40 protein-coding genes (1 of these 40 running past the window's edge) are annotated in these 46,423 nt (G+C 67.6%); 27 read left to right on the top strand and 13 right to left on the bottom strand.

Translation table 11 applies throughout. The features are described from left to right. Nucleotides 1-179 precede the first annotated feature (179 nt). Entirely contained in the window at nt 180-1,790 is a 1,611-nt protein-coding gene (locus tag D7T59_RS09950; RefSeq protein ID WP_180853431.1) for a SulP family inorganic anion transporter, read from the top strand. A gap of 419 nt (nt 1,791-2,209) precedes the next feature. Here the strand turns inward: D7T59_RS09950 and D7T59_RS09945 are convergent, their stop codons facing one another. Next, complete coding sequence (locus D7T59_RS09945; protein ID WP_180853430.1) at nt 2,210-2,920, bottom strand: glutathione S-transferase; 711 nt, start codon at nt 2,918-2,920, stop codon at nt 2,210-2,212. Nucleotides 2,921-3,092: 172 nt separating this feature from the next. Between D7T59_RS09945 and D7T59_RS09940 the strand changes: the two genes are divergently transcribed. Continuing rightward, nucleotides 3,093-3,917, top strand: coding sequence for a DUF3014 domain-containing protein (locus D7T59_RS09940; RefSeq protein WP_180853429.1), 825 nt, complete (start codon nt 3,093-3,095; stop codon nt 3,915-3,917). 81 nt (nt 3,918-3,998) lie between these two features. Next, the gene (locus D7T59_RS09935) at nt 3,999-5,351 is read left to right on the top strand and encodes a pepsin/retropepsin-like aspartic protease family protein (protein ID WP_258015391.1); all 1,353 of its coding nucleotides are present in this window, start codon (nt 3,999-4,001) and stop codon (nt 5,349-5,351) included. A gap of 7 nt (nt 5,352-5,358) precedes the next feature. Here D7T59_RS09935 and D7T59_RS09930 read toward each other — a convergent pair whose 3' ends face one another. The 4 genes from D7T59_RS09930 to D7T59_RS09915 are packed head-to-tail and all read right to left on the bottom strand — an operon-like array spanning nt 5,359 to nt 10,787. Beyond that, entirely contained in the window at nt 5,359-6,456 is a 1,098-nt protein-coding gene (locus D7T59_RS09930) for a cytochrome c peroxidase (protein ID WP_180882682.1), read from the bottom strand. A gap of 35 nt (nt 6,457-6,491) precedes the next feature. Further along, nucleotides 6,492-9,281, bottom strand: a complete 2,790-nt coding sequence (locus D7T59_RS09925; RefSeq protein WP_180853427.1) for a secretin and TonB N-terminal domain-containing protein — start codon at nt 9,279-9,281, stop codon at nt 6,492-6,494. 53 nt (nt 9,282-9,334) lie between these two features. After that, nucleotides 9,335-10,303, bottom strand: coding sequence for a FecR domain-containing protein (locus D7T59_RS09920; protein ID WP_180853426.1), 969 nt, complete (start codon nt 10,301-10,303; stop codon nt 9,335-9,337). Next, nucleotides 10,293-10,787 (bottom strand): sigma-70 family RNA polymerase sigma factor, encoded by a 495-nt coding sequence (locus D7T59_RS09915; protein ID WP_180853425.1) that lies wholly within the window; start codon nt 10,785-10,787, stop codon nt 10,293-10,295. Before D7T59_RS09915 ends, D7T59_RS09920 begins: the two co-directional genes overlap by 11 nt. 252 nt (nt 10,788-11,039) lie before the next feature. Between D7T59_RS09915 and clpB the strand changes: the two genes are divergently transcribed. After that, nucleotides 11,040-13,625, top strand: coding sequence for an ATP-dependent chaperone ClpB (gene clpB, locus D7T59_RS09910; protein WP_180853424.1), 2,586 nt, complete (start codon nt 11,040-11,042; stop codon nt 13,623-13,625). Nucleotides 13,626-13,696: 71 nt separating this feature from the next. Here the strand turns inward: clpB and D7T59_RS09905 are convergent, their stop codons facing one another. The 3 genes from D7T59_RS09905 to D7T59_RS09895 all read right to left on the bottom strand — a co-directional run bounded on the left by D7T59_RS09905 (nt 13,697) and on the right by D7T59_RS09895 (nt 16,667). Beyond that, nucleotides 13,697-14,497, bottom strand: a complete 801-nt coding sequence (locus D7T59_RS09905; protein WP_180853423.1) for a MipA/OmpV family protein — start codon at nt 14,495-14,497, stop codon at nt 13,697-13,699. A 140-nt stretch (nt 14,498-14,637) separates the two neighbouring features. Next, the gene (locus D7T59_RS09900) at nt 14,638-15,933 is read right to left on the bottom strand and encodes an ATP-binding protein (RefSeq protein WP_180853422.1); all 1,296 of its coding nucleotides are present in this window, start codon (nt 15,931-15,933) and stop codon (nt 14,638-14,640) included. Then, nucleotides 15,930-16,667: a winged helix-turn-helix domain-containing protein gene (locus D7T59_RS09895; protein ID WP_106549590.1), complete on the bottom strand. Its 738-nt coding sequence runs from the start codon at nt 16,665-16,667 to the stop codon at nt 15,930-15,932. Before D7T59_RS09895 ends, D7T59_RS09900 begins: the two co-directional genes overlap by 4 nt. A gap of 182 nt (nt 16,668-16,849) precedes the next feature. Here D7T59_RS09895 and D7T59_RS09890 point away from each other — a divergent pair, with 182 nt between their 5' ends. Then, nucleotides 16,850-18,136 carry an O-acetylhomoserine aminocarboxypropyltransferase/cysteine synthase family protein gene (locus D7T59_RS09890; protein WP_180853421.1) on the top strand — a complete coding sequence of 429 codons (1,287 nt, stop codon included), beginning with the start codon at nt 16,850-16,852 and terminating at the stop codon, nt 18,134-18,136. Nucleotides 18,137-18,562: 426 nt separating this feature from the next. Here the strand turns inward: D7T59_RS09890 and ybaL are convergent, their stop codons facing one another. Both ybaL and D7T59_RS09880 read right to left on the bottom strand, forming a co-directional pair. After that, nucleotides 18,563-20,260: a YbaL family putative K(+) efflux transporter gene (ybaL, locus tag D7T59_RS09885; RefSeq protein ID WP_180852438.1), complete on the bottom strand. Its 1,698-nt coding sequence runs from the start codon at nt 20,258-20,260 to the stop codon at nt 18,563-18,565. Nucleotides 20,261-20,496: 236 nt separating this feature from the next. Further along, on the bottom strand, nt 20,497-22,884 hold the full coding sequence (locus D7T59_RS09880) for a TonB-dependent receptor plug domain-containing protein (RefSeq protein ID WP_180852437.1): 2,388 nt from the start codon (nt 22,882-22,884) through the stop codon (nt 20,497-20,499). Between the two features lie 336 nt (nt 22,885-23,220). Between D7T59_RS09880 and D7T59_RS09875 the strand changes: the two genes are divergently transcribed. Next, the gene (locus tag D7T59_RS09875; RefSeq protein WP_164138039.1) at nt 23,221-25,086 is read left to right on the top strand and encodes an ABC-F family ATP-binding cassette domain-containing protein; all 1,866 of its coding nucleotides are present in this window, start codon (nt 23,221-23,223) and stop codon (nt 25,084-25,086) included. Between the two features lie 76 nt (nt 25,087-25,162). Here the strand turns inward: D7T59_RS09875 and ampR are convergent, their stop codons facing one another. Next, nucleotides 25,163-26,026, bottom strand: a complete 864-nt coding sequence (gene ampR, locus D7T59_RS09870; RefSeq protein WP_180852436.1) for a LysR family transcriptional regulator AmpR — start codon at nt 26,024-26,026, stop codon at nt 25,163-25,165. A 174-nt stretch (nt 26,027-26,200) separates the two neighbouring features. Between ampR and blaL2 the strand changes: the two genes are divergently transcribed. The 3 genes from blaL2 (at nt 26,201) to D7T59_RS09855 (ending at nt 29,107) form a co-directional block, all read left to right on the top strand. Then, nucleotides 26,201-27,112: a L2 family extended-spectrum class A beta-lactamase gene (blaL2, locus tag D7T59_RS09865; protein ID WP_180852435.1), complete on the top strand. Its 912-nt coding sequence runs from the start codon at nt 26,201-26,203 to the stop codon at nt 27,110-27,112. 86 nt (nt 27,113-27,198) lie between these two features. Next, the gene (locus D7T59_RS09860; protein ID WP_180852434.1) at nt 27,199-28,413 is read left to right on the top strand and encodes a cation:proton antiporter; all 1,215 of its coding nucleotides are present in this window, start codon (nt 27,199-27,201) and stop codon (nt 28,411-28,413) included. A gap of 52 nt (nt 28,414-28,465) precedes the next feature. After that, nucleotides 28,466-29,107, top strand: coding sequence for a hypothetical protein (locus D7T59_RS09855; protein WP_164138031.1), 642 nt, complete (start codon nt 28,466-28,468; stop codon nt 29,105-29,107). A 132-nt stretch (nt 29,108-29,239) separates the two neighbouring features. Here the strand turns inward: D7T59_RS09855 and D7T59_RS09850 are convergent, their stop codons facing one another. After that, entirely contained in the window at nt 29,240-29,983 is a 744-nt protein-coding gene (locus D7T59_RS09850) for a DUF3011 domain-containing protein (protein ID WP_180852433.1), read from the bottom strand. 158 nt (nt 29,984-30,141) lie between these two features. Between D7T59_RS09850 and aspS the strand changes: the two genes are divergently transcribed. From aspS to queC, 18 genes are all read left to right on the top strand, one after another. Beyond that, nucleotides 30,142-31,893, top strand: coding sequence for an aspartate--tRNA ligase (gene aspS / locus D7T59_RS09845; protein WP_180852432.1), 1,752 nt, complete (start codon nt 30,142-30,144; stop codon nt 31,891-31,893). A gap of 16 nt (nt 31,894-31,909) precedes the next feature. Next, nucleotides 31,910-32,233, top strand: a complete 324-nt coding sequence (locus D7T59_RS09840; RefSeq protein ID WP_180852431.1) for a DNA primase — start codon at nt 31,910-31,912, stop codon at nt 32,231-32,233. Between the two features lie 31 nt (nt 32,234-32,264). After that, entirely contained in the window at nt 32,265-32,786 is a 522-nt protein-coding gene (locus D7T59_RS09835) for a GNAT family N-acetyltransferase (RefSeq protein WP_180852430.1), read from the top strand. Nucleotides 32,787-32,861: 75 nt separating this feature from the next. Then, nucleotides 32,862-33,494, top strand: a complete 633-nt coding sequence (locus tag D7T59_RS09830) for an esterase/lipase family protein (protein ID WP_164138022.1) — start codon at nt 32,862-32,864, stop codon at nt 33,492-33,494. 176 nt (nt 33,495-33,670) lie between these two features. Continuing rightward, the gene (locus tag D7T59_RS09825; protein ID WP_099552808.1) at nt 33,671-34,402 is read left to right on the top strand and encodes a YebC/PmpR family DNA-binding transcriptional regulator; all 732 of its coding nucleotides are present in this window, start codon (nt 33,671-33,673) and stop codon (nt 34,400-34,402) included. 105 nt (nt 34,403-34,507) lie between these two features. Further along, on the top strand, nt 34,508-35,029 hold the full coding sequence (ruvC, locus tag D7T59_RS09820) for a crossover junction endodeoxyribonuclease RuvC (protein WP_008268142.1): 522 nt from the start codon (nt 34,508-34,510) through the stop codon (nt 35,027-35,029). Between the two features lie 13 nt (nt 35,030-35,042). Continuing rightward, complete coding sequence (gene ruvA / locus D7T59_RS09815) at nt 35,043-35,636, top strand: Holliday junction branch migration protein RuvA (protein WP_005410756.1); 594 nt, start codon at nt 35,043-35,045, stop codon at nt 35,634-35,636. Nucleotides 35,637-35,754: 118 nt separating this feature from the next. Then, entirely contained in the window at nt 35,755-37,605 is a 1,851-nt protein-coding gene (locus D7T59_RS09810) for a potassium transporter Kup (protein ID WP_180848865.1), read from the top strand. Nucleotides 37,606-37,846: 241 nt separating this feature from the next. Continuing rightward, nucleotides 37,847-38,887 carry a Holliday junction branch migration DNA helicase RuvB gene (gene ruvB, locus D7T59_RS09805; RefSeq protein WP_164138017.1) on the top strand — a complete coding sequence of 347 codons (1,041 nt, stop codon included), beginning with the start codon at nt 37,847-37,849 and terminating at the stop codon, nt 38,885-38,887. Further along, nucleotides 38,877-39,308 carry a tol-pal system-associated acyl-CoA thioesterase gene (gene ybgC / locus D7T59_RS09800; RefSeq protein ID WP_106551053.1) on the top strand — a complete coding sequence of 144 codons (432 nt, stop codon included), beginning with the start codon at nt 38,877-38,879 and terminating at the stop codon, nt 39,306-39,308. The genes ruvB and ybgC overlap by 11 nt, the downstream gene beginning before the upstream one ends. Before the next feature lie 10 nt (nt 39,309-39,318). Continuing rightward, the gene (gene tolQ / locus D7T59_RS09795; RefSeq protein WP_006438802.1) at nt 39,319-40,098 is read left to right on the top strand and encodes a protein TolQ; all 780 of its coding nucleotides are present in this window, start codon (nt 39,319-39,321) and stop codon (nt 40,096-40,098) included. 24 nt (nt 40,099-40,122) lie between these two features. Next, nucleotides 40,123-40,551 carry a protein TolR gene (tolR, locus tag D7T59_RS09790; RefSeq protein ID WP_005410751.1) on the top strand — a complete coding sequence of 143 codons (429 nt, stop codon included), beginning with the start codon at nt 40,123-40,125 and terminating at the stop codon, nt 40,549-40,551. After that, nucleotides 40,541-41,596 carry a cell envelope integrity protein TolA gene (tolA, locus tag D7T59_RS09785; RefSeq protein WP_180852429.1) on the top strand — a complete coding sequence of 352 codons (1,056 nt, stop codon included), beginning with the start codon at nt 40,541-40,543 and terminating at the stop codon, nt 41,594-41,596. The genes tolR and tolA overlap by 11 nt, the downstream gene beginning before the upstream one ends. A 284-nt stretch (nt 41,597-41,880) precedes the next feature. Continuing rightward, nucleotides 41,881-43,200 (top strand): Tol-Pal system beta propeller repeat protein TolB, encoded by a 1,320-nt coding sequence (gene tolB, locus D7T59_RS09780; protein WP_032128528.1) that lies wholly within the window; start codon nt 41,881-41,883, stop codon nt 43,198-43,200. Nucleotides 43,201-43,264: 64 nt separating this feature from the next. Then, nucleotides 43,265-43,783, top strand: a complete 519-nt coding sequence (pal, locus tag D7T59_RS09775; protein WP_005410748.1) for a peptidoglycan-associated lipoprotein Pal — start codon at nt 43,265-43,267, stop codon at nt 43,781-43,783. A gap of 3 nt (nt 43,784-43,786) precedes the next feature. After that, on the top strand, nt 43,787-44,605 hold the full coding sequence (gene ybgF, locus D7T59_RS09770; protein WP_033832980.1) for a tol-pal system protein YbgF: 819 nt from the start codon (nt 43,787-43,789) through the stop codon (nt 44,603-44,605). A 302-nt stretch (nt 44,606-44,907) separates the two neighbouring features. Continuing rightward, entirely contained in the window at nt 44,908-45,609 is a 702-nt protein-coding gene (gene queE / locus D7T59_RS09765; protein WP_180852428.1) for a 7-carboxy-7-deazaguanine synthase QueE, read from the top strand. 78 nt (nt 45,610-45,687) lie between these two features. Next, nucleotides 45,688-46,353, top strand: coding sequence for a 7-cyano-7-deazaguanine synthase QueC (gene queC / locus D7T59_RS09760; protein WP_005410745.1), 666 nt, complete (start codon nt 45,688-45,690; stop codon nt 46,351-46,353). A 65-nt stretch (nt 46,354-46,418) separates the two neighbouring features. Here queC and D7T59_RS09755 read toward each other — a convergent pair whose 3' ends face one another. Next, a protein-coding gene (locus D7T59_RS09755) for a DUF2268 domain-containing putative Zn-dependent protease (RefSeq protein WP_180852427.1) crosses the window boundary here: on the bottom strand, nt 46,419-46,423 show its 3' portion. It continues 994 nt past the right edge of the window; only the last 5 of its 999 coding nucleotides appear in the window; the start codon falls outside the window, past its right edge; its stop codon occupies nt 46,419-46,421.

The raw sequence follows: 46,423 nt of genomic DNA, 5'->3' as shown, positions 1-46,423 counted from the left end.
GGATGGGTTCACGGCGTCCCCCGCGACGCCCACCCGCCCGGGCCAGCCCAGGAATTTGCGATTTGCGCCCAGCCACGAGGGGCCCCGCCGTTGGCTGGAACCCATCATTCCACCGCGGAATTGGCGCCCGGGCCCCGCTGGGCCTACCATCGGCGGTCCCCACCCCCACCACCCCTTCCATGTCCGCTCCCGCTTCCGCCGCACCGCGTCGCTGGTTCGTCGCCGGCGACTTCAACGGCTTCTTCGGCCTGGTCGTCGACAACCTCTCCATCCTCGGCTTCATCGCCATGGCCCTGGTCGGGATCTTCCAGTTCCCCGCCGACGTGGTGTTCGGCCGCATGTTCCCCGGCACTGCCTTTGGCGTGCTGGTCGGCAACCTGCTGTACACCCTGATGGCACGCCGGCTGGCCGCGCGTACCGGCCGCGACGATGTCACCGCCATGCCGCTGGGCCTGGATGCACCGACCAGCATCGGCATGGCGCTGCTGGTACTCGGCCCGGCCTTCATCGCCTTCAAGCAGCAGGGCTTGGACCCGCATGCTGCGGGCATCGCCACCTGGCAGCTGGGCATGGCCGCGCTGGTCATCATGGGCGTGCTCAAGTTCGTGCTGTCGTTCTTCGGCGAAGCGGTCACCCGCGCGCTGCCGCGTGCGGCGCTGCTGGGCTCCATTGCCGGCATCGCGCTGGTGCTGATGGGCCTGTTGCCGTTGCTGGAAACGCTGCGTTCGCCGCTGGTCGGCTTCACCACGCTGGGCCTGCTGCTGTATGTGCTGATTGCCAAGGGCAAGCTGCCGGTGCGTGGCCCCGGCGTGCTGCTGGCCTTCGTGTTCGGCACCGTGCTGTATTACGGGCTGGGCCTGGCCGGGCTGGGTGCGCCGGGCTTCCACGTGCCGGAGTGGGTGCCGCCGCAGGTGGTGCTGCCGCTGCCGACGCTGGGCTTCCTGCAGGGCCTGCCCACGGCGATGACCTACCTGCCGCTGCTGCTGCCGTTCGGCCTGCTGATGGTGGTCGGTGGCATCAACGTGTCCGAAAGCGCACGCGCGGCCGGCGATGATTACCGCACCCGCGACATCCTGCTGGTGGAAGCGGTGGCCACGCTGGTGGCCGGTGTCTGCGGCGGTGTTGCGCAGACCACGCCGTACATCGGCCAGCCCGCCTACAAGCACATGGGCGCGCGCAGCGGCTACACGCTGCTGACCGGCCTGTTCGTCGGCATCGGCGGCATGCTCGGCATCATCTCCGGGCTGGTGCAGTGGCTGCCGTTGGCGGTGCTGGCGCCGATCATCGTGTACGTGGCCATCGACATCACCACCCAGGCTTTCCAGGCCACGCCGCGTCACCATGCCGGTGCGATGGTGTTCGGTTTCCTGCCATCGGTGGCCTACCTGCTGGCAATCAAGGCGCCGGGCTGGATCGCACCGGACCAGCTGCCGCAGCTGCTGACCAAGCTCGACGGGCACGGCCTGCCGGAGCTGGCGGTGATCTTCACCCTCGGCAATGGCTTCATCATCACCTCGATGCTGTGGATCTCGGCGGTGGCGGCGATGGTGGATGGCCGCCTGCGCCGCGCCTGTGGCTTCCTGCTGGTGGCGGCGCTGCTGACCCTGTTCGGGCTGATCCACTCGGTGGACCCGCGCGGCGGCATCTACCTGCCGTGGGATCTGGAAGGCCTGGCGCGCATAATCAGCTGGCAGTTCGCCGGCGCCTACGTGGCATTGGCGCTTCTGCTGGGCCTGCTGTCACTGCAGAAGCAGGCGGTGAAGCCGCTGGGTGATCGCACCGATCATTGACCGGGGACGCCGGGCATGGCCCGGCACTACCGCTCCTTCCGCTGCGGGGGCTTTGTAGRGCCGAGCCTGCGCTCGGCTGCTCCGAGCCGCGCCCGCAACGCGCCCTGCCGGCCAGCGGCCGGCACTACCGCTCCTTCCGCYGCGGGGGCTTTGTAGRGCCGAGCCTGCGCTCGGCTGCTCCGAGCCGCGCCCGCAACGCGCCCTGCCGGCCAGCGGCCGGCACTACCGCTCCTTCCGCYGCGGGGGCTTTGTAGRGCCGAGCCTGCGCTCGGCTGCTCCGAGCCGCGCCCGCAACGCGCCCTGCCGGCCAGCGGCCGGCACTACCGCTCCTTCCGCTGCGGGGGGCTTTGTAGAGCCGAGCCTGCGCTCGGCTGCTCCGAGCCGCGCCCGCAACGCGCCCAGCCGGCCAGCGGCCGGCACTACCGTTCGGCGTCCAGCTCGGGGTAGTGGCGGAAGATGCCGTGGGTGTTGAACGGCAACCGCCGCTCCGAGGCCAGGTAGGCAGCAATGTTCGGCCGCTTCGCCACCCGCTCCTGCAGTGCACGCAGCTGGGGCAGGGTGGGGCCGAGGGCCTGCATGCGGCGCGGGAACATGTAGTCCAGCCCGCTCAGCAGCTGGAACAGCGACAGATCCACATACGAGTGCTCGCGCAGTGCATGGCGGCCGCCATTGGCCGCCAGCACCTGCTCGAAGTAGCCGAGGTACTTCGGCAACCGTTCGCTGCGCAGTGAGACGGCACGCGCCCTGGCCTCGGTCTTCTGCGCTTCGTAGTACTTCGATGCGGCGATCGGATGATGGGTGTCGTGCACCTCGGCCACCAGGTCAGCGATGGTCAGCTGCAGTTGCAGCGCCTGCATCCGCCGCGACGCCGCCTGCGGTACCAGGTCCAGCGTCGGGCCGAGGAAATCGAGGATGGCCGCGACCTGCGCGATCACCTGTCGTCCCGCCTTCAGGAACGGTGGCGCGAACGGTTGTGCGCCTTCGCTGCCACCGTCCAGAAACGGCTGCATCACCGCGTCGCCGTGCACCCGTGCCATGTCGATGTAGTCGGCACCTGCATCTTCCAGTGCCAGCCGCACGAACTCGCCACGGCCCTGGATGCCGGTCCAGTAGTACAGCGCGTACTGCATGGCAGCGTCTCCGCACGACAAGACCCACAGCCTCGCGCAGGGTGTGCAAAGCAGGCGTGAGCGTGGCGCATGCGCAGGCCCCAACCCCAACGGCAGCGGAACAGACGGGGAACCCACCGCAATCAATCCGGTCACACCTTGTCCATGCAGGTGAACAACGAGGGACTGCATCATGCAGAGTGGAAAGGCGGTATGGCCCTGGGTGCTGGGCGTGGTGGTGATCGGTGGCGCGGGGGGCTGGTTGTTCCGCGATCAGCTGAAGGGCCTGGCAGACGGTGTGTCGGTGCCGGTGCAGTCACCTCCCGCCAGCAGCGGTGCACCGCCACAACCGAAGGCAACCACAGCGCCCGCGCCAGCACCCCCGCCGATCAAGCATCCGCTCGATACCGGGGCCGCCGCCGACCCGGCGCTGCCGAAGCTGGCTGACAGCGATGCCGCCGCCTGGGGCGCGCTGAGCCAGCTGTTCCAGGGCGAGGGGCCGTTGACCCTGCTGCTGCGCGATCATCTGATCCAGCGCCTGGTGACCCAGGTCGACAACCTGGACAAGCCCAGCGTGCCGCCCACCGCACTGGCCGCGCGCCCACTGCCGGGCAACCTGCAGGTCGAGCCCGGTGAGGGCGGTGAACGCATCGCCGCCAGCAGCGCGGCGCGCTATGCGCCCTACGTGCAGGCGTTCACTGCGCTGGACCCCGCGGCGACGGCGGCTGCGTACAAGCGCTTCTATCCGCTGATCCAGCAGGCCTATGTCGACCTGGGCCGGCCCGAAGGCTATTTCAACGATCGCCTGGTCGCGGTGATCGACCATCTGCTGGACACGCCGGAACTGGTGCAGTCGCCGCAGGTGGAACGCGATGAACGCGGCCGCTACCGCTTTGTCGATCCCACGTTGCAGTCGAGGTCGATCGGCCAGAAGGCGCTGCTGCGCATGGACGCGGCGCAGGCGCGGGCGGTCAAGCAGCAGCTGCAGGCGATCCGCAGCGCGATCGCTCGCGGCTGAAGGCTGAAGGCTGAAGACTGCAGGGGCAGGTGTCATCGCCAGCGTGATAGGGTCTGGATCAGGTAGACAGGAGTGACCTTGATGCATCGAATGTGGTTGGGCGTGAGTGCGTTGTTCGCCACGACAGTGGCCTCGGCTGCGGCCGTCGAGACGCGCGATGGCGAACTGGGCGATCCCTACGGCTACACCCGCAGCGTGCGCCTTGCCGAACTGTCCCGGCTGCAGACGCTGGGCAAGTCACCCGGTGTGAAGGGCAAGCTGGGCCAGGCGGGTTTCTACCGCGTGCGCGGCGAGCTGGACCGCTCCAGCCAGGCGGCTCATGAGTGCCTGAAGACCGTGGCCAGCGAGGCGGCCGACAGTGTGAAGGGGGTCGAGTACCTGTGTTCGGCCACCCTGGCCGGCAATCTGCTCCTGCAGGGCGATATCGCGGGTTGGGCGGCGCAGATGCTCCAGGTTCGCACGCTGATGGAGCGCGATATCCGGCCGATGCTGAGCCCCAAGCTGCGCGACATCCATCTTGCTGGCCTCAGCGAGCCGCACTTCGAGCGGTTTACCGCATGGCCGCGTAATGCCATGGCAGCGCAGGCGCCAGCCAGCGACATCAGTGTCCCCTTGCAGTTGGACAACGAACTGCCGACGCTCAGCCTGAAGCTGCGCACCGCAGCCGGTGAACGCGAGCTGCGCGTGCATCTGGACAGCGGCGCCGCATACTCGCGCATCGGCCGAGCGCTGGCGACCGAGCTGGGCTTGACGCTGACCGAGGGCTTCATGGCGGTCGATGGCAGCCCTGGCAAGTTGTATGCGCTGGCGGCACCGGTCGAGTTGGACATCGGTGGTGTCGCCGTGCGCGATGTGTCCTTTGCGGTACTGGGCCAGGACGACCTGCCACGCATCGGCCTGGACGTACTGCGCGCGCTGGGCCGGGTGCGGGTCAACAAGGATGCGCTGGTGATCCAGGCCACGGCCAGCCCGGTGCCGTGCACGCGGCGGATGGCCACGCTGTCCTCGCTATGGGCGGATGCGTACGACGTCCGCTATCCGATCCGCGCTGGCAAGCAGAACGTGCTGGTCAAGGTGGATACCGGCTTCAACGGTGCCTTCCAGGCCCGCGGAACGTTGCCGACCACGCCACCCGCGTCGGCGATCCGGCGCAAGAACGTGATCACCACCGAAGGCAGCGAAGACATCCAGTTCGTGGAAGCGACCACGCCGGTCATGATCGGGGAGGAAGTGCTGAACCTGCCGATGGACCTGGGGCTGTCGCCCGGGCCCAACCCGCTGTTCAACCCGGACTGGCGCGTGGGCTTTGCCGCGACCCAGCGCTACAGCCTGTACATGGATGTTGAAGGCACCTATGGCTGCCCGGTGGCCGTTGCGGTGGCGCCACCGCWGTTGCCGCCGAAGCCGGCTCCCACGCCGCCTGCAGGCGGCTGATCCACGGCTACAGGCTCTGCAGGAACGCCTCGATGTCCTGCAGATCCTGGCGGCCCAGCCCGCGCGGCTGCAGCAGTGGATCCGGCTCTGGGAACGGCGCCGCATCAGCCGGCAGCGCGGCCGGGGCGCGCGGGCGCGCGCCGCCCACGTTGTAGAACGCCAGCACGCCCGACAATTTCGGGATCATGCCGTTGTGCATGTAGGGCGCTGTGGCGGCAACGCCTCGCAGCGACGGTGTACGGAAACGGCCGCTGTCGGCGGGATCACCGGTGACCTCATAACGCCCCAGATCCTGCCGCGCGCGGCCGTGGAAATGCAGGCCCAGGTTGTGGAAGCCGTTGTCGGTCAGCGCTGCCCCGCTGTGGCAGTTCATGCAACCGGCCTGCGTGCGGAACAGATGCAGGCCGCGCAGCTGGGCGTCGTCCAGTGCACGTATATCGCCACGCAGGAAGCGATCAAAGCGGCTGTTGCGCGGCGACAGGCTGCGCTCGAACGCGGCGATGGCCTGGCCGAGCTGGGCGGCATCGATGCGCGGCTGCGCGAACACCGCGGCGAAGTCAGCACGATAGGACGCATCGCGGCGCAGGCGACGCACGGCGCCGCCGGCACTGAACCCCATCTCGATGGGATCGGCGATGGGATGCAGCGCCTGCGCTTCCAGCGTGGTCGCGCGTCCATCCCAGAACAGCGGTGCCACGTGCGGACTGGTGGCCACGCTGGGCGCATTGCGGCGGCCGGGCTGGCGTCCGTGCCCGAAGGACACGCGACGACCGTCGGCCCAGCCCAGGTCCGGATCGTGGCAGCKGGCGCHGGCCMGCTGCCGCGACTTCGAAAGAACCGGATCGAAGAACAGCCGCCGCCCCAGTGCCACCTTGGCTGGCGTGGAAGGATTGTCCGGTGGATCGACGGGCGACGGCAGTGGGGCCAGTTCCTTCCACGCCACGCCGGGTTCGACCTCCGGCGCGGGCCAGCGCGTACTGGGGCTGCTGTAGAGCGCACGCAGGCAGGCGCCATCCCAGCGTTCCGCCTTGCCCGGAGCAGGCGCGCAGATCGGTTGGGAAGGACGTGGCTGTGCAGCGCTGGCCAGCACGGCGCTGACCAGCACTGCAATCCAGCCAAGCCTGCGGCGGCGCGCGGGCCTCAGAACCGGTAACCCACTTCGAGCCAGAACGAACGTCCCATCTCGTAGTACGGCGCGCGGCTGACGCTGCTGGATACGCCATTCACCGCGCGCCGATCCAGCACGTTGAACACATCCACGTTGGCGAACACCGTGCCCATCGTCGACAACGGCTGCTCCCAGCCGATGCGCATGTCCCAGATCAACGAAGGGGCAAACCGCCGTCTTTCCCAGACCGCGACGCTCTGGCCGTCATGGACATCCTTAAGTCCGGTGTCCCGGATCGCGCGATACCCGGCCCGGTAGCGCAGCGTATTGCCCCAGGTCAGCCGAGCTGCCGGGATATGCGTGGTGGTGGCCAGTCGCGCGGTCCATGGGCGGTTGAAGTTGTCTGCCGGGCGATCGCGGTAGCGGATGTAGCTGCCGTCGTAGCGGATGATCGGATTCTCGTAGTACGCGGTGCTGAAGTCGTCCTCGTAATCGGGCGCAGAAGAGCGGCTGTCGGTCCAGTCCAGCGCCAGCAGGCCCGTGGTGCTGGTTCCGCCGAACTGCAGGCGGTGCAGGGGGCGCACGGTAAGGCTGATGATCTGTGTCTCGCTGCGGCCGTCGTTGCTCCAGGTTTCGTAGTGGGTGGCCAGCGAAGGGTCATCCGCGCGTTCGTCCTGCACCCGGCTGCTGGAACGCACGACCTGGTCACGCCCCTTGCGGTTGACGACCTTGCCGAGGAACTCCCAGCCCTTCCATTGCTGCTTGACGCCCAGCATCAGCTCATCGTCGTAGGCGATTCTCAGGCGATCGAAATGCAGCCCGTTGGCGGTCTGCGTACCTGCGGTCCACTCGCTGTCGAGGGTGGGGCGGCGCTGGTTCCTGTATTGCAGCCGATCAAGGCCATCGCGCAGCCGCCACGTGGCCGCGTTGCGGCCGTAGTAGCGGTTGGCGCCCGCGATCAGCTGGGTTTCGCCGGCGGTGTCGAGATCCAGTGACATCGCCAGGCGCGGTGCGACCGTGGTGTGCTGCATGTAGCTGTCATGGTCGATGCGCAGGCCGGGACGCAACGACAGGCGCCCCGCGCGGATGCTGTCTTCGGCGTAGGCGCTCCAGCTGTCGATCTGGAAGTCCAGCCGGCCGCGCGTGTAATAGGTGCGGCTGGTGAAGAACTGTCCGGGCCAGTTGCTGGTGTTGGCGCGGCCGGTGCGGGTCAGGCCCATCCAGCAGGTCTGCGTGTCGGTGATGCCGGCCTTGTTGGTACAGCTGGTGGTGCGCGCCGGCGAGACATAGATGTAGGTGTCGTCCAGGCGCTCGTAGTCGACTTCCTGGTGCTGGTACTGGACGCCTGCCGCGAAACGATGCTCCATGCCCAGCCAGCGCTGCGGTGCCAGTATCAGATCGGCACGGTACTGGAGCGTCTTCTGTGCCTGGTCTATGTCGCCGAATTCACCTTCCAGCGAGCTGCCTGAAGTTCCCCAGTCCTTGCCCTCGGCCCAGTGCCAGCTCATGTAGTCCGCAGACTGCGGATGGCGGGACTGCTCGGTTGAACTCCAGCCCACCTGCTGGGTCAGAGTGCCCCATTGCGGCGACCACGTCGCCTTGAGCATCGCCTGGCGGCCACCGCCAATGATGTCGATGCCGGCACCGGGGACGTTGGAGCGGAAGTAGTGGGATTCCTCCGGCGCACGGGTAAAGCTCGCCTCGATGTCGAGCGTGTCGCTCGCTTCCCAGACCGCCTTGACGAACAGATTGTCGATGCTGCGCCGCTGGATCTGTTTCTCCGGATGCGCGTCGTCGACCAGGTGCGACTGCAGGTTGTAGGTGGGAATGGTCGAGCGCTTGCGGGTGAAACTGGCCAGGACGCCGATGCGGTCGGTCAGATAGCCTTCCAGATCGGCACGCGTGGTGGTCTTCTTGAATTCCGGCTGCCCGTCATTCGCGCCGGACGCCTTCTGGTAGCTGTCTGCGACGGCGGAGTCCAGGTGGTAGCGTGTCCACGAAGATCGCGAGGACTGGGTGGACAGGCGGCCGCTGAAGGTGCGTGATGGTCGCCGGGTGCTCGCTTCGACCACGCCGCCGTTGAATCCACCATAGGCGGCCGAAACGTTGCTGTCATGCACGGTGAAGTCTTCCAGCAGGCTGCTGTCCAGCGCCAGCGCCTGCGAGCCGCCTGGAACTGAGAACAGCCGGTATACCTCCGGGTCCGCACCCGGGTCGATGTCGTTGTTGAAGTTCATGCCATCGACGATGAACGCGTTCTGATAGAACTTCGCACCATTGATGCTGATTTCCGCAGGGCGGATTTCGCCGGGGCTGAAGCTGCCCTGGTCGGCATTGTCGAACTGCACGGCGGGATGGATGCGCAGCAGCCGGGTGATGTCACCGTTGCCGGCGGCCTGCGCCGCGACGTAGCTGCGGTCCAGTTGCAGGCTGCCTCCGAAGGTCGAACCAGTGTCCCGCCCCGGCACATGCAGGGTACTGGTGCGTCGTGCGCCTGCCGAGAGCTGCGCGCGCTGCAAGGTGTAGCTGCCATCGGCGCGGCGCACCGCGCGCAGCCCGCTGCCGTGCAGCAGTGCGTCGAATCCTGCGTCCACGTCCAGCCCCGTGGCAATCGAGGGAGCCTGGCGGCCACGGGTCAGCGCGGGGTCGAAGGACAGGGCCACGCCATGTTCGGCGGCGAACGCGCCCAGTGCACTGCCCAGCGAGACGGTGCTGCGCTGGACGTGCAGGGATTCATCGGGCGGTGATTGAGCCAGCGCGGGTGTGGCGGCGAGCGCGGTGGCGAGGAGGCTCAGTCGAAGCCGGGGCAGGTTCACGGTCATGGGGAGGAAAGTGAGGGGTTCATACCCTCTGCCACGCGACGCTCGGAAAAGTGTCAGCCGCGATGTCCCGCAGCCGACACGCGGATCCACAGCCCCTGCTCGATCCGAAGCGCATGGGTGGCGGCAAGCATCGACAGGCTGCGTTGCAGGTCGTCCAGCGGGAATGCGCCGGACACCGGCAGGCCGGCGATGCGCGGATCCACGCGCAGCCAGCGGTGCTGGTAGCGCCCCAGCTCCTGCAAGACCTGCTGCAGCGGCATTGCATCGGCGACCAGCATGCCCCGGACCCACGCGTCAGCGCCGGGTGGCGCAGGCATGGGCCGTGGCAGCCGGGTCAGGTTCCAGCGCACCTGCTGCCCGGCGTCGACCTGGCGCTGTTGACCCGGCGTGGAGATCCGCACCGCGCCGCGCTGAACCACCAGCAGGGCGTCGTTCCCGAACAGGCGCACGCTGAAACGGGTGCCAAGTGCCTGCAGCGTGCCGTAGGGAGTCGTGACCCGGAACGGCCTCGCCGGGCGTTGGGGATCAGCGGCAGTCTGCACCAGCATCTGCCCCTGCCGCAGCCGCAGAAGGCGCGCATGTGCATCGAATGCGATGTCGACCGCAGTGCTGGTATCCAGGTGCAGCACACTGCCATCGTCCAGCACCTGCTGGGCGCGCTCGCCCACGGCCGTGCGCGCACTGGCATCCCACGCTGCGTCGTCCCACAACCGCCAGGCCAGCCATCCACCGAGTGGCGCCACCAGCAGAGCGGCGACGCTGCGCAGTACGGCGCGGCGCCCAGCCGACGCGGGCGGCTGCAGGGTGCGCTGGGCCAGCGCTGTAGGCACCTGAGCGGTCAGCGCCAACAGACGTTCCGCGCGCTGCCAGGCGTGGGCGTGTGCCGGATCGGCATCGTGCCAGCGTGGCCATTGCGCGCGCTGCGCCGCGCTGTCGTCCTCGTGCAGGCGCATCAGCCAGTCGGCGGCCTGTTCCAATACGCGCGGCGGAAGGGCCGGTGCGGCGGCGGTCTCAGCCGGCATGCGCCAGGCAGCCCATTAGCGCCCGCTTCATGTGCCGCTTCACCGTCGACAGTGACAGCCCCAGCTGTTCGCTGATGGCCTCATAGCGCAGCCCATCGAACTGCGCCAGCATGAACACCCGGCGTGCCATCGCGGGCAGGCCGTCGAGCATCGCGTCGATCTGTTGCAGGGCCTCACGCACCAGCGCCTGTTCCTCCAGCGAGGGCAGCACCGGCTCTGGAAACTGCGCCAGGTACTCCAGGTAGGCGCGCTCCAGTGCCTGGCGCCGGAACCAGTTGGCGGCCAGCCCGCGCGCAATGGTGGTCAGGAAGGCACGCGGCTCGCGCAGCGCGGCCAGGTCGCGGCCCTGCAGCAGTCGCGCGAAGGTGTCCTGGGTGAGGTCATCGGCCACATCACGATTGCCTACGCGACTGCTCAGCCAACCCTGCAGCCAGGCCCGGTGATCGCGGTACAGCACGCCCAGTTGTTCGTGGTGGGGAGGCATGAAGGAGACGCGCGGCGCTGATCGAAATGAGAATGATTCGCAAGTATGGCATCCGTGATGCGCCGATTCCAGTGCTACGCGCGCGCTGGCTTGCGCAGGATCAACGCGGCGGCAACATGCGCTCCGGCATGCTGGCCGCAGGCTGACTAGCCTCGGGGTGCAGTCGCAGTCACCCTTGAAACGGGGTGGGGCAACCGCATCTTTCCAGCATCGCCGGCGCGGGCCGGCCCTGATGACCGATGAGGATTCGCAATGCGGATGGACAAGCTCACCTCGCGTTTCCAGCAGGCGCTGGCAGACGCACAGTCGCTGGCCGTGGGCCGCGACAACAGCATCATCGAACCGGTTCACCTGTTCAGCGCGCTGCTGGACCAGCAGGGCGGCAGCACGCGCCCGCTGCTGGCCCAGGCGGGGGTGAACGTACCGGTCCTGCGCGAGCGCCTGACCGAGGCGCTGGATGCGCTGCCCAAGGTGTCCGGCCAGGCCGGTAACGTCTCGATGGGCAACGACCTGGGGCGCCTGTTGAACCAGACCGACAAGCTGGCCCAGCAGCACGGCGATGCCTTCATTGCCAGCGAGTGGTTCGTGCTGGCCGCGCTGGACGATGGCGGCACGCTGGGCATGGCGCTGCGCGCCGCCGGTGCCGACAAGGCGCGCCTGCAGGCGGCCATCGACAAGCTGCGTGGCGGCGAGAACGTGCAGTCGGAAAACGCTGAAGAACAGCGGCAGGCGCTGGAGAAGTACACCATCGACCTGACCGCGCGCGCCGAGAGCGGCAAGCTCGACCCGGTGATCGGACGTGACGAGGAAATCCGCCGCACCATCCAGGTCCTGCAGCGCCGCACCAAGAACAATCCGGTGCTGATCGGCGAACCCGGCGTAGGCAAGACCGCGATCGTGGAAGGCCTGGCCCAGCGCATCATCAACGACGAAGTGCCCGAAGGCCTGCGCGGCAAGCGCGTGCTGTCGCTGGACATGGGTGCGCTGATCGCCGGTGCCAAGTTCCGCGGTGAGTTCGAGGAGCGCCTGAAGGGCGTGCTCAACGATCTGGCCAAGAACGAAGGCCAGATCATCCTGTTCATCGACGAACTGCACACCATGGTCGGCGCCGGCAAGGCCGATGGCGCGATGGATGCCGGCAACATGCTGAAGCCGGCGCTGGCGCGCGGCGAGCTGCACTGCATCGGTGCCACCACGCTGGACGAGTACCGCAAGTACATCGAGAAGGATGCCGCGCTGGAGCGCCGTTTCCAGAAGGTCTTCGTGGGTGAGCCGTCGGTGGAAGACACCATCGCGATCCTGCGCGGGCTGAAGGAAAAGTACGCGGTGCATCACGGCGTGGAAATCACCGATCCGGCCATCGTGGCGGCGGCCACGTTGTCCAACCGCTACATCACCGACCGCCAGCTGCCGGACAAGGCCATCGACCTGATGGACGAAGCCGCCTCGCGCCTGCGCATGGAGATCGACTCCAAGCCGGAGGAACTGGATCGCCTGGAACGCAGGGTGATCCAGCTGAAGATCCAGCGCGAGATGCTGAAGAAGGAAAAGGACGAAGCCTCGCGGCAACGCCTGGCCGACCTGGAGAACGACATCGAGGCGCTGGAGCGCGAGTTCTCCGATCTCAATGAAATCTGGAAGTCGGAGAAGGCCGCGCTGCAGGGTGCAACCAGGATCAAGGAGCAGGTCGAGCAGGCCAGGCTGGAACTGGAGGCCGCGCAGCGCCGGCAGGATTTCGCCAGGATGAGCGAGATCCAGTACGGCCTGTTGCCGCAGCTGGAAAAGCAGTTGGCCGCCGCGCAGGAAGCCGAGCACAAGGACTTCAAGCTGGTGCAGGACCGCGTGACCGACGAGGAGATTGCCGAAGTCGTTTCGCGCTGGACCGGCATTCCGGTCAACAAGATGCTCGAAGGCGAGCGCGACAAGCTGCTGCGCATGGAAGAGGTGCTGCACAACCGCGTGGTCGGCCAGGAGGAAGCGATCAAGGTCGTCTCCGATGCGGTCCGCCGCTCGCGTGCGGGCCTGTCCGATCCGAACCGTCCGGCCGGCTCGTTCCTGTTCCTCGGCCCGACCGGTGTCGGCAAGACCGAGCTGTGCAAGTCGCTGGCCGAGTTCCTGTTCGACAGTGCCGACGCGATGATCCGCATCGACATGAGCGAGTTCATGGAGAAGCACAGCGTTGCCCGTCTGATCGGTGCGCCCCCGGGCTACGTCGGCTACGAGGAAGGTGGCTACCTGACCGAGGCCGTGCGTCGCCGTCCGTACTCGTTGATCCTGCTGGACGAAGTGGAGAAGGCGCATCCGGATGTGTTCAACATCCTGCTGCAGGTGCTGGACGATGGCCGCCTGACCGATGGCCAGGGCCGCACCGTGGACTTCCGCAACACCGTCATCGTGATGACCTCGAACCTGGGCTCGCACCAGATCCAGGACATGAGCGGCGACGACAGCCCGGAGGCCTACACGCAGATGAAGGCGGCGGTGATGGGCGTGGTGCAGGCGCACTTCCGTCCGGAGTTCATCAACCGCCTGGACGATATCGTGGTGTTCCATCCGCTGGACAAGCAGCAGATCAAGCAGATCGCGCGCATCCAGATGCGTGGGCTGGAAAAGCGCTTGGCAGAGCGCGGATTGAAGCTGGTGGTGTCCGATGCAGCGTTCGACCTGCTCGGCAACGTCGGTTTCGATCCGGTGTATGGCGCGCGCCCGTTGAAGCGTGCGATCCAGGCACAGCTGGAAAACCCGCTGGCACAGAAGATCCTGTCCGGCGCCTTCGTCAACGGCGACACCATCGAAGTCGGCAACGACGGCGGCCATCTGGTGTTCGCCAAGGCGTGAATCATGCGGGGCGCTGCCTGATCGCAGCGCCTCGTTTTCTCCGGTMGCGCCGGGCCWTGCCSGGCGACGTCTCAGAAGCGGTGCGTGTACCCGCTCATCAACCCGAACTGGTTGGGCTTCTGCACGATCGGGCTGTCGGCGGCATCGCCAAGCAGGCGCGTGCCTTCGGCCGAGATGTACCAGTTGCCGTTGCGGCCCACGCGATGGCTCCACTTCAGGCCGACACCGGCGCTGACCAGGCCGCCCTTCGGCTTGTGTTCGGCAAAGCCGGTACGCGCCGCCTGTTCAGGGCTGACGCCGTACCAGGTCTGCATGTAACTGCGGTTGCCGTAGTCGGTGGAGACGCTGCCGCTGACCACGCCACCGGCCAGGTCGAACAGCGGCATGGTCAGGTTCAAGTGCACCTGCTGGGTGGCCAGGCCGTTCTCGGCCTTGTCCTCATCCTTGCGGGTGAACTGCCAGGAACCGCTCAGCACGGCTTCGCCCAGCGTATAACCCGCCGAGACGCCGACCAGGGGACGGGTATCGATATCTCCCATGCCGCGCAGGTAGTCCGAACCGCCAAGCAGCGAGTCTTTGTCCTTGCGGATGCCACTGGCGCCGACATAGGCACGCACGCGCGTGTGTTCGCCGATGGACGTGCCCCAGCCGATGCCGCTGGTGCCCAGAAACCAGCCGCCCGGCGAGGTGACATCGAAGGACAGCGACGGCGCTGCACGGTACTCTTCGCTGCCGCTGTAGCGCGGCGTCACGCCGCCGCCAGCGGCGACTTCGAAGGTCCAGTGGTCATCCTTGGCATGGGCGATCGGCGCCGCGAACAGCGGCAGCAGGGCCAGGCAGAGCAGGGTGGGGGAACGGCGAAGCTGGGACATGGAAACTCTCGGCAATGGGAGGAAAGCAGCACGCGCATCCGGCGTGCGCTGCAGGGTCGCCAGCGTGGCGATATGCCGGCGATCGATCCCTCCGCAGTTGTGCGGGAGTTGTAATCAACTGTAATCGCGCCCTCGGGCGTTCAGCTGGCAGCCAGCGGCCAGTGCATTTCCAGGCGTGCGCCGCCCAACGTGGCGCGACTGATGTGCAGCTCGCCGCCGTGGCGGGCCGCGATGCGGCCGACGATGGCCAGGCCCAGGCCGAAGCCGCCGGTATCGCGGCTGCGGCTGTCGTCAAGGCGGGTGAAGGGGCGCATCACCTTTTCATGGTCGGCCTCGGCGATGCCGGGACCGTCGTCATCCACGCGCAGGCAGGCGCGGCCGTCGACGCCGACCAGCGAGACCTCGACCTGTGAACGTGCATGGCGCAGCGCGTTGCCGACCAGGTTGCTCAACGCCAGCTGCAGCAGGCGCGGCTCGGCGTCCACGCGCGGCAGCGCGCTGGGCAGCACGCGCAGCACCAGGCTGGCGCGTTCGGCGTCACGACGCACATCGGCCAGGCAGGCCTGCAGCCAGTCGTTGGCTTCGATGCGCTGGAGCGGCTCGCCTTCGCTGGGGTGTTCCAGCCGCTCATAGGCCAGCAGTTCGCTGACCAGCCGGTTGAGTTCGGCCAGGTCGCCGTGGAGCCCCTGCGCAAGTCGCTCGCGACGTTCGCGATCATCGCTGCCCTGCATCAGGTCCAGGCCGAAGGCCACGCGCGCGATCGGGGTGCGCAGTTCGTGCGAGATCGCATGGGTCAGGTCGCGCTGGCGCTGCACCAGTTCGGCCACGCGCGCCGCCATGCGGTTGGAGTGTTCGAGGATGACCCGGATCTGCGAGCGCGGCGACACCTGCGCGCGCGCCTGCAGGTCGCCGGCGCCGATGCGGTCGGCATGCACGCGCAGGGCATCCAGGTCGCGCCAGAGCAGGCGCGACCACGCATACAGGCACAGCCCGAACAGCGCCAGCATCACCGAGTACGCGACCAGCGTCAGGTACAGCGAGGTGGGCGGTTCACCAGGCAGATGCAGCTGAAGCCAGCGACCGTCGGGGTGTGCAGGCTCCAACGGGGCCCAGACGATCTCGAATTTCTGCCGGGCAATCATCCCGTTGCGTTGCAGCTGTTGCCGTTCTTCCGCCGTGATAGGTGGCGGTGCGGGCAGCAACGCCAACGCGATACCGTAATGCGGTTGCCACTGCGCCAACTGCTGCTGTTGTGCGGCGTCATCCTTGCCCTGCAGCCCCTGGCGCAGCGCGTACAGCTGGCCACGCACCTGTTCGGCGAAGATCCGTTGCTGGGTGGGCAGGTAGATGCGGTCGAAGATCAGGTTGATCAGCAGCAGGGTGATCAGGAAGCTCGCGCCTACCAGCAGCCACAGGCGCAGGAACAGCCGCTTCACGCCGACCAGGCCGATGGATTGAACTGGTAGCCACGGCCCCACACGGTCTTGATCCGCCGCGGTTCACGCGCATCGTCGCCGAGTTTGCGGCGCAGCTTGCCGATGCTGACATCGACGCTGCGGTCCAGACCATCGAAACCGATGCCGCGCACCGCCTGCAGGATCTGGTCGCGGGAGAGGATCTGCCCGGGCTGGCTGGCCAGCAACCACAGGATCTCGAATTCGGTGGTGCCCAACTCGACCGGCTGGCCGTGCAGGTGTACGTCGCGCTGCATGCGGTCGATCAGCAGTTCACCATGCATCAGCCGGCAGGGCGTGCCGGTGTTGCTGCTGCCGTGGCGACGGCGCAGCAGCGCGCGCAGGCGGGCCAGCAGCAAGCGCGGCTCGATCGGTTTGTGCACATAGTCATCGGCGCCCGATTCCAGGCCCAGCACCTGTTCGATGTCGTCCTCGCAGGCGGTCAGCATCAGGATCGGTACGTCGGAGAAGCTGCGGATCTGCCGGCACACGTCGATGCCACCGAGGCCGGGCAGCATCAGGTCCAGCACCACCAGTTCCGGCGCATGCTGGCGGCAGGCCGCGCCTGCCTGGTCGCCACGGGCGACGTGCTGCACGGCAAAGCCATGCTCGTGCAGGTAGTCGCTGACCAGTTCGGCCAGGCGGCGATCGTCCTCCACCAGCAGGACCGGTGTCGGCGTACCGTTGGCGGTGGGTGTCCAAGGGGATGGCTGCATGCGCGTGGGGCCTCCGTGCCCGGGCAGGAGCGCCCGGCGGCGAAGCCTAGCAACGGCCCATGACGGCTGCCTGAATCGCGGCCAACCTGATAACCGCCGGTACGCACGTCATCGCCAGCGGCTTTCAGCGGGCTGCCCCGGCTGGCCTATGGTGGCGGTTTCCCCGGATGGAGCCTGGTGCAATGAGCGACCCGCAGTGGCAACTGGAAACCCTGGCCGTGCATGGCGGCTACCGACCCGACCCGACCACCCGCGCGGTGGCGGTGCCGATCTACCAGACGGTGGCGTATGCCTTCGATGACACCCAGCATGGCGCCGACCTGTTCGACCTGAAGGTGCCGGGCAACATCTACACCCGCATCATGAACCCCACCACCGACGTGCTGGAGCAGCGCCTGGCCGCGCTGGAAGGCGGCATCGGCGCGCTGGCGCTGGCCTCGGGGCAGGCCGCGATCACCTATGCCATCCAGACCATTGCCGAGGCCGGCGACAACATCGTCGCCTCCAGCGCGCTGTATGGCGGCAGCCTCAACCTGCTGGCGCATACGCTGCCGCAGTACGGCATCCAGGCGCGCTTCGCCGACCCGGCCGATCCGGCCGCGTTCGCCGCGTTGATCGACGAGCGCACCAAGGCGGTGTTCGTCGAATCGATCGGCAACCCACGCGGCAATGTCACCGACATCGCCGCCATCGCCGAAGTCGCTCACGCGGCCGGCGTGCCGCTGATCGTCGACAACACCGTGGCCACGCCCTTCCTGCTGCGCCCGTTCGAGCACGGCGCCGACATCGTGGTGCATTCGCTGACCAAGTACCTGGGCGGCCACGGCAACAGCCTGGGCGGTGCGATCATCGACTCGGGCCGTTTCGACTGGGCCGCGCAGCCGAAGCGCTTCGCCCGCCTCAACCAGCCTGACCCGAGCTACCACGGCGTGGTCTACACCGAGGCCCTGGGCGCTGCCGCCTACATCGGCCGCGCGCGGGTGGTACCGCTGCGCAATACCGGCGCGGCGCTGTCGCCGTTCAACGCTTTCCTGATCCTGCAGGGCATCGAGACCCTGGCCCTGCGCATGGAACGCATCAACGCCAACGCGCTGGCCGTCGCGCAGTTCCTGAAGTCGCACGCAAAGGTGGCCTGGGTGCGTTACGCCGGGTTGGCCGACGACCCCGAGCACGCCGCCGCGCAGCGCTATCTGGGTGGGCACGGTTCTGGCGTGCTGACCTTCGGCCTGCCGGGTGGCCGTGAAGCCGGCGCACGCTTCCTCGATGCGTTGAAACTGTTCACCCGGCTGGTGAACCTGGGTGACGCCAAGTCGCTGGCCACCCATCCGGCGTCCACCACCCATCGCCAGCTGGACGCGGCTGAACTGGCCAAAGCGGGTGTGAGCGAAGACACCGTGCGGCTGTCGATCGGCATCGAGCACATCGGCGACCTGCGCGCGGACCTGGAGCAGGCCCTGGCCGGCGCCTGATAGCCGCGCGCTTGGTCGTCATCGCCACAGGCGATCACCACCGGCGCCGCGATGCGCTACGGTGGAACTGCCTCTCCAAGGCGTGGCAACGTGGCGATCCAGATCCCCGGTCGATGCGGGTCGACCGGGGATTTTTTTGTTTTCGGGGTCAGATCTGTTTTCCTGCGGAAAACGGATCTGACCCCATGCACCGCCGTGTCGACCAAGGTCGACACCTACCAACAGCAGCGGGGAACTGTCGAAGGCGGGGTGGGTCCGGTTGCGGGGGCGTGAGCCGCATGGATGCGGCGACCGAGCTTACATGGACGTACTTGCAGCGCCCCCCGCAACCGGACCCACCCCGCCATTCCACGGAGAGTCAGCTTTTGCTTTTGCCGTTGAAGTTGATTCAGCAGGTGCAGGGCTGCAAGCCCTGCCGCACACCCCTCACACCACCGGAATACTGTGCTGTCCCAACCCGCGATACGGCGGCGTGGACATCACCATCTCCGCCAGCGAGTACGCCAGCTCACGCTCGGCCATCACCGTGCCATCGGCACCGTGTTCCAGCAGATGCTTCACCTCCGCATCGCTGTGCGCACGCGCCAGCAGGGTCAGTTCCGGGTTGATCGCACGCAGCTTGGCCAACGCCTCACCGGCTTCCAGCGGCTGCGGAATCGCCAGCACCGCAATCTTCGCGCGCTCCGGATGGGCCTCGGCCAGCACCCGGTCGGCGGCGGCACTGCCGCGGATCGCCGCCAGACCCTTGGCGTGCGCCTGCTCGACATGTTCCTTGTTGTCATCGATCACCAGCACCGGCACGCCGCGATCGCGCAGCACCTGCGCCAGTTCGCTGCCGACCCGGCCATAGCCGATCACGATGGCGTGGTCATGCAGGTCGCGCGAGGGGCCGATGGCCTCTTCGGGCTCGGCGGCCTGTGGCGACTGCTCCTGCTTGGCCTGCCAACGATCAAGCAGGCCAAACACCAGCGGGTTGAGCATGATCGACACCAACGCACCGGCCAGCACCAGTGACTGGCCTTCCTTCGGCAGGATCTGCAGCGACACGCCGAGGCCGGCGATGATGAAGGCGAACTCGCCGATCTGCGCCAGGCTGGCCGAGATGGTCAGCGCGGTGCTGGTGGGATGGCCGAATGCGCGCACGATGAAGAATGCGGCGGCCGACTTGCCGAACATGATGATCAGCACCGTGGCCAGCACCTGCCACGGGTGCTGGATGAGGATGTTGGGGTCGAACAGCATGCCGACCGAGACGAAGAACAGCACCGCGAACGCATCGCGCAGCGGCAGTGAATCATGCGCGGCCTTGTGGCTCAGCTCCGATTCGTTGAGCAGCATGCCGGCGAAGAACGCGCCCAGCGCGAACGAGACGCCGAACAGCATGGCCGAGCCGAACGCCACACCCAGCGCGATCGCCAGCACCGACAGGGTGAACAGTTCGCGCGAACCGGTGCCGGCGATGCGTTCCAGGATCCACGGAATGACCCGGCGCCCGACCACCAGCATCACCGCCACGAACAGGCCCAGCTGCACGAAGGTCCAGCCGATATCGGCCAGCACGCTGCCCAGCGAGTGCGATTCCTTGGCCGCGTCGGGGCCGAACACGCCGGCCATCACCGGCATCATCACCAGCGCCAGCACACAGGCCAGGTCTTCGACGATCAGCCAGCCGACCGCGATCTTGCCGCGCATCGTCTCCAGCAGGCGGCGTTCCTCCATCGCCCGCAGCAGCACCACGGTACTGGCCGTGGCCAGCGAGAACCCGAAGATGACCCCGTGCAAGGCGGGCCAGCCCATCAGCGAGGCCACGCCCCAGCCGAGCAGGGTGGCCACCGCGATCTGGCCGATGGCACCGGGGATGGCGATGGCTTTGACCGCCATCAGGTCCTTCAGTGAGAAGTGCAGGCCGACGCCGAACATCAGCAGCATCACGCCCAGCTCGGCCAGCTGGTTGGCCAGCGCCTGGTCGGCGACGAAGCCGGGGGTGAACGGGCCTACGCAGATGCCAGCAACCAGGTAACCGACCAGGGGAGACAAGCGGAGCTTGTTGGCCAGCGCGCCGAAGATGAAGGCGAGCCCCAGGCCAACGGCCACGATGTTGATCAGGTCGGTGTCATGGTGCATCGGCACTCGCAGAAATCGGGGGGATGCCCCGATTTTCACCGATGAGGCCAGATACGGCAAACCCGCCGGTCACGTGCCGTGGCCGGCGGGTTTGCCCACGCATTTTTCCTCTACCCCGCCTTCGGCGCGCCCCDTCAACAAGAAGGGGCGCGCCTCCAGATGCGGCGWGGGGATGCCGGCCAGCGGCCGGCACTACCAGAGCACCGCCGGGCATGGCCCGGCGCTACCGATACCGCTTACCAGGTGTACTTGATGCGGCCGTACACGTACGCGCCGTTGAAGCCGAACGGCGAGTAGTTGCTGTACGGCAGCATGCCGAAGGTGGAGTTCTGCAGGTCTTCGGTGCGGTCCGGGTACTTGTCCAGCAGGTTGTCGGCGCCCACGGTCAGGGTCCAGTTGCTGCTCGGCTTGTAGCTGGCCGAGGCATCCACCACCCAGGCGTCGCCGTAGGTCTGGTCGCGCAGGGCGGTGGCCGAGTTGCGCACGGTGAACTTGCCGTAGCGGGTGGCAGCCAGGCCCAGTTCCCAGTGGTCCGAACGCCACGTGCCGCTCAGGATCGCCTTGTCGCGCGGATAGCTGTCCTCGATGCGGCCGATCTCATCGCGGCCGATCAGCGACTGGGTCAGGCCCAGCGTGCCGAACACCGCCGGGGTGCCGCCCACGCGACGCACTTCGGTGTCATTGAGGCTGTAGGCCGCGGTCAGCTCCAGGCTGCTGGCGCTGAACGGCACCGTGTAGCTGGAGACGAAGTCAACGCCACGGGTGCGTGTATCCAGCCCGTTGGTGAAGTACGAGAACGCGGTCACCTGCGGCAGGCCGAGACTGGACAGCAGCGCACTGCTGGCGGCGTTGGTGGTGATGCTGGACGACAGCGCGATGCGGTTGTCGATGTCGATCTGGTAGGCATCGACGGTGATGTACAGGCGGTCCACCGGCTGCAGCACCAGGCCCAGGCTGTAGGAGGTGGACGTTTCGGCCTTCAGCGGCGAGGCACCCAGCGCCTGTGCGGCCGCGCTGGTGGTCGGGAAGGTGCCGCGTTCAACGAACACGCCGTTGGTGAACTGGCTGGTGACGGCCTGGTAGCCCTGCTGCGCCAGCGATGGTGCACGGAAGCCGCTGGAGGCGGTTGCCCGCAGCGCGACCTTGTCGGTGAACGCATAGCGCGCCGACAGCTTGCCGGAGAAGCGGTCGCCGAAGTCCGAGTAGTCTTCATAGCGGCCGGTGATGCCGGCCGAGAACTTCTCGGTCAGGTCCGCTTCCAGGCCCGCATAGACCGCGTAGTTGTGGCGGTCGGCATGCACTTCGTTGGTCGGGGTGAAGCCACCGAAGCCCTGCGCGCCGCTGCCGGTATACGAATTCAGTTCGCCCGGCTTCTGGTCCCACTTCTCCTTGCGGTACTCACCGCCGAAGGACAGCGTGACCGGGTAGGCCAGGCCCCAGTCCAGCGACTTGGTCAGGTCGGCGTTGAAGATGTCCTGCTGGTACTTCAGGGTGCCGTCGTAGAACGAGCGCGGGCTGGTTGCACCCAGGCTGTAGTTGATGCTGTTGCGGGTGTGGAAGTCCAGGGTGTTCTCGCCGTGGTTCAGGCTCAGGTCCCAGGTCCAGCCGTTGTCGGTGTTGCCCTTGACCCCGGCCACCAGCGAGCGGTCCTTGGAATACTGGTTGATCTCCGGCACGAAGCCATCCGGGTAGGTCTGCGCCAGCAGCGCGGTCTGGTTCAGATGGTTGCGCGAGCGATAGAACGCGAACGAGGTGATGTCGCGGTTGCTCAGCAGCGCGCTGGCGTAGCCGGTCACGTGGTCGCTGAAGTCGAAGCTGGCGTTGACCGAAGCGGCGGTAGCGTCCACGCGCGGGTCGCCGACGATGAAGGTGGTCTGGCCGACGCTCGGGTAGTTGCCGGTGTTCGGCGTGGTGCCACGGTAAGGACCGGCGCGGTTGCTCTCGTCCTGCTGGCTGATCTGGCCGGCCACGTGCACGCGGCCGCGGCCGTTGCCGAACTCCACGCCGGTATCGCCGGAAAGCTGGTACTTGTTGCCGTCACCGGCCGAGTACTGGCCGTAGTCCACCGCCAGGCTGCCACCACTGCCGCTGCCCTTGAGCACGATGTTGATGACGCCGGCGATGGCATCCGAGCCGTATTGCGCCGACGCGCCGTCGCGCAGCACTTCCACGCGCTCGATGGCGGCGATCGGGATCGCGTTGATGTCCACCGCCGACGAGCCACGGCCGATGCTGCCGTTGACGTTGATCATCGCCGAGGTATGACGGCGCTTGCCGTTGACCAGCACCAGCACCTGGTCCGGCGACAGGCCACGCAGCTGCGCCGGGCGCACGCCGCTGGTGCCATCGGTCAGGGCCGGGCGCGGGAAGTTCAGCGAGGGCAGGGCGCGCGACAGCGCCGTGGCCAGTTCGCTGGTGCCGGTGGACTGCAGGGCTTCGGGGGTGATGATGTCGATCGGCGACTGCGATTCGGCCACCGTGCGGTCGGCCACGCGGGTACCGGTCACGATCACCGTGTCCAGGGTGTTGGCGGCGGTGCCGGCCTGCTGGGCAGCGGCAACGAACGGAGAGCCACCGAGTGCGACAGCGACGGCGGCGGCGATCAGGCTGGTCTTGCGGGTCATCGGGAGGGGGCTCCGGTTGGCGGGGGCGGCACCGGAATCGACATCACGGACGTGAGGCGGACGGCGGTTGTTGCGGTGCGCAAGGCAGGAATTAACGGGATATTCAGTGCCTGTCAAATGGTTGCAACAGGAAAAAAACGTTGCAGCAGCAACCATTTAGCGGCAGAGGGCGGCGGCGGGGGGSGGGGCCCGGGGGCTGCGCGGGGCCGACGAGGGAGAGAGTTGGCCTGCCGCCGCGCATCCCGGGGCGCGTCAAGTATTCGTTAACGCTAGAATTGCGTCGCAGGAACAGTGCTCACCAGCACATTCCATTCGGTTATATGGACCCCTCCCCCGATGATCTCCCTTCGTAATTTCGCCTTGCGCCGCGGCGAGCGGCTGCTGTTGTCCAATGTCGACCTGACCCTGCACGCCGGTTACCGGGTGGGCGTGGTCGGCCGCAATGGTGCTGGCAAGTCCAGCCTGTTCGCGGCGGTGAAGGGCGAGCTGGAGGCCGACAAGGGTGACGTCGACCTGCCCGGCAAGGTCCGTATCGCCAGCGTGGCGCAGGAAACCCCGTCGCTGCCGGACCCGGCGTTGAGCTTCGTGCTCGGTGGTGACATCGAAGTGGCCGCGGTGCTGGCCGCCGAGGCCGAGGCGACCGCCCGCGAAGACTGGGAAGCGGTGGCCGAGGCGCACACGAAGATGGCCGAGCTCAATGCCTACGACGCCGAAGCGCGTGCCGGCAAGCTGCTGCACGGCCTCGGTTTCCCGGCCGAGACCCATCACCGCGCGGTGTCCTCGTTCTCCGGCGGCTGGCGCGTGCGCCTGAACCTGGCACGCGCGCTGATGATGCCCAGCGACCTGCTGCTGCTGGACGAACCGACCAACCACCTGGATCTGGACGCGGTGTACTGGCTGGAGCAGTGGCTGCTGAAGTACCCCGGCACCCTGCTGCTGATCTCGCATGACCGCGAGTTCCTCGACAACGTGGCCACCCACACCCTGCACCTGCACGGTGGCGGCGCCAAGCTCTACCCGGGCGGCTACACCGACTTCGAGCGCCAGCGCGCCGAACAGCTGCGCCAGCAGCAGATCGCGCACGAGAAGGAACAGGCCGAGCGCGCCCACCTGCAGAGCTTCATCGACCGCTTCAAGGCGCAGGCCAGCAAGGCCGCGCAGGCGCAGAGCCGCATGAAGCGACTGGCCAAGCTGGCCGGCACCGAAGCGGTGCGCGCCGAGCGCGAGTTCCGCATCGAATTCGCGCCGCCGGCCAAGCTGCCGTTCTCGCTGATCCGCCTGAACCACGTCGAGGCCGGCTACGGCAAGGACGCGGTGATCCTGCACAACGTCGGCTTCGGCCTGGAAGCGGGCCAGCGCATCGGCCTGCTTGGCCCCAACGGTGCCGGTAAGACCACGCTGGTGAAGACCCTGGTGGGCGAGCTGGCGCCGATCGTCGGCGAGCGCATGGCGCACCCGGACCTGAAGATCGGCTACTTCGCCCAGCACACGGTGGAGTCGCTGCACGAAGGCCAGTCGCCGATGGAGCACTTCCGCGAGATCGCCCCGGATGCGCCGAACCAGTCGTTCCGCGACTTCCTCGGCAAGTGGAATTTCCCGGGCGACCGCGCGTTCGAGCCGGTCGATGGTTTCTCCGGTGGCGAGCGCGCCCGCCTGGCGCTGGCGCTGATCGCCTGGCAGCAGCCGAACGTGCTGCTGCTGGACGAACCGACCAACCACCTTGACCTGGAAATGCGCGAAGCGCTGGCCGAAGCACTGGCCACCTTCGAGGGCGCGATCGTGATGGTCTCGCATGACCGCCACCTGATCGGCCTGGTCTGCGATACCTACTGGCGCGTGGCCGATGGTGTGGTCGAGCCGTTCGACGGCGACCTCGATGCCTACGCCGCGTGGCTGCGTACCCGCCCGCAGGCGCAGGGCACCAAGGCGCGCATGGAGCAGGTGGAAGAGCCGGTGGTGGTCAAGACCGCTCCGGTGGCGCAGGTGGTGCAGAAGAAGCCGGTGAACCCGCACAAGCTGGCCGCCGCCGAAGCCAAGGTGGCCGAGCTGGAAGGTACGCTGGCCGAACTGGACCGGCAGCTGGCCGACCCGGCCAACTACGCCGATGCCACGCGCATGGCGGTGATCGGCCGTGACCGCGAAACCGCTGCGGCCCAGCTGGAAAAAGCCGAAGCCGCGTGGATGGAACTGCTGGAGTCCTGACCTGCAACCGAAAAAGGGGACGGAGGGGATTAAGTCGTTTGTGGCACAAACGACTTAATCCCCTCCGTCCCCTTTTTCATCCCTGCGCCTGCAGCCACTCGCGGAAGCGCTTGGCCGGCTCACGTTCGGCACGCGAGCGCAGCCGTGTCAGCCAGTAACGCCCCAGATCCAGCGTGGTGCCGAACGGCTGCAGCAGGCGTCCCTCGGCCAGTTCCTGTTCGAACATGCGCAGCGGCAGCAGGGCCACGCCCGCACCCCCGGCGGCGGCCATCGCCACCGTCAGCGACGAATCAAACACCGGCCCGCGGGCGTCCACGCCGCTGACGCCGGCTGCCTGCAGCCAGCGCGGCCACTCGTCGCTGCGGTAGGAGCGCAGCAGCGGCAGCGTGCCCAGGTCACGCGGCTGTTTCAGGCGCCGTGCCAGCGCCGGGGCGCACAGCGGCGCGAACGGCGCATCCAGAATCGCCGTGCAGGCCTGGCCCTGCCAGTCGCCATCGCCGAACCGGATTGCCAGGTCCAGGCCTTCACCGGCCAGGTCGATGCGGTTGTTGTGGGTCTGCAGGCGCAGCTCGATGTCCGGATGCGCGCTCTCGAACGCAGCCAGTCGTGGCAGCAGCCAGCCAGTGGCGAAGGTGCCGACCACGCCCAGGGTCAGCACCTCGCGGGCCGGGCCACCGGTGTAGCGCGCGATGCTGGCAGAGATGCGCTCGAACGATTCGTTGAGAACGGGATACAGCGCCGCACCTTCATCGGTGAGCGCCACGCCACGCGGCAGCCGATGGAACAGGCGGATGCCCAGCCGGTCCTCCAGGCCGCGGATCTGATGGCTCAGCGCGGCCTGGCTGACGCACAGCTCCAGTGCGGCACGGGTGAAGTTCTGGTGGCGGGCGGCGGCTTCGAAGGCACGCAGCGCGTTCAGCGGCAGAGTCGGGTGCAGCATCGTCGAGTCGTGAGCCTGGGTGATGGCTGATCCTAACGCCTGAACGGGAAATACCGTTAATCGCAGGGATTATCGTAATAGGCATCAATAAATCTAATGGCTGGTGCTGGGTTTTCGCGCTGGTCGTCCTGGCCGTGGGCTCCAATAATCGAATGGTCCCCAGGAGAACCCCGCATGCTCGCCCGTCGCCGATTCCTGCAGTTCAGTGGTGCCGCTGTTGCTTCCTCGCTTGCCCTGCCGTTGCTGGCACGTGCGGCGGGCGTGACGACCGCCGCCGCCCCGACCGATGCCGCCATCACCGCCGCCAGTGATTTCGCCGCGCTGGAGAAGGCCTGCGCAGGACGCTTGGGCGTAACCCTGCTCGATACCGCCAGCGGCCGCCGCGTCGGCCATCGCCAGGACGAGCGCTTCCCGATGTGCAGCACCTTCAAGAGCATGCTGGCCGCCACCGTGCTCAGCCAGGCCGAGCGCACCCCGTCGCTGCTCGACCGGCGCGTGCCGGTGCGCGAGGCCGACCTGCTCTCGCACGCACCGGTCACCCGTCGCCATGCCGGCAAGGACATGACCGTGCGCGACCTGTGCCGGGCCACGATCATCACCAGCGACAACACGGCTGCCAACCTGTTGTTCGGCGTGGTCGGCGGGCCGCCCGCGGTGACCGCGTTCCTGCGCGCCAGCGGCGATACGGTCAGCCGCAGCGACCGGCTGGAGCCGGAGCTGAACAGTTTCGCCAAGGGCGATCCACGCGACACCACCACGCCGGCGGCGATGGCCACGACCCTGCAGCGCGTGGTGCTGGGCGAGGTGCTGCAACCGGCTTCGCGACAGCAGTTGGCCGACTGGCTGATCGACAACGAAACCGGCGACGCCTGCCTGCGTGCGGGCCTCGGCAAGCGCTGGCGCGTTGGCGACAAGACCGGCAGCAATGGCGAGGACGCGCGCAACGATATTGCAGTGCTGTGGCCCGTGGCCGGGGGCGCGCCCTGGGTGCTGACCGCCTATCTGCAGGCGGGTGCGATCAGCTACGAGCAACGCGCTACCGTGCTGGCACAGGTGGGCCGCATCGCCGATCGCCTGATCGGATGAGGTAACCGGGAGTCATCCCGGGACGGCTTGCCGGATCGGTTCGGCGCGCGCATCCTGCGCGCGTTCGAACCCCACGGAAGACCCCGATGAGCCATGAGTTGATCTACCTGCTGCTGATCTTCGCGCTGCTGGTGATCCCGCGCGCGCTGCAGCGCTTCAGCCTGCCCGCACCACTGACCTGCCTGCTGTTCGGCATCATCGGCATGCTCTGGCTGGGCGACCAGGCCCACGATGCGGTGATCGGCCTGCTGGCCACGCTGGGTATTTCCTCGCTGTTCCTGTTCGCCGGCCTGGAAGTGGACCTGCAGGCGCTGCGCCGTGGCATGTGGCCGCTGCTGGCGCACCTGGTGATCCGCAGTGCGACGTTGTTCGGCGTGGGCTGGCTGGCCTGGCGCTATGCGGGGTTGCCATGGCAGGCCGCCGGCCTGTTGGCGCTGGCGCTGCTGACGCCCTCCACCGGCTTCATCATGGATTCGCTGTCGCGGCTGGGCCTCAGCGAAGACGAGCGGTTCTGGGTGACCAGCAAGGCCATTGCCGGTGAACTGCTGGCGCTGGCGGCGTTGTTCATCGTGCTGCAGGCCGGTGACCCGGGCCACATGGCGCTGTCCAGCCTGGCCCTGCTGGCGATGATGATCGGCCTGCCGCTGCTGTTCATCGCGCTGGGACGCTGGGTAGCGCCGCACGCGCCGGGTTCAGAGTTCTCGCTGCTGGTGATGGTGGGCATGGTGGCGGCCTACATCACCTACCTGCTGGGCGTGTATTACCTGGTGGGCGCGTTCATCGCCGGGCTGGTCGCGCGCCTGCTGCACCAGCGCATGCCGCTGCTGGCTTCGCACGAGAACCTGCACGCGCTGCGCCTGTTCGCGTCGTTCTTCGTGCCGTTCTACTTCTTCAACGCCGGCACAAAGGTGCCCAGTGAAGCGCTCAGCTTCGAGGCGCTGGGGCTGGGCATCGTGATCACCCTGGTGGTGCTGCCGCTGCGCATCGGCGTGGTCTGGCTGCAGCGCCGGGTGATGTTCGGCGAGAGCTTCCGCAGCAGTCTGCGGGTCTCGCTGGCACTGGCACCGACGCTGATCTTCACGCTGGTGCTGGCGGCGATCATGCGCGAGCGCTTCCAGATTCCGGCGGTGCTGTTCGGCGCGCTGCTGCTGTATGCGGCATTGACCACGCTGCTGCCGTCGCTGGTGTTCCGTACACCGTTTGACGTTGATCCGGTGGAGCAGGAGCCGGCCGGCGAGGGCGAGGCCGCACCGGTGGCGGCGACCGAAGCACTGCCGGCGGCATCGCCTGCCGAGCGCTGAGGGGCTGGGCGCGCGGTTTGCGCCCATCGGCCATGGCCGTTAGGGTTGGGGCATGAGACCGATTGCCGTTGCCACTACCGCCGCCCTCCTGCTCAGCCTCGCTGCATGCACGCAGCGCTCCGATACGGTCGCCCATGATCTGGCGACCGCACCGGCCGATGCGTTCATGGCCGCCATCGCCGCGCATTGCGGCCAGGCCTACGCCGGCAAGGTGGTGGAGGACACGCCGGCACCGACCGGCAAGGATCCGTTCGCCGGACAGCGCCTGGTGATGCATGTGCGCGGCTGTGCCGACCCGGCGCATGAGCTGCGCATCCCGTTCCATGTCGGTGATGACCACTCGCGGACCTGGGTGCTGACCCGCACGCCGAACGGGCTGCGCCTGAAACACGACCATCGCCACGAAGACGGCAGCCCCGACGCGATCACCCTGTACGGTGGCGACAGCACGCCGCCGGGAACCGCCGAACGCCAGCAGTTCCCGGCCGATGCCGATTCGGTGGCGATGTTCCGCCGCGCCGACATGCTGGCTTCCACGCACAACACCTGGGCGATGGAGATCGATCCGGACCAGACGTTCGTCTACGAGCTGACGCGCCCGGAGGGCCGCCGGTTCCGTGTGCAGTTCGACCTGAGCAAGCCGGTCGACCTGCCGCCGGCGCCGTGGGGCGACGAGAAGGCCCCTGCACCGTGATCGCGGGGTCGGAGCCCTCCGCAGGAGGGATCCGACCTCGGAAAAATCCCCAGTAGATCCACGCCATGCGTGGATGCGGGATGCCTGATGGGGTCAGAGCCCTGGCCGCTGGCCAGGGATCCGACCTCATGCTCAGCGCGTGCCGAAACGCGCGCGGCAGCCGTTGCTCACCCACACCTGGCCACGCGAGTAACCCCAGCTGCGGCCTTCCTGGCAGGCGCTGCCCGACAACTGCTGCTGCAGCACCGGCCGGCCCTGGCGGTCATCCCAGTCGCAGCTCTGCGAGCGGTTGTTGTTGCTGCTGCAGGTGACGGAATAGTTGCTGTTGCCACCGCCCCAGCCGCCACCGCCGCCGCCCCAGCCGCGGGCCTCGGCGAATTCGGCGCGGCAGCCATTGCTGACCCACACCGCGCCGTTGCGCACACCCCAGGTACGGCCCTCGTCGCAAGGACTGCCGGACAACTGGCGGACCAGGCGGGCATTGCGCCAGCCGACCGGGCAGCTGCGTTCGCGATTGTTCTGGCTTTCGCAGCGGATGGTCTCGCCGGGTCGACCGTTGTTGCCGCCCCAGCCACCGCCATTGCCGCCGCCCCAGCCACCGCGGGCCTCGACGAACTCGGCGCGGCAGCCGTTGGTGACCCAGATGCTGCCATTGCGGCTGCCCCAGGAGCGCCCTTCCTCGCAGGGGCTGCCAGACAACTGGCGGACCAGCTGCGCGCCGCGCCAGCCGGTGTTGCAGACCCGTTCGCGGTTGCTCTGGCTTTCGCAGCGGATCACCCCGTTCTGCGCAGAGGCGGACGGGGCGGGCAGGGCAAGGGTGCCCAGGGCACTAAGGCTGAGGGTCACGGCCAGGCTGGCCAGGGACAGCGGTTTCATGGCGGCATCCCATACGGTGGCAGGTGCCCGACTATAGGGAGGGGGGCGATCAAGCCGGCGTGACTGGCCGGATTTGCCCCGGCCGGGGCCTCGGCCGCAGAATACGAGGCTTTCCGGCCCCCATCCGGTGCCGGCGTTCTCCAGCGGAGCTTTCCCCCATGCGTACCCACTTCTGCGGCCTGGTCGACGAGACCCTGATTGGCCAGACTGTCACCCTCGCCGGCTGGACCGACGTGGCCCGTAACCAGGGCGGCGTCTGCTTCATCGATCTCCGGGATCATGAAGGCATCGTGCAGGTGACCGTGGAAGTCGACAACGCCGAAGTGTTCGCCGTGGCCGCGTCGCTGGGCTACGAGGACGTGCTGCAGGTGGAAGGCGTGGTGCGCGCCCGCCACGCGGTGAACGACAAGATGCGCACCGGCAAGGTGGAAGTGATCGCCACCACCATCACCGTGCTGAACAAGGCCGCGCCGCTGCCGTTCCACGCCCACGAGAACCCCGGCGAGGAAACCCGCCTGAAGTACCGTTACCTGGACCTGCGCCGCCCGGAAATGCAGCGCATGCAGCGCACCCGCATCAAGCTGGTGCAGGCCCTGCGCCGCCATCTGGACGAGAAGGGTTTCCAGGACATCGAGACCCCGATCCTGACCAAGGCCACCCCGGAAGGCGCGCGCGACTTCCTGGTGCCGGCGCGCATGCACCCGGGCGAGTTCTATGCCCTGCCGCAGAGCCCGCAGCTGTTCAAGCAGATCCTGATGGTGGCCGGCTTCGACCGCTACTACCAGATCGCGCGCTGCTTCCGCGATGAAGCCCTGCGTGCCGACCGCCAGCTCGAGTTCACCCAGCTGGACATGGAATTCGCCTTCGTGCGCGAGCGCGACGTGCAGGATTTCGTCGAGGACATGATCCGCGCCATCTTCAAGGAAGTGGTCGAGGTCGAGCTGGACGCCAGCTTCCCGCGCATGACTTGGGCCGAGGCGATGCGTCGCTACGGTTCGGACAAGCCGGACCTGCGCATCGCGCTGGAGCTGGTCGACGTGGCTGAGCTGGTCAAGGACAGCGAGTTCCCGGTGTTCACCGGCCCGGCCAATGATGCCGACGGCCGCGTCGCCGCGCTGCGCATCCCGGGCGGTGCGTCGCTGAGCCGCAAGCAGATCGACGAGTACGCCGCGCACGCCGCCAAGTACGGCGCCAAGGGCCTGGCCTACATCAAGATCGCCGACAACGGCGAAATCAGCTCGCCGATCCAGAAGTTCTTCAGCGAGCACTCGTTCGCTGCGCTGGTCGCCCACGTCGGCGCCGGCAACGGCGACATCGTGTTCTTCGGCGCCGGTGGCTACAACAAGGTCTCCGACTTCATGGGCGCGCTGCGCCTGAAGGCCGGCAAGGACTTCGGCCTTGTCGCCGACGGCTGGGCGCCGCTGTGGGTCACCGACTTCCCGATGTTCGAGTGGGACGAGGAAGAACAGCGCTACGTCGCCCTGCATCACCCCTTCACCGCACCGGCCGTGGACGACATCGCCGACCTGCGCGCCAATGCCCGTACCGCCGTCTCGCGCGGCTACGACATGGTGCTCAACGGCAATGAGATCGGCGGCGGTTCGATCCGTATCCACCGTCCGGACATGCAGAGCGCGGTATTCGAGCTGCTCGGCATCGGCGCCGAAGAAGCCCGCGCCAAGTTCGGATTCCTGCTGGACGCGCTGAACTACGGCGCGCCGCCGCACGGTGGCATCGCCTTCGGCATCGACCGCATCGCCGCGCTGATGGCCGGCACCGAGTCGATCCGCGACGTCATCCCGTTCCCGAAGACCACCGGTGCACAGGATCTGATGACCGACGCGCCGTCGCCGATCGTCGACGCACAGCTGGCCGAAGTGCACATCCAGGTTCGCCCCAAGACCAACTGATCAGGAGATCCAGGCAATGACCGAGTTCGCGTTTTCGCTGGAGTGGGAAAAGCTGGGCAATGAAGGCGCCGAGGCCAATCTGGTCACCGAGCGTGCACGCGTGTTCGGTGGTTGGCTGGTCCGCGTCGGTACCAACCCGGCGGCGATGGCCCTGACCTTCGTCGCCGACGGCGAAGGCCGCTGGGACGGTGAAGACTTCGGCGTCGAGGATTACGAGGACGACGAAGAGGAAGAGTACGACGAGGACGAGGAAGGCGAGGAAGAAGAGGACGAGGACGAAGAGGAATACGAGGAAGAGGACGAGGAAGACGAAGCAGCGGAATCGTCGGAAAAGGCTTGACCGCCCCCTCGCGCTGACGTCAACTTCCTGCATGTATTCGATCCGCCGCGCCACTGTGGACGACGCGCCGACCCTGTCGGCGCTGGCCGCCCGCACGTTCACCGAAACCTTCGGCCATCTGTATCCGCCGCAGGACCTTCAGGCCTTCCTTGAGGAGGCCTATACGGTCGAGCGCCAGCGCGTGATCCTGGCCCACCCGGATTACGCGGTGTGGCTGCTGGAGCTGGACGGGGAGGCGGTCGGCCATGCCGCCGCCGGCCCCTGTGGCCTGCCGCACCCGGACGTGAAGCCCGGTGACGGCGAACTCAAGCGCCTGTACCTGATCAAGACCCAGCAGAGCTGTGGCTGGGGCAGCCGCCTGCTGGAAACCGCGCTGGCCTGGCTGGAACACGAAGGCCCGCGCACCCTGTGGCTGGGCGTGTGGTCGGAAAACTTCGGCGCGCAGCGCTTCTACGCCCGCTATGGTTTCGAGAAGGCCGGCGAATACCTGTTCCCGGTGGGCGACACCCACGATCTCGAATTCATCCTGCGCCGCGCACCGCGCGCGGCCTGACGTTCACCGCCGCTTGCTGCGCGCGCGTGTTCAATCACCGTACGTTCCTGCCCCGCTGACTGCCAGGCTGTTTGCATGACTCCCCCCGTATTGCTGCTGCATGGCATCTGGAATGCCCGCGCCTGGGTCGGGCCGCTGGCCTGGCGCCTGCGAGCGCGTGGCTTCCAGGTGCACGCGTTTGGCTATTCCTCGGTGTTCGGTGGCCCGGACGTGGCCGTACCGCAGCTGCTGGAGAGGCTGGCCGATGCCGGGCCGTTGTCGCTGGTCGGTCACAGCCTGGGGGGATTGCTCGCGCTGGAGGCCTTGCGCCGCCAGCCGCAGCTTGATGTGCAGCGCGTGGTCTGCCTGGGCTCGCCGCTGCGCGGCAGCGGTACCGCGCGCTCGTTGTCCGAGCACGGTTGGGGCCTGGCGCTGGGCCGCAGCAGCGAGCTGCTGCTGGACGGCCTGCCGGACTGGCAGGGCAAGGCCGAGGTCGGCCTGATCGCCGGTTCGGTGCCGCACGGTCTGGGCAGCCTGCTGGGCGCGATGGACGACGCCTCCGACGGCACCGTGGCCCTGGCCGAAACCCGGCTGCCAGGCCTGGCCGACCATTGCGTGGTGCGTACCAGCCACAGTGGCCTGGTGGTGTCGCCCGACGCTGCCCGGCAGACCGCGCATTTCCTGCGCCACGGCCAGTTCGACCACAGCCGCGACGCCGCCGCCGCGTAAGGCCCGGCGGTGGGACCGTTCTGTAGAGCCGAGCCCACGCTCGGCTGCTGTCCGGTCAGGCGCCGCTGAGCCGAGCATCGGCTCGGCTCTACGACAGTACGGCCCTAGACACGGTTGCCGCGCCCGATCAGGTAGAATCCGCGCCTTGATCCTGAAGCAGCCAGACGGTAGCACCCATGGGTAGAGGCCCCTCCATCGAAGCCCGCAAGAACGCGTCCGACGCGAAGCGCGGCAAGATTTTCACCAAGATCATCCGTGAGATCGGCGTTGCCGCGCGCGGCGGTGGAGGCGACCCCAACAACAACCCGCGCCTGCGCGTGGCGATGGACAAGGGCCTGGCCGTGAACATGTCCAAGGACGTGATCGAACGCGCCATCAAGAAGGCCACCGGTGAACTGGAGGGCGTCGATTACGAGGAAATCCGCTACGAGGGCTACGCCCCGGGTGGCGTGGCCGTGATCGTCGACTGCCTGACCGACAACCGCGTGCGCACCGTGGCCGATGTCCGCCATGCGTTCAGCAAGTGCGGCGGCAACATGGGCACCGAGGGCTCGGTGGCCTTCATGTTCAAGCGCCTGGGCGTGCTCAGCTTCGCCCCGGGCGCCGACGAGGAAGCCATCACCGAAGCGGCCATCGAGGCCGGCGCCGATGATATCGTGGTCTATCCGGACGATGGCTCGATCGACGTGGTCACCAGCCCTGACGCGTTCAACGCGGTCAAGGATGCAATGACCGCTGCCGGCCATGTTGCCGACCACGCCGAGATCACCTTCCGCGCCGACAACGACATCAAGGTCGAAGGCGACGTCGCCCTTCAGGTCAAGAAGCTGCTGGACATGCTGGAAGACCTGGATGACGTGCAGGACGTGTACTCCAACGCCGAACTCGGCGCCGACGCCTACGCCTGAGCCGTCTTCGACGGCCTGGGCGCGGGCCGTTGAACGGTCACCGCGGACAGTCATGAGCCCATACGCCTGCCAGCGCATCCCGTTCCGCTCCGCCAGGAGTGCAGCATGACCCGCATCCTCGGCATCGACCCCGGTTCGCAGCGGACCGGGGTCGGCATCATTGATGTCGATGCCGCCGGCCGCGTCAGCCACGTGCATCACCAGCCGCTGGTGCTGCTGGGCGCCGACGACTTCCCGCAGCGCATGAAGCTGCTGGTGCTGGGCCTGGCCGATCTGTGCCGGGAATACCAGCCCAATGAAGTGGCCATCGAAAAGGTGTTCATGGCCCGCAATCCCGATTCGGCACTGAAGCTGGGCCAGGCCCGTGGCGCGGCGATCTCGGCCGTGGTGCTGCGCGACCTGCCGGTGCACGAATATGCTGCCAGCGAGATCAAACTGGCGGTGGTGGGGCGTGGTGGCGCCGAAAAGCAACAGGTTCAACACATGGTCGGGCTCATGCTCAACCTGAAAACCAAGCTGCAGGCCGACGCGGCCGACGCGTTGGCGGTGGCGATCACCCATGCCCACGTAAGGGCAACGGCCAACCGCCTGGGGCTCAGTGCCCGCCAGGCGTGGGGCCGCAAATGAGGAGCTGCACGCAATGATCGGTCGACTGCGCGGCATCGTCGCCTACAAGGCGCCGCCGTGGCTGGTGGTGGACGTGAACGGAGTGGGCTACGAGCTGGAGGCGCCGATGAGCACCTTCTACGACCTGCCCGAGCTCGGCCGCGAGGTCACCCTGTACACCCATTACTCGCAGAAGGAAGACAGCGTTTCGCTGTACGGCTTCCTGCGCGAGGGCGAGCGGCGCCTGTTCCGCGACGTGCAGAAGGTCAGTGGCATCGGTGCGAAGATCGCGCTGGCTGTGCTGTCCGGCGTCACCGTCGAGGAGTTCGCGCGCATGGTCCAGGCCGGTGACATCACCGCGCTGACCCGCATTCCGGGCATCGGCAAGAAGACCGCCGAGCGCATGGTGCTGGAGCTGCGTGACCGCGCCGCCCAGTTCGGTGCTGGTGGCGCGCTGCCCACCGGCAGTGGCCCGGCCCCGGCCGACCCGCTGTCCGATGCCACCGTGGCGCTGCAGCAGCTGGGCTACAAGCCGGCTGAAGCCGCGCGCATGGCCCGCGACGCCTTCAATGAAGGCGACGAAGTGGCCACCGTGATCCGCAAGGCGCTGCAGTCGGCGCTGCGCTGATCCGCCTTCCTTTCCTTCAACGAACCGCCTGAGCTTCGCCAGGAGTCCCATGTCCAGCAGTCAAACCCCGCACGCAGCCGCCCCCGGCGGCCACGGTCACGCTCCTCCAGCCGGAGGCATGGCGCTGATCATCGGTGCGATCGGCGTGGTCTTCGGCGATATCGGTACCAGCCCGCTGTACACCCTGAAGGAGGCGTTCTCGCCGCACTACGGGCTCAACAGTGACCACGACACCGTGCTGGGCGTGCTGTCGCTGGCGTTCTGGGCGCTGAACATCGTGGTCACGCTGAAGTACGTGACCATCATCATGCGCGCCGACAATGACGGCGAGGGTGGCATCATGGCGCTGATGGCGCTGACCCAGCGCACGCTGCGCAACGGGTCGCGCTCGGCCTATGTGGTGGGCATCCTCGGCATCTTCGGCGCCTCGCTGTTCTTCGGCGATGGCGTGATCACCCCGGCGATCTCGGTACTGGGCGCGGTCGAAGGCCTGGAGGTGGCCGCCCCCGGCCTGCATGCCTTCATCGTGCCGATCACCGTGGTGGTGCTGTTGATGGTGTTCGCCGCGCAGCGCTTCGGTACCGAGAAGATCGGCAAGGCCTTCGGCCCGATCACCTCGGTGTGGTTCATCTCGCTGGCGGCGATCGGCATCTACAACATCGTCGACGCGCCGGAAGTGCTCAAGGCCTTCAACCCGTGGTGGGCGATCCGCTTCTTCATGGAGCACAGCTGGCACGGCATCTTCATCCTGGGTGCGGTAGTGCTGGCGGTGACCGGCGGCGAAGCGCTGTACGCCGACATGGGCCATTTCGGCGCCAAGCCGATCCGCCACGCCTGGTACTTCTTCGTGCTGCCGTGCCTGGTGCTGAACTACCTGGGGCAGGGCGCGCTGGTGCTCAACCATCCCGAGGCGCTGAAGAACCCGTTCTTCGAGGCCGTGCCGTCGTGGGCGCTGTACCCGATGATCATCCTGGCCACGATGGCGGCGGTGATCGCCTCGCAGTCGGTCATCACCGGCGCGTTCTCGGTCTCGCGCCAGGCCATGCAGCTGGGCTACATCCCGCGCATGCGCATCAAGCATACCTCGCACGACACCATCGGCCAGATCTACATCCCGGGCATCAACTGGGGCATCGCGGTGATGGTGATCGGCCTGGTGCTGGCCTTCCGCAGCTCGTCCAACCTGGCGGTGGCCTACGGCATCTCGGTGTCGGCCACCATGCTGATCGATACCCTGCTGCTGGCCCTGGTGGCGCGCTCGTTGTGGCCGAAGGCACGCGCCTGGCTGCTGCCGCTGTGCGTGGTGTTCTTCATCATCGACCTCGGCTTTGTCATCGCCAACGGCGCCAAGCTGCTGCAGGGTGCCTGGTTCCCGGTGGTGCTGGGCATCTTCCTGTTCACCATGATGCGCACCTGGCGCCGTGGCCGCGAGCTGCTGCGCGATGAGATCCGCAAGGACGGCATCCGCCTGGATACCTTCCTGCCGGGCCTGATGCTGGCGCCGCCGGTGCGCGTGCCGGGCACAGCAGTGTTCCTCACCGCCGACCCGACCGTGGCCCCGCACGCGCTGATGCACAACCTCAAGCACAACAAGGTGCTGCATGAGCGCAACGTGTTCCTGCACGTGGTCACGCTGCCTGTGCCGTACGCGCCGGAGGGGCAGCGGCTGAAGATCGAATCGGTGGGCGACGAGTTCTACCGGGTCTACGTGCGCTTCGGTTTCATGGAGACCCCGGACGTGCCGCTGGCGCTGATGCGCTCGTGCGACCACGGCGGCATCTACTTCGACCCGATGGACACCACCTTCTTCGCCAGTCGCGAGACCATCGTGGCCACCGCCAACCGCGGCATGCCGATCTGGCGCGACAAGCTGTTCGCGCTGATGCACCGGAATGCCGCGCCGGCGACGGGGTTCTTCCGGATTCCGGGCAACCGTCTGGTGGAACTCGGCGCGCAGGTGGAGATCTGACGCGTGCGGGGTCGGATCCCTTTTCCGCAGGAAAAGGGCTCTGACGCCATGTTTCGCGCGTCCGGGAGTGGGGTCAGAGCCGTTTTCCGTTGGAAAACGGATCCGACCCCGACCGGTCGGGTAGTGCCGGCCGCTGGCCGGCATCCCGCGATGCCACGGGTGTTCATGCGATTGCCGGCCAGCGGCCGGCACTACCGTGCTTCCGGCCCCGGAATGCGCCCATTTACCGCATAATCACGGCATGACCGACGACCGCATCATCGGCGCCGGCGCCACCCGCGAGGATGACGCCGCCGACGCCAGCATCCGCCCCAAGCGCCTTGCCGACTACCTCGGCCAGGTGCCGGTGCGCGAGCAGATGGAAATCTACATCCAGGCGGCCAAGGGGCGTGGCGACGCGCTCGACCACGTACTGATCTTCGGGCCGCCGGGCCTGGGCAAGACCACCCTCAGCCACGTCATCGCCAACGAACTGGGCGTGGCCCTGCGCGTGACCTCCGGCCCGGTGATCGAAAAGGCCGGCGACCTGGCCGCGCTGCTGACCAACCTGCAGCCGCACGACGTGCTGTTCATCGACGAGATCCATCGCCTGTCGCCGGTGGTGGAAGAAGTGCTGTACCCGGCGATGGAAGACTTCCAGATCGACATCATGATCGGCGAGGGCCCCGCGGCGCGCTCGATCAAGATCGACCTGCCGCCGTTCACCCTGATCGGCGCCACCACCCGCGCCGGCCTGCTGACCGCGCCGCTGCGCGACCGCTTCGGCATCGTCCAGCGCCTGGAGTTCTACAGCGTCGAGGAACTGACCCGGATCGTGCGCCGCTCCGCCAGCATCCTCGGCATCGACTGCACCGCCGATGGCGCAGGGGAGATCGCGCGCCGCGCGCGTGGTACCCCGCGTATCGCCAACCGCCTGCTGCGACGCGTGCGCGACTATGCCCAGGTCAAGGCCGGTGGCCACATCGACGAGCCCGTGGCCCAGGCCGCGATGAAGATGCTCAAGGTCGACCCGGAAGGCTTCGACGAGCTTGACCGGCGCCTGCTCAAGACCCTGGTCGACTACTTCGAAGGTGGCCCGGTCGGCATCGAATCGCTGGCCGCGGCGCTGTCCGAAGAGCGCGGCACGCTGGAAGACGTGGTCGAGCCCTACCTGATCCAGCAGGGCTTCCTGGTGCGCACTGCGCGTGGCCGCATGGCCACCCACAAGGCCTACCGGCACATGGGCCTGAAACCCAAGAACCCGCCGCAGGACCTGTTCGCCGAGGTTCCCGATGTCGGTTGAGCCGCGATTCAGTTGGCCGACACGCATTTACTGGGAAGATACCGATGCCGGTGGCGTGGTCTACCACGCCCGGTACGTGGCCTTCATGGAACGGGCCCGGACCGAATGGATGCGCGCGCTGGGCTACGGCCAGGAGCGCATGCGCATCGAGCACGGCATGATCTTCGCGGTGCGCTCGATGCAGATGGATTTCATCAGGCCGGCACGGCTGGATGACACCCTGCAGGTGAGCGCCCGCCTGGTCCAGCTGAAGAAGGCCAGCATGGTCTTCGAGCAGCAGATCCTGCGCGATGGCGAACTGCTGCTGTCGGCCCAGGTCCGCATCGCCGCACTGGAAGCGGCCAGTTTCCGCCCGCGTGGCATGGACGACGCCGTCCTTGCCATGCTGCAACCCCACCTCCACCCCGAATCCGAACTTTGAGGAACAACGGATGATCGCAACGCTCCTGGCCCTGCAGGCCACGGTCACCGAGGCACTGCCGGCCGACGTCAGCAACGCCGCGACCCAGACCCTTGCCCAGGCCACCACCGGCGGCGGCATCAACTACCTCGAGCTGATGGCCAAGGCCAGCCTGCCGGTGAAGATCATCGTGCTGCTGCTGCTGGTCGGCTCGTTCGTCAGCTGGGTGATCATTTTCCGCAAGGCCCGCGTGTTCAAGCAGGCCACCCGTGAAGCCGACGAGTTCGAGAACCGCTTCTGGTCCGGTGCCGACCTGGGCAAGCTGTACAGCTCGGCCACCGATCGCAGCCGCAATGTTGGCGGTCTGGAAGCGATCTTCGAAGCCGGTTTCCGCGAATACACCCGCCTGCGCGACAAGCGCAGGCTGGATGGCCGCGCGCAGCTGGAAGGCGCGCAGCGTGCCATGCGCACCACCTACACCCGCGAAGTCGACCAGCTCGAGCGCAACCTGGAACTGCTGGCCAACATCGGCTCGACCGCCCCGTACGTGGGCCTGGTCGGCACCGTGTTCGGCATCATGGTGACCATGCACGACATGATCAGCAGCGGTGCGCAGGCCGGCATCGCCGCCGTCGCCCCGGGCATCTCCGAAGCGCTGTTCGCCACCGCCATCGGCCTGTTCGTGGCCATCCCGGCGGTGTGGGCCTACAACCGCTTCACCACCCGCGTTGAGCGCATGTCGGTGCGGTTCGAGACCTTTGCCGAAGAGTTCAGCTCCATCCTGCAGCGCCAGAGCGCTGGCGACGAGTAAGCGCCTGACCCGGGAGTCCAAGCCATGTCCGCTGCCATCGGTCGCCGCAAGCGCCGCAAGCTGAAATCGGAAATCAACGTCGTTCCCTACATCGACGTCATGCTGGTGCTGCTGATCATCTTCATGGTCACCGCGCCGCTGCTCACGCTGAGCTTCGACGTCGACCTGCCGCAATCCAACGCCAAGGCGCTGGAAAGCAAGCAGGACCCGGTGATCGTCTCGGTGCGCCAGGACGGCCAGCTCAGCCTGAAGCTGCCCGATGCCAAGGAACCCACCGCCGTGTCGGCCGAGGAACTGGAAGGCCGCCTGGCCGGCATCGCCGCCCAGGACAAGGGCGTGCGCGTGATCGTCGCCGCCGACCGCGCCGTGGCCTATGAAAAGGTCATCGCCGCGATGGACGTGATCAAGCGCGCCAAGGTAGACAAGGTAGGCCTGGCCACCGATGCACGCTGACGCCCTGCCACCTCCACAGCAGCGTGAACCCGGCTGGGGCCTGCCCCTGGCGCTGGCGTTGCTGGTGCACCTGCTGGTCGCGCTGGTGTTCATCGTGGCCTGGTTCTGGTCACCCGAGCGCAACACCGACGCCGCCGCCGGTGATCCGTCGGTCGAGGCCAGCCTGGCGCTGTCTGCGTCGGAGGCCTCCGCCGCGCACCAGGCCCTGCGCCAGTCGGAAAAGCTGGAGGACCTGCCGCCGCCGGTGGCCGAGCCGGTCCCGGTGCCGGAAGACACCATTCCGCCGCCGCAGCCCATCCCCGAACCGCGCCCGCAGGACGCCCCCACGCCGCAGCAGCAACAGGCGCAGGAGCGCGTCGCGCAGCCGGACACCAAGGACCAGGAAGCGGTGAGCGCGCTGGCCATCTCGCAGGAGAAGGCCAGGCAGGAGCAGGAAGCCAAGCGCCGCCAGGAGCAGATCGACCTGACCGAACGCAAGCGCCAGGAAGAAGCGGAGCAGAAGCTGCGCCTGGCCAAGCAGCAGGAAGCGGACGAGAAGAAGAAGCAGGCCGAGCAGGAGCGCGTGGCCGCTGACAAGGCCGAGGCCGAGAAGCAGAAGAAGATCGCCGAGATCCGCGCCCGCCGCGAGCAGGCCGAGAAGGAAGCCAAGCTGGCCGAGCAGAAGCTGCGCCAGGTGGCCGCCGCGCGCAACGCTGCCGGCAGTGCCGCCGCCGGTGCCAGCGGCGCATCCCAGCCGGCCGCCGGTGGTGGTGGCAACAGCGACGATCTTTCGGCCAAGTACGCCGCCGCGATCCAGGCCAAGGTGCTGTCGCAGTGGGTGCGCCCGGATACGGTGCCGCTGGGCCAGCGCTGCCAGATCACCATCACCCAGATTCCGGGTGGTACGGTGATGCAGGCCAAGGTCAGCCCGAACTGCCCGTACGACGAGGCCGGCAAGCGTTCGATCGAAGCCGCCGTGCTCAATGCGCAGCCGTTGCCGTACCGCGGCTTTGAATCGGTGTTCGCGCGCACGCTCAACTTCACCTTCACCGCCCAGGATCGCTGAGGCGGCCGGGCAGGGCGGCCAGCACGGCCGCTCGTGCCCAGGGTTGTCGTGCCTGCCTCTGGTGGGCCCGGTTCCGGTCGGGCAGTCTGTGGACTGCTGTCGAACTCCGTCCAGCAGGGCGGAGTGACGGGGCAGACGGGCGCGATGTTAGCCACGACGTTAACGGTGCGTGAGAGGACGGGCTGGAACTGACCCGGAATTCACGTACCCTTGGTTCATGATTGCGAAGCGGTTCACTTCCGCTTTGTTATCCCTCGTTCCGGTTTCCCCCTATTGAGCGCTCCATGAAAAAGATGCCTCGCTGGCTTGCCGTGTTTGCGGCCCTGTTGCTGCCCTTTGCTGCCGTCGCGCAGCAGAAGGGGCTGGATATCGACATCATCGGCGGCAATGCCTCCGCGCTGCCGATCACCATCGTGCCGATGCCCTACCAGGGGTCGGCGGCTGCACCGCAGACCGACGTCGCCGGCGTGGTCCGTGCCGACCTGGAGCGTTCGGGCCAGTTCCGCACGCTGCCCGAAGCGCAGATCGTCGAGAAGCCGGTGCGCGGCGGCGACATCCAGTTCGCCACCTGGCGTGCGCTGAAGCAGAACTACATCGTGGTCGGCCGCGTGCTCGACGCTGGTGCTGGCGCCTACCGCGTCGAGTACGAACTGTTCGACGTGCCCAAGGGCGAGCGCCTGCTGGGCCTGGCGATGACCGCCCGTGGCAACGCCATGCGCGACGTCGCCCACCAGATGGCCGACGCCATCTATGAAAAGATCACCGGTGTGCGCGGCGCCTTCTGGACCCGCATCGCCTACGTGACCGCCAGCGGCAAGGGCGACGCCATGCGCTATGCGCTGATGGTGGCCGACTCCGATGGCTACAACCCGCAGACCATCGTGCGCTCGGCCGAGCCGCTGCTGTCGCCGTCGTGGAGCCCGGATGGCAGCAAGCTGGCCTACGTCAGCTTCGAGCGTGGCAATTCGGCCATCTACATCCAGAACATCGGCACCGGCGCGCGTGAGCTGGTCACCAGCTTCCGCGGCATCAACAGCGCCCCGGCGTTCTCGCCGGACGGCCGCAAGCTGGCCCTGACCCTGTCGCGTTCGGGCAACCCGGAAATCTACGTGATGGACCTGGGCAGCAAGCAGCTGACCCAGCTGACCAACCACTTCGCCATCGATACCGAGCCGACCTGGGCGCCGGACGGCAGCGCGGTGTACTTCACCTCCGACCGGGGCGGCCGTCCGCAGGTCTACAAGGTCGGCGCGGGCGGTGGCAGCGCAGAGCGCGTGACCTTCCAGGGCAACTACAATGCCAAGCCCTCGGTCTCCTACGACGGCAAGAAGATCGCCGTCGCCCAGGGCTCGGGCAACAGCTACAAGATCGCGATGATGGACAGCTCGCTGGGTTCGCCGCGCTGGAGCACGCTGTCCCCGGGTTCGCTGGATGAATCGCCCAGCTTTGCGCCCAACGCAAGCATGGTGTTGTACGCCGCCCGCGAAGGTGGCCGTGGTGTGTTGTATGCCGTCTCGGCCGATGCGCGGGTTCGCCAGCGCCTGGTCCTGGCCGATGGTGATGTGCGCGAACCGGCATGGTCCCCATACCGTACCCAGCGCTAAAAGAGTGTTAATATTTTCGTTGTCTTGAACCCCTCATCGGCCTAGGAGCCACAAAGGTATCGCCATGAACAAGTCCACCCGCGTTCTGCTTGTTTCCCTGCTGTCTGTGGCCGTCCTGGCCGGTTGCTCGAAGAAGGTGAAGGAAGAGCCGGCAGCCCCGGTCGACACCGGCACCTCGACCACCACCCCGACCGGTCCGTCGACCTCGGGCCTGTACGGCCCGGGCGACCTGGACACCGACGCTTGCCTGCGCCAGCGCGTTGTCTACTTCGACCTGGACAAGGAAGACGTGAAGCCGGAATTCCAGGCCATCATGGCTTGCCACGCCAAGTACCTGCGTGACCGTCCGTCCTCGCGCATCACCCTGCAGGGTCACACCGACGAGCGCGGTTCGCGCGCGTACAACCAGGCCCTGGGCGAGCGTCGTGGCAACGGCGTCAACTCGGCCCTGCAGGCCAACGGTGGCTCGGCTTCGCAGCTGACCGTCGTGTCCTACGGTGAAGAGCGTCCGGTCTGCACCGAGTCGAACGAGTCCTGCTGGTCGCAGAACCGTCGCGTCGAAATCGTCTACACCGCGCAGTAATCCATGCGCATTGGCATCAAACTGATGCTGGTCGTTGCGGCAGCCCTTGTGGCTGCCGCACCGGCGCATGCACAGCGACAGAGCCTGGCTGACCGTGTCGGCGCGCTCGAGCAGCAGATGTACAACAACAGTGCCAACCAGGACCTGTTGAACCAGATCAACCAGCTGCGGCAGCAGGTCACCAGCCTGCAGGCCTCGATCGAGCAGTTGCAGCACGACAACGCCCAGCTCAAGCAGTCCGCCCAGGACCAGTACCTGGATCTGGACAGCCGCCTGAACCGGTTGGAAGGGGGCAATGCCGCCCCGGCCCTGCCGCCCGTTCCGGCGAGCGCGCCGAAGGCCGCACCGGCCCCGGCAAAACCCGCAGCGGCGGCCACTTCCGAGCGGCCGCCTTCGGTCCATGGTGATGCCGGCAGCCTCGCCGCCACCGGCGACGAGCGCACCTCCTACAACGTCGCCTTCGATTCGCTGAAGGCCGGCAAGTACGATGATTCGGCGCAGCTGTTCCTGAGCTTCCTGCAGCTGTACCCGAACGGCGTCTACGCGCCGAACGCGCTGTACTGGCTGGGCGAGAGCTACTACGCCACCCGCAATTTCCCGATGGCCGAGACCCAGTTCCGTGAACTGCTCGCGCGCTATCCGACCCACGACAAGGCCGCTGGCGGCCTGCTCAAGGTGGGCCTCTCGCAGTATGGCGAGGGCAAGGTCGACCAGGCCCAGCAGACGCTGGAGACCGTCGTGGCGCAGTACCCGGGCTCGGACGCCGCGCGCACCGCCCAGGACCGGCTGCAGTCCATCCGCCTCGGCAAGCAGATCCGCTGATCCGCCTGACCCGGCGTACAATAGCTGCCCTGTAGAGCCGAGCCCACGCTCGGCTGCTTTCGTTTCCGGATCGGCAAGCCCGCCCGGACCCGGTAGCGCCGGGCCACGCCCGCCGGCTCGCATTACCGGCTGGGCCACACCCGACCGGCCGCTGTTGTAGAGCCGAGCCATGCTCGGCTGCTTTCGTTACCGGCTGGGCCATGCCCGCCCGGTTGCTGTTGTAGAGCCGAGCCATGCTCGGCTGCTTTCGTTACCGGCCACGGTAGCCCACCCGCCACGTGTCCCACCAAGAAGTGCCCGCCATGACCGCCGTTACCCCGTCCAACGCCGTCGCCACCCCCAGCGACATCGTGCAGTCGCCGCTGCCGCGCCTGAAGATCACCGAGATCTTCACCTCGCTGCAGGGCGAAGCCGATACCGCCGGCTGGCCGACCGTGTTCGTGCGCCTGACCGGCTGCCCGCTGCGCTGCCAGTACTGCGACACCGCCTACGCCTTCCATGGCGGCACCTGGTGGGACATCGACGACATCGTGGCCGAGGTGCTGGCCCAGGGCGTGCGCCACGTCTGCGTGACCGGCGGCGAGCCGCTGGCGCAGAAGCGTTGCCTGGTACTGCTGCAGAAGCTGTGCGACGCCGGCATGGACGTCTCGCTGGAAACCTCCGGCGCGCTGGACGTCAGCGCGGTGGACCCGCGCGTATCGCGCGTGGTCGACATCAAGACCCCCGGTTCGGCCGAAGTGGCGCGCAACCGCTGGGAAAACCTGCCGCTGCTGACCGCCCGCGACCAGATCAAGTTCGTCATCTGCAGCCGCGAGGACTACGACTGGGCCAAGGCCCTGCTGGCCGAGCACGGCCTGGTGAAGCGCTGCACGGTGTTCTTCTCGCCCAGCAAGGGCGAGATCACCGCGCGCCAGCTGGCCGACTGGATCGTTGAAGACCGGCTGCCGGTGCGCTTCCAGATGCAGTTGCATAAAATCCTGTGGAACGACGAGCCGGGCCGATGAGCCCAGGCAACGTTCCCTGATGTAGCTCCGGCGCGGGACAGCGTGCTGGCTTTCCCCTCCCAACCGGATGTTTTACCCATGAAGAAGGCAGTCGTGCTTCTCTCCGGCGGCATGGATTCAGCCGCCGTCATCGCCATGGCCCAGGAACAGGGCTTCGCCGTGCATGCCCTGAGCGTGCGCTACGGCCAGCGCCACACCTCCGAACTGGACGCCGCCGCCCGCGTGGCCAAGGCGCAGGGCGTGGTCGCGCACAAGACCGTGGACGTGGACCTGCGCAGCATCGGCGGCTCGGCACTGACCGACGACATCGACGTCCCCGAGGCCGGTGGTGCCGGCATCCCGGTCACCTACGTGCCGGCGCGCAACACCATCATGCTGTCGCTGGCGCTGGGCTGGGCCGAAGTGCTCGGCGCGAACGACATCTTCTGCGGCGTCAACGCCGTGGACTACTCCGGCTACCCGGACTGCCGCCCCGAGTTCGTGGCCGCGTTCCAGGCGCTGGCCAACCTGGCCACCAAGTCGGGCGTGGAAGGCGCGGGCATCAAGGTGCACGCACCGCTGCAGTTCCTCAGCAAAGGCCAGATCGTCAGCGAGGGCGTGCGCCTGGGCGTGGACTTCGGCCTGACCGTGTCCTGCTACAACGCCGACGCCAACGGCGCCGCCTGCGGCCACTGCGACGCATGCCGCCTGCGCGCACAGGGCTTCGCCGAAGCCGGCGTGCCGGACCCTACGCTGTACGCCTGAGGGAATGGGGGCTGATGCCCCCAATGGTGGGTGCGAACCGTTGGTTCGCACTCCCTGTCCCGCCGCTACC

Source organism: Stenotrophomonas maltophilia (genome assembly GCF_013464915.1).
Lineage (GTDB): Bacteria > Pseudomonadota > Gammaproteobacteria > Xanthomonadales > Xanthomonadaceae > Stenotrophomonas > Stenotrophomonas maltophilia_AT.
This window is presented reverse-complemented; position numbering and strand designations above follow the sequence as displayed.

Excerpts from the sequence above, each read along its gene's own strand:
- D7T59_RS09940 (WP_180853429.1), top strand. The coding sequence starts at position 3,093 with ATGCAGAGTGGAAAGGCGGTATGGCCCTGGGTGCTGGGCGTGGTGGTG.
- D7T59_RS09915 (WP_180853425.1), bottom strand. The coding sequence starts at position 10,787 with ATGCCTCCCCACCACGAACAACTGGGCGTGCTGTACCGCGATCACCGG.
- D7T59_RS09895 (WP_106549590.1), bottom strand. The coding sequence starts at position 16,667 with ATGCAGCCATCCCCTTGGACACCCACCGCCAACGGTACGCCGACACCG.
- D7T59_RS09860 (WP_180852434.1), top strand. The coding sequence starts at position 27,199 with ATGAGCCATGAGTTGATCTACCTGCTGCTGATCTTCGCGCTGCTGGTG.
- tolQ (WP_006438802.1), top strand. The coding sequence starts at position 39,319 with ATGATCGCAACGCTCCTGGCCCTGCAGGCCACGGTCACCGAGGCACTG.
- D7T59_RS09920 (WP_180853426.1), bottom strand. The coding sequence starts at position 10,303 with ATGCCGGCTGAGACCGCCGCCGCACCGGCCCTTCCGCCGCGCGTATTG.
- pal (WP_005410748.1), top strand. The coding sequence starts at position 43,265 with ATGAACAAGTCCACCCGCGTTCTGCTTGTTTCCCTGCTGTCTGTGGCC.
- ruvB (WP_164138017.1), top strand. The coding sequence starts at position 37,847 with ATGACCGACGACCGCATCATCGGCGCCGGCGCCACCCGCGAGGATGAC.
- D7T59_RS09875 (WP_164138039.1), top strand. The coding sequence starts at position 23,221 with ATGATCTCCCTTCGTAATTTCGCCTTGCGCCGCGGCGAGCGGCTGCTG.
- D7T59_RS09925 (WP_180853427.1), bottom strand. The coding sequence starts at position 9,281 with ATGACCGTGAACCTGCCCCGGCTTCGACTGAGCCTCCTCGCCACCGCG.
- queE (WP_180852428.1), top strand. The coding sequence starts at position 44,908 with ATGACCGCCGTTACCCCGTCCAACGCCGTCGCCACCCCCAGCGACATC.
- D7T59_RS09810 (WP_180848865.1), top strand. The coding sequence starts at position 35,755 with ATGGCGCTGATCATCGGTGCGATCGGCGTGGTCTTCGGCGATATCGGT.
- ybgC (WP_106551053.1), top strand. The coding sequence starts at position 38,877 with ATGTCGGTTGAGCCGCGATTCAGTTGGCCGACACGCATTTACTGGGAA.
- D7T59_RS09840 (WP_180852431.1), top strand. The coding sequence starts at position 31,910 with ATGACCGAGTTCGCGTTTTCGCTGGAGTGGGAAAAGCTGGGCAATGAA.
- D7T59_RS09850 (WP_180852433.1), bottom strand. The coding sequence starts at position 29,983 with ATGAAACCGCTGTCCCTGGCCAGCCTGGCCGTGACCCTCAGCCTTAGT.
- ruvC (WP_008268142.1), top strand. The coding sequence starts at position 34,508 with ATGACCCGCATCCTCGGCATCGACCCCGGTTCGCAGCGGACCGGGGTC.
- D7T59_RS09835 (WP_180852430.1), top strand. The coding sequence starts at position 32,265 with ATGTATTCGATCCGCCGCGCCACTGTGGACGACGCGCCGACCCTGTCG.
- tolB (WP_032128528.1), top strand. The coding sequence starts at position 41,881 with ATGAAAAAGATGCCTCGCTGGCTTGCCGTGTTTGCGGCCCTGTTGCTG.
- tolR (WP_005410751.1), top strand. The coding sequence starts at position 40,123 with ATGTCCGCTGCCATCGGTCGCCGCAAGCGCCGCAAGCTGAAATCGGAA.
- ampR (WP_180852436.1), bottom strand. The coding sequence starts at position 26,026 with ATGCTGCACCCGACTCTGCCGCTGAACGCGCTGCGTGCCTTCGAAGCC.
- D7T59_RS09825 (WP_099552808.1), top strand. The coding sequence starts at position 33,671 with ATGGGTAGAGGCCCCTCCATCGAAGCCCGCAAGAACGCGTCCGACGCG.
- ybgF (WP_033832980.1), top strand. The coding sequence starts at position 43,787 with ATGCGCATTGGCATCAAACTGATGCTGGTCGTTGCGGCAGCCCTTGTG.
- D7T59_RS09950 (WP_180853431.1), top strand. The coding sequence starts at position 180 with ATGTCCGCTCCCGCTTCCGCCGCACCGCGTCGCTGGTTCGTCGCCGGC.
- D7T59_RS09880 (WP_180852437.1), bottom strand. The coding sequence starts at position 22,884 with ATGACCCGCAAGACCAGCCTGATCGCCGCCGCCGTCGCTGTCGCACTC.
- D7T59_RS09855 (WP_164138031.1), top strand. The coding sequence starts at position 28,466 with ATGAGACCGATTGCCGTTGCCACTACCGCCGCCCTCCTGCTCAGCCTC.
- D7T59_RS09945 (WP_180853430.1), bottom strand. The coding sequence starts at position 2,920 with ATGCAGTACGCGCTGTACTACTGGACCGGCATCCAGGGCCGTGGCGAG.
- tolA (WP_180852429.1), top strand. The coding sequence starts at position 40,541 with ATGCACGCTGACGCCCTGCCACCTCCACAGCAGCGTGAACCCGGCTGG.
- aspS (WP_180852432.1), top strand. The coding sequence starts at position 30,142 with ATGCGTACCCACTTCTGCGGCCTGGTCGACGAGACCCTGATTGGCCAG.
- blaL2 (WP_180852435.1), top strand. The coding sequence starts at position 26,201 with ATGCTCGCCCGTCGCCGATTCCTGCAGTTCAGTGGTGCCGCTGTTGCT.
- ruvA (WP_005410756.1), top strand. The coding sequence starts at position 35,043 with ATGATCGGTCGACTGCGCGGCATCGTCGCCTACAAGGCGCCGCCGTGG.
- D7T59_RS09905 (WP_180853423.1), bottom strand. The coding sequence starts at position 14,497 with ATGTCCCAGCTTCGCCGTTCCCCCACCCTGCTCTGCCTGGCCCTGCTG.
- clpB (WP_180853424.1), top strand. The coding sequence starts at position 11,040 with ATGCGGATGGACAAGCTCACCTCGCGTTTCCAGCAGGCGCTGGCAGAC.
- queC (WP_005410745.1), top strand. The coding sequence starts at position 45,688 with ATGAAGAAGGCAGTCGTGCTTCTCTCCGGCGGCATGGATTCAGCCGCC.
- ybaL (WP_180852438.1), bottom strand. The coding sequence starts at position 20,260 with ATGCACCATGACACCGACCTGATCAACATCGTGGCCGTTGGCCTGGGG.
- D7T59_RS09890 (WP_180853421.1), top strand. The coding sequence starts at position 16,850 with ATGAGCGACCCGCAGTGGCAACTGGAAACCCTGGCCGTGCATGGCGGC.
- D7T59_RS09830 (WP_164138022.1), top strand. The coding sequence starts at position 32,862 with ATGACTCCCCCCGTATTGCTGCTGCATGGCATCTGGAATGCCCGCGCC.